The 57671-nt window shown below is 71.6% G+C and carries 44 protein-coding genes, 1 tRNA gene and 1 pseudogene (2 of these 46 cut by a window edge); 13 read left to right on the top strand and 33 right to left on the bottom strand.

Annotation, left to right across the window (positions count from 1 at the left end; genetic code table 11):
- The 6 genes from AOQ37_RS12095 to sucC form a co-directional block, all read right to left on the bottom strand.
- Positions 1 to 478, bottom strand: partial view of an ATP-binding protein gene (locus AOQ37_RS12095; RefSeq protein WP_062644099.1) — the beginning only. Its footprint begins 695 nt before the window's first position; the window shows 478 of its 1173 coding nt (coding positions 1-478); the start codon lies at positions 476 to 478; its stop codon lies off the left edge, out of view.
- Positions 479 to 910: 432 nt separating this feature from the next.
- Positions 911 to 995 (bottom strand) — tRNA-Leu (locus AOQ37_RS12090).
- Between the two features lie 143 nt (positions 996 to 1138).
- Positions 1139 to 1594 (bottom strand): MarR family winged helix-turn-helix transcriptional regulator, encoded by a 456-nt coding sequence (locus AOQ37_RS12085; protein ID WP_062644097.1) that lies wholly within the window; start codon positions 1592 to 1594, stop codon positions 1139 to 1141.
- Positions 1595 to 1727: 133 nt separating this feature from the next.
- Positions 1728 to 3269: an aldehyde dehydrogenase family protein gene (locus tag AOQ37_RS12080; RefSeq protein ID WP_062644096.1), complete on the bottom strand. Its 1542-nt coding sequence runs from the start codon at positions 3267 to 3269 to the stop codon at positions 1728 to 1730.
- A gap of 121 nt (positions 3270 to 3390) precedes the next feature.
- On the bottom strand, positions 3391 to 4314 hold the full coding sequence (gene sucD, locus AOQ37_RS12075) for a succinate--CoA ligase subunit alpha (RefSeq protein WP_062644094.1): 924 nt from the start codon (positions 4312 to 4314) through the stop codon (positions 3391 to 3393).
- Positions 4315 to 4326: 12 nt separating this feature from the next.
- Positions 4327 to 5457 (bottom strand): ADP-forming succinate--CoA ligase subunit beta, encoded by a 1131-nt coding sequence (sucC, locus tag AOQ37_RS12070; RefSeq protein ID WP_062644092.1) that lies wholly within the window; start codon positions 5455 to 5457, stop codon positions 4327 to 4329.
- Between the two features lie 200 nt (positions 5458 to 5657).
- Between sucC and AOQ37_RS12065 the strand changes: the two genes are divergently transcribed.
- From AOQ37_RS12065 to AOQ37_RS12050, 4 genes are all read left to right on the top strand, one after another.
- Entirely contained in the window at positions 5658 to 7340 is a 1683-nt protein-coding gene (locus AOQ37_RS12065; protein ID WP_062644091.1) for a thiamine pyrophosphate-binding protein, read from the top strand.
- A gap of 19 nt (positions 7341 to 7359) precedes the next feature.
- Positions 7360 to 8601 carry a formyl-CoA transferase gene (gene frc / locus AOQ37_RS12060; RefSeq protein ID WP_062644488.1) on the top strand — a complete coding sequence of 414 codons (1242 nt, stop codon included), beginning with the start codon at positions 7360 to 7362 and terminating at the stop codon, positions 8599 to 8601.
- Positions 8602 to 8605: 4 nt separating this feature from the next.
- Positions 8606 to 10750, top strand: coding sequence for an acetate--CoA ligase family protein (locus AOQ37_RS12055; protein ID WP_062644486.1), 2145 nt, complete (start codon positions 8606 to 8608; stop codon positions 10748 to 10750).
- A 121-nt stretch (positions 10751 to 10871) separates the two neighbouring features.
- Positions 10872 to 12263, top strand: coding sequence for an OFA family MFS transporter (locus AOQ37_RS12050; protein WP_062644089.1), 1392 nt, complete (start codon positions 10872 to 10874; stop codon positions 12261 to 12263).
- A 136-nt stretch (positions 12264 to 12399) separates the two neighbouring features.
- On the opposite strand, the gene AOQ37_RS12045 is transcribed toward AOQ37_RS12050, so the two are convergent.
- The 20 genes and pseudogenes from AOQ37_RS12045 to AOQ37_RS11955 all read right to left on the bottom strand — a co-directional run bounded on the left by AOQ37_RS12045 (position 12400) and on the right by AOQ37_RS11955 (position 37583).
- Positions 12400 to 13440, bottom strand: a complete 1041-nt coding sequence (locus AOQ37_RS12045) for a sugar phosphate isomerase/epimerase family protein (protein WP_062644088.1) — start codon at positions 13438 to 13440, stop codon at positions 12400 to 12402.
- 71 nt (positions 13441 to 13511) lie between these two features.
- Complete coding sequence (locus AOQ37_RS12040) at positions 13512 to 14972, bottom strand: alkaline phosphatase family protein (protein WP_234436879.1); 1461 nt, start codon at positions 14970 to 14972, stop codon at positions 13512 to 13514.
- Positions 14969 to 16138, bottom strand: a complete 1170-nt coding sequence (eboE, locus tag AOQ37_RS12035) for a metabolite traffic protein EboE (RefSeq protein ID WP_062644086.1) — start codon at positions 16136 to 16138, stop codon at positions 14969 to 14971. Before eboE ends, AOQ37_RS12040 begins: the two co-directional genes overlap by 4 nt.
- Positions 16139 to 16141: 3 nt before the next feature.
- On the bottom strand, positions 16142 to 16990 hold the full coding sequence (locus AOQ37_RS12030) for a TatD family hydrolase (protein WP_062644084.1): 849 nt from the start codon (positions 16988 to 16990) through the stop codon (positions 16142 to 16144).
- Positions 16991 to 17253: 263 nt separating this feature from the next.
- Positions 17254 to 17961: pseudogene (locus AOQ37_RS12025) on the bottom strand (EboA domain-containing protein); the annotation flags it as partial.
- Positions 17958 to 19010, bottom strand: a complete 1053-nt coding sequence (locus AOQ37_RS12020; RefSeq protein ID WP_062644482.1) for a sugar phosphate isomerase/epimerase family protein — start codon at positions 19008 to 19010, stop codon at positions 17958 to 17960. The gene AOQ37_RS12020 and the pseudogene AOQ37_RS12025, both read right to left, overlap by 4 nt.
- A gap of 377 nt (positions 19011 to 19387) precedes the next feature.
- Positions 19388 to 20713: an SCO3242 family prenyltransferase gene (locus AOQ37_RS12015; RefSeq protein ID WP_234436878.1), complete on the bottom strand. Its 1326-nt coding sequence runs from the start codon at positions 20711 to 20713 to the stop codon at positions 19388 to 19390.
- A complete protein-coding gene (locus tag AOQ37_RS12010) occupies positions 20710 to 21930 on the bottom strand; it encodes an inositol-3-phosphate synthase (RefSeq protein ID WP_062644081.1) in 1221 nt (406 codons plus the stop codon). The genes AOQ37_RS12015 and AOQ37_RS12010 overlap by 4 nt, the downstream gene beginning before the upstream one ends.
- Before the next feature lie 126 nt (positions 21931 to 22056).
- Positions 22057 to 23469 (bottom strand): ThuA domain-containing protein, encoded by a 1413-nt coding sequence (locus AOQ37_RS12005; RefSeq protein ID WP_062644079.1) that lies wholly within the window; start codon positions 23467 to 23469, stop codon positions 22057 to 22059.
- Positions 23470 to 23483: 14 nt separating this feature from the next.
- Positions 23484 to 26039 (bottom strand): PQQ-dependent sugar dehydrogenase, encoded by a 2556-nt coding sequence (locus tag AOQ37_RS12000; RefSeq protein ID WP_199824985.1) that lies wholly within the window; start codon positions 26037 to 26039, stop codon positions 23484 to 23486.
- 130 nt (positions 26040 to 26169) lie between these two features.
- On the bottom strand, positions 26170 to 27168 hold the full coding sequence (locus tag AOQ37_RS11995; protein WP_062644077.1) for a sugar phosphate isomerase/epimerase family protein: 999 nt from the start codon (positions 27166 to 27168) through the stop codon (positions 26170 to 26172).
- A 21-nt stretch (positions 27169 to 27189) separates the two neighbouring features.
- Positions 27190 to 28398 carry a Gfo/Idh/MocA family protein gene (locus tag AOQ37_RS11990; protein ID WP_062644076.1) on the bottom strand — a complete coding sequence of 403 codons (1209 nt, stop codon included), beginning with the start codon at positions 28396 to 28398 and terminating at the stop codon, positions 27190 to 27192.
- A 421-nt stretch (positions 28399 to 28819) separates the two neighbouring features.
- Positions 28820 to 29881 (bottom strand): substrate-binding domain-containing protein, encoded by a 1062-nt coding sequence (locus AOQ37_RS11985; protein ID WP_062644074.1) that lies wholly within the window; start codon positions 29879 to 29881, stop codon positions 28820 to 28822.
- A 17-nt stretch (positions 29882 to 29898) separates the two neighbouring features.
- Positions 29899 to 30915 (bottom strand): ABC transporter permease, encoded by a 1017-nt coding sequence (locus tag AOQ37_RS11980; RefSeq protein ID WP_062644073.1) that lies wholly within the window; start codon positions 30913 to 30915, stop codon positions 29899 to 29901.
- Positions 30912 to 32480, bottom strand: coding sequence for a sugar ABC transporter ATP-binding protein (locus AOQ37_RS11975; protein WP_062644071.1), 1569 nt, complete (start codon positions 32478 to 32480; stop codon positions 30912 to 30914). The genes AOQ37_RS11980 and AOQ37_RS11975 overlap by 4 nt, the downstream gene beginning before the upstream one ends.
- Positions 32481 to 32725: 245 nt before the next feature.
- Positions 32726 to 33907 (bottom strand): ROK family transcriptional regulator, encoded by a 1182-nt coding sequence (locus AOQ37_RS11970; protein ID WP_062644070.1) that lies wholly within the window; start codon positions 33905 to 33907, stop codon positions 32726 to 32728.
- Positions 33908 to 34101: 194 nt separating this feature from the next.
- Positions 34102 to 34779 carry a GntR family transcriptional regulator gene (locus AOQ37_RS11965; RefSeq protein ID WP_062644068.1) on the bottom strand — a complete coding sequence of 226 codons (678 nt, stop codon included), beginning with the start codon at positions 34777 to 34779 and terminating at the stop codon, positions 34102 to 34104.
- Positions 34780 to 35005: 226 nt separating this feature from the next.
- Positions 35006 to 35953: a beta-ketoacyl-ACP synthase III gene (locus AOQ37_RS11960; protein ID WP_062644066.1), complete on the bottom strand. Its 948-nt coding sequence runs from the start codon at positions 35951 to 35953 to the stop codon at positions 35006 to 35008.
- Positions 35954 to 36142: 189 nt separating this feature from the next.
- Positions 36143 to 36280, bottom strand: coding sequence for an MFS transporter small subunit (locus AOQ37_RS42265; protein ID WP_351675861.1), 138 nt, complete (start codon positions 36278 to 36280; stop codon positions 36143 to 36145).
- The gene (locus AOQ37_RS11955; RefSeq protein ID WP_062644064.1) at positions 36246 to 37583 is read right to left on the bottom strand and encodes an OFA family MFS transporter; all 1338 of its coding nucleotides are present in this window, start codon (positions 37581 to 37583) and stop codon (positions 36246 to 36248) included. The genes AOQ37_RS42265 and AOQ37_RS11955 overlap by 35 nt, the downstream gene beginning before the upstream one ends.
- A gap of 359 nt (positions 37584 to 37942) precedes the next feature.
- Here AOQ37_RS11955 and AOQ37_RS11950 point away from each other — a divergent pair, with 359 nt between their 5' ends.
- From AOQ37_RS11950 to fdhD, 5 genes are all read left to right on the top strand, one after another.
- Positions 37943 to 38914: a 2-dehydropantoate 2-reductase gene (locus AOQ37_RS11950; protein WP_062644062.1), complete on the top strand. Its 972-nt coding sequence runs from the start codon at positions 37943 to 37945 to the stop codon at positions 38912 to 38914.
- Between the two features lie 79 nt (positions 38915 to 38993).
- The gene (locus tag AOQ37_RS11945; protein WP_062644060.1) at positions 38994 to 40919 is read left to right on the top strand and encodes a molybdopterin oxidoreductase family protein; all 1926 of its coding nucleotides are present in this window, start codon (positions 38994 to 38996) and stop codon (positions 40917 to 40919) included.
- Between the two features lie 4 nt (positions 40920 to 40923).
- Positions 40924 to 42747: an NAD(P)H-dependent oxidoreductase subunit E gene (locus AOQ37_RS11940; protein ID WP_062644058.1), complete on the top strand. Its 1824-nt coding sequence runs from the start codon at positions 40924 to 40926 to the stop codon at positions 42745 to 42747.
- A gap of 28 nt (positions 42748 to 42775) precedes the next feature.
- Entirely contained in the window at positions 42776 to 43636 is an 861-nt protein-coding gene (locus AOQ37_RS11935) for a 2Fe-2S iron-sulfur cluster-binding protein (RefSeq protein ID WP_062644057.1), read from the top strand.
- A gap of 7 nt (positions 43637 to 43643) precedes the next feature.
- The gene (gene fdhD, locus AOQ37_RS11930; protein WP_062644055.1) at positions 43644 to 44492 is read left to right on the top strand and encodes a formate dehydrogenase accessory sulfurtransferase FdhD; all 849 of its coding nucleotides are present in this window, start codon (positions 43644 to 43646) and stop codon (positions 44490 to 44492) included.
- A 72-nt stretch (positions 44493 to 44564) separates the two neighbouring features.
- Here the strand turns inward: fdhD and AOQ37_RS11925 are convergent, their stop codons facing one another.
- Both AOQ37_RS11925 and AOQ37_RS11920 read right to left on the bottom strand, forming a co-directional pair.
- Complete coding sequence (locus AOQ37_RS11925; protein WP_062644053.1) at positions 44565 to 45092, bottom strand: isochorismatase family protein; 528 nt, start codon at positions 45090 to 45092, stop codon at positions 44565 to 44567.
- 155 nt (positions 45093 to 45247) lie between these two features.
- Positions 45248 to 46264, bottom strand: coding sequence for a bile acid:sodium symporter family protein (locus tag AOQ37_RS11920; RefSeq protein WP_062644051.1), 1017 nt, complete (start codon positions 46262 to 46264; stop codon positions 45248 to 45250).
- 153 nt (positions 46265 to 46417) lie between these two features.
- On the opposite strand from AOQ37_RS11920, the gene AOQ37_RS11915 reads away from it, so the two are divergent.
- Complete coding sequence (locus AOQ37_RS11915) at positions 46418 to 47329, top strand: LysR substrate-binding domain-containing protein (protein WP_062644476.1); 912 nt, start codon at positions 46418 to 46420, stop codon at positions 47327 to 47329.
- A gap of 77 nt (positions 47330 to 47406) precedes the next feature.
- Here AOQ37_RS11915 and AOQ37_RS11910 read toward each other — a convergent pair whose 3' ends face one another.
- Complete coding sequence (locus AOQ37_RS11910) at positions 47407 to 48396, bottom strand: Lrp/AsnC family transcriptional regulator (protein WP_062644475.1); 990 nt, start codon at positions 48394 to 48396, stop codon at positions 47407 to 47409.
- A 126-nt stretch (positions 48397 to 48522) separates the two neighbouring features.
- Here AOQ37_RS11910 and AOQ37_RS11905 point away from each other — a divergent pair, with 126 nt between their 5' ends.
- The 3 genes from AOQ37_RS11905 (at position 48523) to AOQ37_RS11895 (ending at position 53067) form a co-directional block, all read left to right on the top strand.
- Positions 48523 to 50022 carry an MFS transporter gene (locus AOQ37_RS11905; protein WP_062644473.1) on the top strand — a complete coding sequence of 500 codons (1500 nt, stop codon included), beginning with the start codon at positions 48523 to 48525 and terminating at the stop codon, positions 50020 to 50022.
- A gap of 289 nt (positions 50023 to 50311) precedes the next feature.
- Positions 50312 to 52138 (top strand): AMP-dependent synthetase/ligase, encoded by a 1827-nt coding sequence (locus AOQ37_RS11900; RefSeq protein WP_062644049.1) that lies wholly within the window; start codon positions 50312 to 50314, stop codon positions 52136 to 52138.
- Between the two features lie 92 nt (positions 52139 to 52230).
- On the top strand, positions 52231 to 53067 hold the full coding sequence (locus AOQ37_RS11895; protein WP_062644046.1) for an aldo/keto reductase: 837 nt from the start codon (positions 52231 to 52233) through the stop codon (positions 53065 to 53067).
- Positions 53068 to 53132: 65 nt separating this feature from the next.
- Here the strand turns inward: AOQ37_RS11895 and AOQ37_RS11890 are convergent, their stop codons facing one another.
- The 4 genes from AOQ37_RS11890 to AOQ37_RS11875 all read right to left on the bottom strand — a co-directional run.
- Complete coding sequence (locus AOQ37_RS11890; RefSeq protein WP_062644044.1) at positions 53133 to 53852, bottom strand: SDR family oxidoreductase; 720 nt, start codon at positions 53850 to 53852, stop codon at positions 53133 to 53135.
- A gap of 172 nt (positions 53853 to 54024) precedes the next feature.
- Entirely contained in the window at positions 54025 to 54990 is a 966-nt protein-coding gene (locus AOQ37_RS11885; protein ID WP_062644042.1) for a class I SAM-dependent methyltransferase, read from the bottom strand.
- Positions 54991 to 55199: 209 nt separating this feature from the next.
- Positions 55200 to 56924 carry a glycoside hydrolase family 6 protein gene (locus tag AOQ37_RS11880; protein WP_062644040.1) on the bottom strand — a complete coding sequence of 575 codons (1725 nt, stop codon included), beginning with the start codon at positions 56922 to 56924 and terminating at the stop codon, positions 55200 to 55202.
- 170 nt (positions 56925 to 57094) lie between these two features.
- Positions 57095 to 57671 carry the 3' end of a cellulase family glycosylhydrolase gene (locus AOQ37_RS11875; RefSeq protein WP_199824984.1) on the bottom strand. It continues 944 nt past the right edge of the window, so only the last 577 of its 1521 coding nucleotides appear in the window; its start codon lies beyond the right edge, outside the window; its stop codon occupies positions 57095 to 57097.

The following is a 57671-nucleotide window of genomic DNA, read 5'->3' as shown; positions in this document are numbered from 1 at the left end:
AAAGAATTTCCACCCGCCGGTAATGGCGGACTCTGCCCTGCGCGCTGCGTACCACGTCGTACACGGACGCGACATCACGGGCGCGTCCCAGCCAGCCGTCGCAGAGAACGGCGATGGACTGGGCCCGCCGACCGAACTGCGAGTTCGTGTGGTCGATCTCCAGAAGGTCCTGGAGGATAACCGACTCGCCATATTTGTTCTGAAGCCGGGAGACAATCAACTGCTGTTCCGCGGCGAGGCCCTGAAGAGTCCGCATCGCGGACTTGAGGACCGTTTTCGTAGCCTCTTCGGCTTGTTCCTGAGCTGCCTCGACGGATTGCGCGTACTCGTTTTCCAACGCGGAGTAGTGGGACCTTAGCCCCGCGATCTCCTGCCTCAAGGCACGCGCCGCCCTACGCTGGCGAACAATGAGGGCGACTGCGACGAGTACGGCCACGAGGAGAGCCCAGAGTACCGGGTTCTGTATGTAATGCGTCATAAGACTCTCTTCAGGCGACTGACGGCCAGTTGCTGAATTCCCGTCAACGCGGGTGGACCGGCAGACCGCCCGCATCGACGGGTGACCGCCCGGACTGTCCCCGTAGTCGGAGATGTCGTCTTGCACCCATCCGCCCGCTCTACAAGCGAGCGTGATCGTATCACCACAAGATGGAGTCACAGACCGTCAATATGTCTACTGAGGTGAACATTGACGGTTCGTCAGCGGTTCCGGCGGGCAACGCCGAAGTGGCCGGGAAGTGCGCTTGTGAAGGGGATGCCGGACACTCCGACAGGACAACCGATAAACGGGCTTCCGCGACATTCCGGAGGCAATGGATACGGAAACAGCAAAACCCGCACCCGGCGGAACGCCGAATGCGGGCTATTGACTGCTCACCGAGCGGGAACCGCTCGATACGGAGGGTGAGAGTGTCCGAGGGGGGACTTGAACCCCCACGCCCGATAAAGGGCACTAGCACCTCAAGCTAGCGCGTCTGCCATTCCGCCACCCGGACCAGGTGTTGCCACTGCGCGAGGTCTCCCCGCGGCGACAGGGACAACAATACCAAGCTTTCGGAGTGCCTCTCACCTGCATATCCGCTGGCCGCACGGGTCACGGGGCCGCCGCCGGGCCCCCTCACACCGGGTGACCGGCCGATCACCTCACCGCCGGCTCCTCGGCGACGAGCAGCCGCAGCGCCCGCAGCAGCGCGGCCGCCGTCTGCTCGTCCAACGGGGCGAGGAAGCGGCGCTCCGCGGCCCGGCGTGCCGCCTCGGCCCGCTCCAGACAGACCAGGCCCGCGTCCGTGAGCCGGACGAGGTTCCGGCGGCGGTCCCGGGGGCTGCGCCGCCGCTCCACCAGGCCGTGGTCCTCCAGTCCGTCGACGAGTGCCACCATCGTGGTGCGATCCACACCGAGCCGTCCCGCGGCCTCGGCCTGCGACCACGTTTCCTCATCGGCGAGCACGGCCAGGACGGCCAGCTCGCGGTCGTCCACGCCGTACGGAACGAGCGCCTCCGCGGACTTTCTGGCCAGCTTGGCCTGGGCACGCCGGAGGAGGTGGCCGAGCCGGTCCTCCACGGGCCCGGCCGGCGCTTCTCGGTCACTCACCATGCACCGAGGGTAGCGATCCGCACCGATCCGGCGACGGCCGTCCCGGATGGAGCCCGTCCCGTGCAGGGCCAGTCCCGTAAAGGGTCCGTCCCGCAGGGGGGCTCCGGCCCGGGCGGGCCCGGCCCGGGCGGGGTCAGGGCATCAGCTGGTAGTCCGGGAAGTTGCCGGGCAGCCGCTCCCCCGTCGGTCCCAGCGTCACCGCGCGCACCAGCAGCTCCCCGCCGACGAACGCGCCCCGCCAGGACGCGCCGAAACCGCCGAAGAGCTCGTCGCGGTCGCCGCGGGAGCGGGCCGTGCCGTGGCCGACCTTGAACGCGCGGATCTGCGGTGCCAGTCGGTCGTAGGTGCTCCGGTCGTCCGTGGACAGCGTGGCGACGAGTGCGCCGTTGGACGCGTTCATGGCGGCCAGCAGCTCCGCCTCGGTGTCGACCAGGACGATGGTGTCGACCGGGCCGAACGGCTCCGCGTGGTGCAGCGGCGAGGACGGCGGCGGCCCGAGGAGTGTGACCGGCTGGACGTACGCCGAGGTGTCCTGGCCGGGCAGGAAGCGGGCGTCGGCCGGCCTGCCGCGGTGCAGCGGGACCGCGCCCCGGTCGATGGCCTCGGCGATCTGGTCGTGCAGTTCCTTCGCCTTGGCCGCGTTGATCACCGGTCCGAAGTCCAGCCGGGGGTACGGGTCGTCACGCTTCTCGACGGCCAGCGGGTGCCCGACGGTCAGGGTGCGCACCGCCGGGAGGTAGGCCGCCAGGAACTCGTCGAACAGGGCGCGCTGGACGACGAATCGCGGGTACGCCGTGCACCGTTGTTTGCCGTAGTCGAAGAGCCTGGGCACGACGGCGGAGAGGGTGTCCCAGTCCGAGTAGTTCCAGATGCCCCAGGTGTTGAGTCCTTCTTGTTCGAGGACGTGCCGTTTGCCGAGGTCGGCGACGGCGGTGGCCACCGCGGCGCCGGTGTCGCGGCCGCCGACGAAGGAGACGCAGCCGATCTCGGGCGCGCGGACCAGTGCCGGGGACAGCTCGCCCCCGCTGCCGCTGAGGAGGGTGACCGGGACACCCTCCCGCGCGGCGAGCGCACAGGCCAGCGTCAGACAGGCGACGCCGCCGTCGGTCGGGGTCTTGGCGATGACCGCGTTGCCTGCCAGTGCCTGTACCAGCAGTGCGTGAACGAGCACGCTCATCGGGTAGTTCCAGCTCGCGATGTTGGACACCGGACCGTCGAGCGGCGCCCGTCCCTCCAGCATGGGTTCGATGCCGTCGACGTACCAGCGCACGCCGTCGACGGCCCGGTCGACATCGGCCTGCGCGAGCCGCCAGGGCTTGCCGATCTCCCAGACGAGGAGGAGGGCGAGGAGTTCGCGGTGTTCGGCGAGGGCGTCGAGGGTGGCGGCGATCCGGGCCCGCCGTTCCCCGAGCGGAACGTGCCGCCAGGCGTGGTGCTGGTCCAGCCCGGCGCGGACGGCCCGGTGGGCGGTGACCCCGTCCAGGCGGGGCGGTCCGGCGATCGGGCTGCCGTCGACCGGGCTGGTGGCGGGCAGCGTCCGGCCGTCGGCCCGCCAGGTGGCGTTCCAGAGGTTGAGGACACGGTCGTCCCGGAAGGCCTCGGGGGCGACGGCGAGGCACCGCCGCCAGGTGTCGGGCCAGGACGTGCCGGATTTGAGGGTGAGGGTGGTCGGCATGTGGGCTCCGCTCTCGGTGCACGGTCGGGGGCGGGGTGGTGCGGGTCGTGGAGTCGCCGACGGGTCGCGGTGACTCCACCAGGTGATGGGACGTCACGCGTCGTCGGGCGGGTGCCTCGGGTCAGGGCCCTTCGTCCAGCACGGCGAGCGCGAGGCGCGCCGTCTCGGCCGGTGTGGCGCCCACCCGCACCCCCGCGGCCTCCAGCGCCTCCTTCTTCGCCTGCGCCGTCCCGGTGGAGCCGGAGACGATCGCTCCCGCGTGCCCCATGGTCTTGCCCTCGGGCGCGGTGAAGCCGGCGATGTAGCCGACGACGGGTTTGGTGACGTGGTCGCGGATGTAGGCGGCCGCGCGTTCCTCCGCGTCACCGCCGATCTCGCCGATGAGGACGACGAGATCGGTGTCGGGGTCCTCCTCGAAGGCGGCCAGACAGTCGATGTGGCTGGTGCCGACGACCGGGTCACCGCCGATGCCGACGCAGGTCGAGAAGCCGATGTCCCGGAGCTCGTACATGAGTTGGTAGGTGAGCGTGCCGGACTTGGAGACCAGACCGATACGGCCGGGCTCGGTGATGTCGGCCGGGATGATGCCCGCGTCGGACTGGCCGGGGGTGATCAGGCCGGGGCAGTTGGGGCCGATGACGCGTGTTCCGCGTGCCGCGGCGTGGGTGACGAAGGCGACGGAGTCGTGGACCGGGACGCCTTCGGTGATGACGACGGCGAGTCCGATCCCGGCGTCGGCCGCCTCGACGACGGCGGCCGCGGTGAAGGCCGGCGGCACGAAGACGACCGTGACGTCGGCGCCGGTCTCCCGCATCCCGTCGGCGACCGATCCGAAGACCGGCACCGGCACCGGCACGGGCGCGCCGCTCAGGCCGTTCGGGCTCTGGGGGACGTCGAAGTCGACGGTCCGGCCCGCCTTGCGGGGATTGACGCCGCCGACGATGTTCGTGCCGGCCGCGAGCATGCGCCGGGTGTGTTTCATTCCCTCGGCGCCCGTCATGCCCTGGACGAGGACCCTGCTCTCCTTGGTGAGGTAAATGGCCATGGCGTCGTCTCCTCAGACTGCGGTGGCGAGTTCGGCGGCACGGCGGGCGGCGCCGTCCATGGTGGTGGCCTGCTGGACCAGCGGATGCCGGCGGGCGTCGAGGATCTCCCGCCCCCGGGCCGCGTTGTTGCCGTCCAGCCGGACGACGAGCGGTTTGGTCAGCCGTACGGTGTCCAGGGCGCGCACGATGCCGTCGGCGACCGCGTCGCACGCGGTGATGCCTCCGAAGACGTTGACGAGGACCGATCGCACGGCGGGGTCGGAGAGGACGACCGACAGGCCGTCGGCCATGATCTCGGCGGAGGCGCCGCCGCCGATGTCGAGGAAGTTGGCCGGGCGGGCGCCGCAGCCCGCGACGACGTCGAGGGTCGACATGACGAGTCCGGCGCCGTTGCCGATGATGCCAACCTCGCCGTCCAGTTTCACGTAGTTGAGGCCCTTGGCCGCGGCCGCCGCCTCCAGCGGGTCCCCGTGCTCCGTGCTCTCCGCACCCCAACGGGACTGGCGGAAGGATGCGTTGTCGTCGAGGGTGACCTTCCCGTCGAGGGCGAGGATCTGCCCCTGCCGGGTGCGGACGAGCGGGTTGACCTCGACGAGGAGGGCATCCTCCCGGATCAGCACCTGCCACAGCCGGACGAGTACGTCCGCGGTCTGCGCGGGCAGTCCGGCCGCCGCGGCGATCTCGCCGGCCTTCGCCGAGGTGACGCCCTGCGCCGGGTCGACGGGGATGCGGGCGACCGCCGCGGGACGGGCGGCGGCGACCTCCTCGATCTCCGTGCCTCCCTCGGCGGAGGCGATCGCGAGGAAGCGGCCGGCCGCGCGGTCCAGCACGTAGGAGACGTAGAACTCCGTCTCGATGTCGACGGGCCGGGCCAGCATCACGGTGCCGACCGGGTGTCCCTTGATGACCATGCCGAGGATCTGCCGGGCCGTCAGTTCGGCCGCGGCCGGATCGGCGGCGAACCGGACGCCGCCCGCCTTGCCCCGGCCGCCCGTCTTCACCTGGGCCTTCACCACCACTCGCCCACCGAGCCTGCGGGCGATCTCGCGCGCTTCCTCGGGCGAGTCGGTCACCTCGGCCCTGGGGACCAGGATGCCGTGTTCCGCGAAAAGTTCCCTTGCCTGGTGTTCGTACAGGTCCATCTCGGATCCCGTCTGTGAAGTCGAATCCGGAGTCCGCCGAGCCGTCGCGAGGCGGCCGGACTCCGATGACCGAAAGTGCCGCACGCCCCCTGGACACCACCCACCGGATGCGGGATAACAAGCTTCATACAGTATTCGTCGACTGTATGCAATGTACCGCGAGAGCCTTCCGACCCCCTACGAAGGGACAGGACTTCGCCATGCCCGACGACACCCAGGACGTGATCTCCGGTGGTCATCTCGTTGCCAAGGCGCTCAAGGCAGAGGGGGTCGACCGCATCTACACCCTGTGCGGCGGCCACATCATCGACATCTACGACGGCTGCGTCGACGAGGGCATAGAAGTCGTCGACGTACGCCACGAACAGGTCGCCGCCCACGCCGCCGACGGCTACGCGCGCATCACCGGCAAGCCCGGCTGCGCCGTCGTCACGGCGGGACCCGGCACCACCGACGCCGTCACCGGGGTCGCCAACGCCTTCCGCGCGGAGTCCCCGATGCTGCTGATCGGCGGTCAGGGCGCGCTCACCCAGCACAAGATGGGGTCGCTCCAGGACCTGCCGCACGTCGACATGATGACGCCGATCACCAAGTTCGCCGCGGCCGTACCGGACACGGCGCGCGCCGCGGACATGGTGTCGATGGCGTTCCGCGAGTGCTACCACGGCGCGCCCGGCCCCGCCTTCCTGGAGATCCCGCGCGATGTCCTCGACGCCAGGGTGCCGGTGGCGAAGGCCCGGGTGCCGAAGCCCGGCGCCTACCGCGCCTCGACCCGCTCGGCAGGCGACCCCGAGGCGATCGAGAAGCTCGCCGACCTGCTCGTGCACGCCGAGAAGCCCGCGATCCTGCTGGGCAGCCAGGTGTGGACGACCCGGGGTACCGAAGCCGCCATCGAGCTGGTGCGCACCCTGAACATCCCCGCCTACATGAACGGCGCCGGCCGCGGCACCCTGCCCCCCGGCGACCCGCACCACTTCCAGCTGTCCCGCCGCTACGCCTTCTCGGGCGCCGACGTCATCGTGATCGTCGGGACGCCCTTCGACTTCCGGATGGGATACGGCAAGCGGCTCTCGCCGGACGCGACGGTCGTCCAGATCGACCTCGACTACCGCACCGTCGGCAAGAACCGCGACATCGACCTCGGGATCGTCGGCGACGCCGGACTGGTGCTGAAGTCGGTGACCGAGGCCGCTTCCGGGCGCCTCGACGGAGGTGCGTCCCGGCGCAAGGAGTGGCTCGACGAGCTGCGCGCGGCGGAGCAGAGCGCCCTCGACAAGCGGCTGCCGCACCTGCGGTCGGACGCCTCCCCCATCCATCCCTATCGGCTGGTCAGCGAGATCAACGACTTCCTCACCGAGGACTCGATCTACATCGGCGACGGCGGCGACATCGTCACCTTCTCCGGTCAGGTCGTGCAGCCCAAGTCGCCGGGCCACTGGATGGACCCGGGTCCGCTGGGCACGCTCGGCGTCGGCGTCCCCTTCGTGCTGGCGGCCAAGCAGGCACGGCCCGACAAGGAGGTGGTCGCCCTCTTCGGCGACGGCGCGTTCTCGCTCACCGGCTGGGACTTCGAGACCCTCGTGCGCTACGACCTCCCCTTCGTCGGCATCGTCGGCAACAACTCCTCCATGAACCAGATCCGTTACGGCCAGGCCGCCAAGTACGGCCCCGAGCGCGAGCGGGTCGGCAACACCCTCGGCGACGTCCACTACGACAAGTTCGCCCAGATGCTGGGCGGTCACGGCGAGGAGGTGCGCGACCCCGCCGACATCGGGCCCGCGCTGCGGCGGGCGCGGGAGTCCGGGAAGCCCTCGCTGATCAACGTCTGGGTGGACCCCGACGCGTACGCCCCCGGAACGATGAACCAGACGATGTACAAGTGAGGTGCCCCCGATGACCCCCATGACAGGAACGGCCGGCAAGGCTCTCGAAGGCATTCGCGTCCTCGACATGACGCACGTCCAGTCGGGCCCGTCCGCGACCCAGCTGCTCGCCTGGCTCGGCGCGGACGTCGTCAAACTGGAGGCGCCCTCGGGTGACATCACGCGCAAGCAGCTGCGCGACCTCCCGGACGTCGACTCCCTCTACTTCACGATGCTCAACTGCAACAAGCGGAGCATCACCCTCAACACCAAGACCCAACGCGGCAAGGAGATCCTCACCGAGCTGATCCGGCGCTCCGACGTCATGGTCGAGAACTTCGGCCCGGGCGCGGTCGACCGTATGGGGTTCACCTGGGACCGCATCCGGGAGATCAATCCGCGGATCGTCTATGCCTCCATCAAGGGGTTCGGGGAGGGCCCGTACACCGGCTTCAAGGCGTACGAGGTCGTCGCGCAGGCCATGGGCGGGTCGATGTCGACCACCGGCTTCGAGGACGGGCCGCCGCTGGCGACGGGGGCCCAGATCGGGGACTCGGGGACGGGTGTGCACGCCGTGGCGGGGATCCTCGCGGCGCTGTACCAGCGCGAGAGCACCGGGCGTGGGCAGCGGGTCAACGTGGCCATGCAGCACGCCGTGCTCAACCTGTGCCGGGTGAAGCTGCGGGACCAGCAACGCCTGGCACACGGACCGCTCGCCGAATATCCCAACGACGACTTCGGCGACGAGGTTCCCCGGTCCGGAAACGCGTCCGGCGGCGGCCAGCCGGGCTGGGCGGTCAAGTGCGCGCCGGGCGGACCCAACGACTACGTGTACGTCATCGTGCAGCCCGTCGGCTGGCAGCCGCTCAGTGAGCTGATCGGCCGGCCCGAGCTGGCCGGCGACCCCGAGTGGGCGACGCCCGAGGCCCGGCTGCCCAAACTCGGCAAGATGTTCCAGCTGATCGAGGAGTGGTCCTCGACGCTGCCCAAGTGGGAGGTGCTGGAGCGGCTCAACGCCCACAACATCCCGTGCGGGCCGATCCTGTCCACCAAGGAGATCATCGAGGACGAGTCGCTGGTCGCCAACGAGATGGTGGTCCGCGTGCCGCACCCGCGGCGCGGCGAGTTCGTGACCGTGGGCAGCCCCCTCAAGCTCTCCGACTCCCCCGTCGAGGTGACCGCCTCACCCCTGCTCGGCGAGCACAACGCAGAGGTGTACGTCGGCGAACTCGGCCTCGGGGACGAGGAGCTGCGCCTGCTCGAGTCGAACGGGGTGATCTGACGTGATGGCCGAGGACCGGACGCCCCGGGTGCGCGCGCTGCTGGACGCGGTGCGGGCCGACGGGCGGACCGCGCTGACCGCGCCCGAGGGCAAGGTGATCGCCGACGCGTACGGGATCGCCGTACCGGGCGAGGAGCTGGCGAGGGACGTCGAGGAGGCCGTCGCCTACGCGGCGCGCTTCGGGGGTCCCGTGGTGATGAAGATCGTCTCGCCGGACATCCTGCACAAGACCGACGCCGGCGGAGTGGTCGTCGGGGTGGAGGGCGCCTCGGACGTTCGGGCGGCGTTCCACCGGATCGTCGGGAACGCGCGCGCTTACGACGCGGACGCCCGGGTCGAGGGCGTGCAGATCCAGGAGCTGCTGCCGAAGGGCCAGGAGGTCATCGTCGGGGCGGTCACCGATCCGACGTTCGGCAAGATCGTGGCGTTCGGGCTCGGCGGGGTGCTCGTCGAGGTGCTCAAGGACATCACCTTCCGGCTGGCCCCGGTGGACGCCGACGAGGCGCTGTCCATGCTGGACTCGATCCGGGCGGCGGAGATCCTGCGCGGTGTGCGCGGTCAGGCCGGGGTGGACCGGTGGGCGGTCGCCGAGCAGATCCGCCGGGTGTCCGAGCTCGTCACGGACTTCCCCGAGATCGCCGAGGTGGACCTCAACCCGGTGATCGCCACGGCCGGGGGCGCGACGGCCGCGGACATCCGCGTGATCCTGTCCGACACACCGGTCAAGGAGCGCCGGCACCACACGCGCGCGGAGATCCTCACCTCGATGCGCCGGCTGATGCAGCCGCGTTCCGTCGCCGTGATCGGTGCCTCCAACGAGCAGGGCAAGATCGGCAATTCGGTGATGCGCAACCTCGTCGACGGCGGTTTCGCCGGGGACATCCATCCGGTGAATCCCCGGGCCGATGACATCTTGGGCCGTAAGGCGTACAAGAGTGTCACCGACGTTCCCGGAGAGGTGGATGTGGCGGTCTTCGCGATCCCGGCCAAGTTCGTGGCCTCGGCCCTGGAAGAGGTGGGACGCAAAGGCATCCCCAACGCGGTGCTGATCCCCTCCGGCTTCGCGGAGACCGGCGAACACGCCCTCCAGGACGAGATCGTGGCCATCGGCGAGCGCTACGGCGTCCGGCTGCTCGGACCGAACATCTACGGCTACTACTCGACCTGGCAGGACCTGTGCGCGACGTTCTGCACCCCGTACGACGTCAAGGGCGGAGTCGCGCTGACCTCGCAGTCCGGTGGCATCGGGATGGCCATCCTGGGTTTCGCGCGGACCACGAAGACGGGCGTGTCGGCGATCGTCGGGCTCGGCAACAAGTCGGACCTGGACGAGGACGACCTGCTCACCTGGTTCGGCGAGGACCCGCACACCGACTGCATCGCGATGCACCTGGAGGACCTCAAGGACGGCCGCGCCTTCGTCGAGGCCGCCCGGGCGACCGTACGGAGGAAGCCGGTCGTCGTCCTCAAGGCGGGCCGTACGGCGGCGGGCGCGCGGGCGGCCGGCTCGCACACCGGGGCGCTCGCGGGCGACGACGCCGTCTACGACGACATCCTGCGGCAGGCGGGCGTCATCAGGGCGCCGGGCCTGAACGACATGCTGGAGTACGCGCGCGGGCTGCCGGTGCTGCCCACCCCCAAGGGCGACAACATCGTGATCATCACGGGCGCGGGCGGCAGCGGGGTGCTGCTGTCGGACGCCGTGACCGACAACGGTCTCACCCTGATGGACATCCCGCCGGACCTGGACACCGCGTTCCGCGCGTTCATCCCGCCCTTCGGGGCGGCGGGCAACCCGGTCGACATCACCGGGGGCGAGCCGCCGTCGACGTACGAGGCGACCGTCCGGCTGGGACTCGAGGACCCGCGCATCCACGCGCTGGTACTCGGTTACTGGCACACGATCGTCACTCCCCCGATGGTCTTCGCGGAGCTCACCGCGCGCGTGGTGCGCGAGTTCCGCGAACGCGGCGTGGAGAAGCCGGTCGTGGCATCGCTCGCGGGTGACGTGGAGGTCGAGGAGGCCTGCCAGTACCTCTACGAGCGGGGCGTCGTGGCCTACCCGTACACGACCGAGCAGCCGGTGGCGGTGCTCGGCGCCAAGTACCGGTGGGCGCGCGCGGCGGGGCTGTTGGGGGGCGGTTCATGACGTGACCCCGGCGCGGGGCCGGCCGACGGTGCGCGTCGGCCGGCCCCGGGACCCGAGCGCACACGAAAGGCATTGGACAGGGGGCGCTGGCCAGAACTTTCGACGCAAGGGGTGCTGAGCGATGACAACCACCGACTACTCCCCGTCCCTCCCCTACCGGGAGGTGACCGACCGCAACGGCCGTGTGTACCGGATCGGCGAGAGCGACCGGGACATCATGGGGCGACCACGCTGGACCATGGTGCTCTTTCCCTGGATGGGCATGCTGGGCATCAGCTCCTCGGAGTACGCGTTCACGTCGGCCGAGGACACACTGCACGACGCCCACCTGTGGAGCAGTGGGCACATCTTCTGGCTGATGGGCGTCTGGGTGTTCTTCCAGGCGGCCGTGGCCTTCCCGGCCGGGCAGCTGCGGGAGAGCGGCAGGCTGCCCGCGCGGTACGCGATGATGCTCGGCGCGCTGGGCACGCTCCTGGGCTACCTGTCCCTCGCGTACGCGCCGCACGTCACCGTCGCCTACCTCGGCTTCGGCATGTGCAGCGGCATCGGCGCCGGCCTCGTCTACGCGACCTGCGTGAACATGGTCGGCAAGTGGTACCCGGAGCGCAAGGGCGGCAAGACCGGCATGGTCAACGGCGGTTTCGCCTACGGCTCCGTGCCCTTCGTGTTCCTGTTCACCTCGTACATGGACCTGAGCAACTACAAGGGCGTGCTGGTGGCGGTGGGCCTCGTGTGCTGCACCGTCGTGGCCTGCGCGGGCTGGTTCTTCAAGGACCCGCCGAAGAACTGGTGGCCGGCGCACGTCGACCCGCTCAGGCTCACCGACGACCCGAAGATCCGCCGGGCGCTCCAGAAGAACCCGCCGGCGATGAAGCAGTACACCCCCAAGGAGGCCGCGCGTACCCCCGTCCTGTGGATGATGTGGTTCTGTCTGCTGTGCACCGCCGGGATCAACATCTTCGGTATCGCCTTCCAGGTGCCGTTCGGCAAGGACATGGGCTTCGCCGGGGGGATCGTGGCCACGGCGATGTCCCTGAAGGCGATCGTCAACGGCACCGGGCGCGGCATCATCGGGTGGATCTCCGACCGCTACGGACGGCGCCACACCCTGATCATCGTCTGTCTCGTGCTCGGTACCGCACAGTTCGGTGTGCTGGTCTCCGGCCAGATGGGCAGCATGCCGTTCTTCCTGTTCTGCTCCATGGTCTCGGGCTTCGGCGGCGGCGCGATCTTCCCGCTGTTCGCCGCGATGACCGCGGACTACTTCGGTGAGAACAACAACGCCAGCAACTACGGCATGGTGTACAGCTCCAAGCTCATCTCGGGCCTCGTGGGTTCCGGAGTCGGCTCGATCGTGGTCGGCGCGTGGGACTACGAGGGCGCGTTCGTCCTGGCGGGCTGCATCGGGCTCGCCTCCGCGGTACTGGCGCTGTTCCTGAAGTCACCCGGCAGTCCCGCGTCCACGCGTCGTATCGTCCCCAACCCGCAACCGCTCGGTGAGGAAACAACCTGACCCGACGGCGTGGGGCCGCTTCGGCCGTGGTGTCGTGGGCCGACGGTGCACGCGCGTGTGGAGGCCCACCCCGTCGTCCGCCGGGGTGGGCCTCCACACGCGCGTGCGTCCGCTCAGCGCGGGGTGCGCCGGGTGCTCAGCACTTCTCGCGCAACGCGTGCAGGTGCGCGCTCGACTTCCGCGCGAAGGCGAACGACTCGACCGGGTTGTCGTGCTCGGCCTGCCAGTGGTGGGCCAGACGCTCTCCGCGCAGCCGGGTGACCGCGGAGATGAACCGCTGGTAGTCGATGTCCCCGTCCCCGACGTCGGTCATCCGGTACCCGAACTCGTTCGACGGGTCGCTGACTCCGTCCTTCACATGGAAGAGCGGATAGCGATGCGGCTGCCGCAGTACGTAGTCCAGTGGCTCGAAGGGCGCCGCGCTGCCGTCGGGCCGCTTGGAGAAGCGGAACTGGCCGGCGTACGCCCAGAAGATGTCCATCTCCAGGAACACCAGGTCGGGGTCGGTCTCGGCGAGCAGGACGTCGTAGAGACGGACCTTGGGGTTGTCGGTCGCGAAGCCGAACTCGTCGGAGTGGTTGTGCTGGTAGAACTTCATGCCGCGGGCCCGCGCGGCGGCTCCGTACGTGTTGAACTCCTCGGCCGCGCGCTTCCACGCGTCGACGGTGGAGCCGTAGCGGAACGGGCCGGAAGCCGTGCCGATGTGCTTGAGTCCGAGGGCCTGGGCGTCGTCCAGGACCTTGGTGAGGTTCTGGGCGAAGGTGTAGGCGTTCGGGTCACTTGAGTAGTAGCCGACGTGGCTGCCGATCGGTGTCAGACCGTGGTCGCGCGCCAGCCTCTTGAGCCCGGCGAGCGTGATGGGGCCCGCGGAACCCTGGGTGTAGCCGGCGAACTCGACCTCGTCGTAGCCGTATTTCCGCAACTCGGCGAAGACGGGGGCGAAGCCCAGCGTGGAGACCTTGTCGCGCAGGCTGTAGAGCTGGATGCCGAGCCGGCCGGGAGGCAGGACGGGACGGCCGCGCCCGGCGGCGGAGGGGCCGGCGGCGGGTGCGGCGCCCGCCGGTGAGGCGGCGGCCCCCAGCAGCGCGGCCGCGGTGGCGCCCGCGGCGACGCCGAGCATGCCTCGTCTGGTCAGGCGGTGGGTGAGTTCGGGGTCGATGTCGGAGATGCGGCTCATGTCTGGAACTCCTCGGGATCGGAAGGCGTTGTCAGTGGTGAGTGCTTCACTTGTGACCGGTCGGCAATCAGTCAGCACAGACCGGCCAGTCGGAGCAGCAGTGCTTTCACGTCGGTGGCCGCGACGCGGTCGCCGAGCGAACGGGGGGTGGAGCAGATGAGGAGCGGACCGTCGTCGTCGCTCACGGGGAGGCGGCCGTGGCTGCCTCGAACAGGTGACGGATCGAGAGGCACCACCACCATGCGGTAGCGCATGCCGAGCTTCTTGCGGGCCAGCGCGCCGGCCGCCTTGACCTTCACATAGGGGTCGAGGGGGTCCATGAACAGCTCGGCCGGGTCGTAGCCGGGTTTGCGGTGGATCTCCACCAGCTGTGCGAAGTCGGGTGCGCGGGCGTCGTCGAGCCAGTAGTAGTACGTGAACCAGGCGTCCGGCTCCGCCACGGCGACGAGTTCACCGGAGCGCGGGTGGTCGAGGCCGTGCCGCTTCTTCCCCTCGTCGTCGAGGAGTTCACCGACGCCGGACAGCGCTTCGAGCACCTCCCGCACCCGGGGCAGGTCCTCGGGACGCCGTACGTAGACGTGGGCGAGCTGGTGGTCGGCGACCGCGAAGGCTCGGGACGCCATCGGGTCGAGGTACTCCATGCCGTCCTGGGTGTGCACGTCGAGCAGACCCGCCCGGCGCAGGACACGGTTGATGTCGACGGGCCGGCTCACCGGGGTGATGCCGTACTCGGACAGGGCGACGACGGTGCGGCCTTGCGTCCGGGCGTCGGCCAGGAGGGGGGCCATGGCCGCGTCCAGGTCGGCGGCCGCCCGGAGTGAGCGGGGGTCGTCGGGGCCGAAGCGCTGGAGGTCGTAATCCAGGTGAGGGAGGTAGCACAGGGCGAGGTGGGGGCTGCGGGTGCGCAGGATGTGGCGGGTGGCGTCGATGATCCAGCGGCTGGACACCAGGTCCGCGCCCGGCCCCCAGAAGTGGAAGAGGGGGAACGTGCCGAGCTTCTCGGTGAGTTCGTCGTGCAGGGCCGGGGGCCGGGTGTAACAGTCGGGCTCCTTGCGGCCGTCGGCGTAGTACACCGGACGGGGGGTGACCGTGTAGTCGGTGTCGGCGCCCATGGCGTACCACCAGCAGATGTTGGCGACCGTGTAACCGGGATACGCCCGCCGGGCGGCGTCCCACAGCTTGTCCCCGGCCACCAGACCGTTGTGCTGACGCCACAACAGCACGTCACCCAGCTCACGGAAGTACCAGCCGTTGCCGACGATCCCGTGCTCCGCCGGAAGCGTCCCCGTCAGGAACGTGGACTGCGCCGCACAGGTCACGGCCGGCAACACCGTCCCCAGCGCCGCCTGCGAACCACGCTGGGCGAGGGTCTTGAGATGGGGCATGTGATCGAGCAGACGGGGGGTGAGACCGACGACGTCGAGGACGAGCAGAGGAACGGGCTCCGTGGGGGCGGGGACAGGGGAACGGACGTGGGCGCGGGGTCCGGGACGGTCCTGCGGCCCCGTGACGCCGGGGACCGGGCTGCTCATGGGAGCTCCTTGAGGCCGAGGTCGGTCAGGAGGTCGCGTGCCAGGGCCAGTTCGGCGGCGATGCCGTCGGCGAGCTGGGCGCGGACCCGGGGCCGCAGTGCGGGCGGGAGGGCCTGCCAGGTGTAGGTCTCGACCTCGAGGTGACGGGTCAGCGGATGCGGACCGCCGACCAGGCGGGTCAGCGCGGCTTTGAGCACGGGAAGCGTGGAGGTGAGGGGCGCGGCGGGGGCCGCGTGCAGCGGGACGTGGAAGTGGGCGCGCCAGGGCCCGGTGTCGGGCAGAGCGGTGCCGGTGAGTGCCTCGCCGAGATCGTCGGTGCCGTGCAGGCCGGTGGCGGTGAGCGTGCGGGTCTGGTGCAGGAAGCGGGGTTCGTCGAACGCCGTGAGGGCTTCACGGACGGCGGGGACACGGGGGTGTTCGGCGTGCAGGGCGGCCGACAGCTGGGATTTGACGACGGGGACGCGCGCCGCGGCGAGCGCGTCCAGAGCCGAGTGCGGGTCTTCGAAGGAGGTGGCGAGATGGCAGGTGTCCACACAGACACCGATACGGGGGTGGCCGACGACCGCGAGCGGGGCGAGGGCGTCGGCGGTGGTCTCGACGACGCAGCCGGGTTCCGGTTCCAGACCTACCCGGACGGAGCGCCCGGTCAGCTCCTCCAGCGCGTCCAGGCGCTCGGCGAGGGTGCGCAGGGCCGCGTTGGCGGTCGCGTCGCGTGCCTCGTCCCACGCGGTGCGCCAACCCAGCGGCAGGGTGGACACGGTGCCCTCGGTGACGTCGTCGGGGAGGAGCCCGGCGAGGACGCGGGCCAGCGCGGTGGTGTGTTCCAGGCGTTCGCCGTCGGCCCAGTCGGGCTTGTACACGCGGTACTTGACCTCGTCGGAGCCGAAACCCTCGTACGGGAAGCCGTTGAGGGTCACGACCTCCAGGCCCCGCCGGTCGAGTGCGGTGCGCAGGCCGCGCAGGGCCGACGGGTCGGTGTCGAGGGCGCGGGCGGCGTCCCTGGCGAGCCACAGCCCGACACCGAGCCGGTCGCGGCCGAGGCGGCGCCGGACGGGTTCGCAGTGGTCACGCAGTTGTGCGAGGACTCCGTCGAGGCTTTCGGCGGGGTGGACGTTGGTGCAGTAGGCGAGGTGCACGGTGGTGCCGTCGGGGTGACGGAAGCGCATCGCTCACTCCCCGCCGCGCAGGATGGAGTTGCCCTCGTGGGTGAGCTCGGGCGCCCTCACGTCGAGGGCGAGGCGGCCGCTGAGGCCGTAGAAGGCGACGGGGTTGCGCCACAGGACGAGATCGACGTCGTCCTCGGTGAAGCCCTCCGCGAGCATCAGATCGGCGACCCTCCGGGTCTTCAGCGGGTCGCTCCTGCCCCAGTCCGCGGCGGAGTTCACGAGGACCTTGTCCGGTCCGTACAGGCGGAGGATCCCGATCATGCGGGTCTCGTCCATCTTGGTGTCGGGGTAGACGGAGAAGCCCAGCCAGCAGTCGGCGTCCTTCGCCTCCTTCACGGTGGTCTCGTTGAGGTGGTCGAGCAGGACCCGGTCCGTCGGCAGGCCGGATTCACGGACGACGTCGAGCGTGCGGCGCAGCCCCGCGAGTTTGTCGCGGTGCGGGGTGTGCACCAGGGCCGGCAGGTCGTGGTCGGCGGCCAGCTGGAGCTGGGCGGCCAGGGCGGTGTCCTCGGCCGGCGTCATCGAGTCGTAGCCGATCTCCCCGACGGCCACGACGTGGTCCTTGACGAGATAGCGCGGCAGTTCCTCCAGGACGGCGGCGCAGCGCGGGTCGTTGGCCTCCTTCGGATTGAGGGCGAGCGCGCAGTGATGGGCGATGCCGTACTGCGCGGCCCGGAAGGGTTCCCAGCCGAGAAGGGAGTCGAAGTAGTCGAGGAAGGAGACGGCCGAGGTGCGGGGCTGTCCCAGCCAGAAGGACGGCTCGACGACGGCGCGGACACCGGCGGCGTGCATCGCCTCGTAGTCGTCGGTGGTGCGCGAGGTCATATGGATGTGGGGGTCGAAGATGCGCATCAGGACTCCTTGCCGTGGGGGTCGGCCGGGCGGTGGGGACTGCCCGAGCCGGGAAGGTCCGTGCGGGAGGGATCGGGGGTGGGCGGGCCCGGGTCCGCCGAGGCCGGAGCAGTCGGATCGACCGGAGCCACCGGTTCGGCCGGAGCAACCGGTTCGGCCGCAGAGGTCCGATCGGCCTCGGCCGCAGAGGTCCGATCGGCCTCGGCCGCAGAGGTCCGATCGGCCTCGGCCGCAGAGGTCCGGTCGGCCTCGGCTGTGGGGTCGTCCGCGGCCGAGGGGGTGGCCCCGGCTGTGGGGGCGGCCTCGGTCGTGGGGGCGGCTAGAGCCAGGACGCGTCGCAGATCGTGGGGTACGGGGCGGCCCGCGGCGGTGCGTTCGGTGGCGTAGTCGCCGAGCATGCGGGCGAGTTCGGCATCGTCGCGGGCGCGCTGTTCGAGGCCGGCCACCGCGTCGACGGGCACTCCGGCGAAGAGGCACTTGAGAACGGCGTGACGCCAGGCGTGCGGGTCGAGGTGACGGGCGGCATAGGGGCCGACGGCTGCCGCGAGGAGCCAGGTGTCATGGGTGCGCAGGGCGTCCTCGACCAGTGGGAGGGCGTCGGGTCCGGGCACGAGATGGGGCAGCGCGTGCAGGACCGCGCGACGCTCTTCGGCGGTGCCCTGGAAGTACACCCGGGCCAGGGAGGCCGGGTCGGCGCGGGCCGCGCGGAGGATGAGCACGCGGGCGGCGTCGGCGTGACGGCTGCCGCAACGGCGTCCGGCCTCGGCCAGGCGCAGCTCCCACACCGAGATGGGGCCATGGGTGCCCGGATGAGCGGCGGCCTCCTCCAGCGCCCGGCCGAGCCAGCCGCGGGCGGCCGCGTCGAGACGGGAGTCGAGGTGGCTGTGCAGGGCGTCGAGGGGCGTGCGGGCCGGGGTGGTGCCCGCGTGGTCCGCCTCCGGGGTCGCCGGGGCGGCGTACGGGTGGGTCATCGGGTGCTCCCTTCCGGGGTGGCGGAGGGCTCGCCGGGTGGCGCGAGGGGCGGGTCCGCCGCCCGGGACGGACGGCTCGGGAGGGGGGTGACGGCAGGGACCCGTTGCGGGTCGGGAGGGTCGGTGGTCGAACCGGCGGAGGCGATGACGGTGCCTCGATCGGGCGCCGCCGCGCGGAGGAAGGGGAGGGAGACTTCGGCCTGGTGCGGACCGGCGTGGGAGTGGCGGGGCAGCTCGACCACCGTCAGCCCTCGGTAGCCGGTGTCGGCGAGAGCGGCGAGGACGGGCGGGAAGTCGATCTCGCCGTCCCCGAAGGGAAGGTGTTCGTGGACATCGCGGCGCATGTCCTCGATCTGGACATGGCGCAGCCAGGGGGCCGCCGCGCGTACGCAGTCGGCCGGTGGGAGCGGTTCGAGGCACTGGCAGTGACCGATGTCGAGCGTGAGGCCGAGGGACGCCGGGTCGTCCAGGGCTCGGCGGAGCCGGTGGAAGTCGGCGAGGGTCGCCAGGAGGTGACCGGGTTCGGGTTCGATGGCGAGGGGCACACCGGCGGACGCGGCGGCGTCCAGGACGGGGGCGAGCGTCTCGGCGAGGCGTTGCCACGCGGTCTCCGTCGCCGTGCCCGGCGGGAGGGTCCCGCTGAAGCAGTGGACGGCGTGCGCACCGAGGTCACCGGCGATCCGGACGGCGCGCAGCAGCAGGTCGACGCGGCGGGCGCGATCGTGCGGCTCCGGGTCCAGGAGGGACGGCCCGTGCTTGCGGCGCGCGTCCAGGACATAGCGGGCGCCGGTCTCCACGGTGACGTCCAGCCCGAGGGCGTCCAGTCGGTGGGTGAGGTGCCGGACGCGGGCGGCGAGGTCGGGGGCGAACGGGTCGAGGTGCATGTGGTCGAGCGTCAGTCCGACGCCGTCGTAGCCGAGGTCGGCGAGCAGGGCGAGGGCGTCGTCCAGGCGGAGATCGGCGAGGCCGTTGGTGCCGTAGCCGAAGCGGAGCGGGGGCGGGGGCGAGGGCGGGGCAGAGGGCGAGGGAGAGGTCGGGACCAGGGACAGGGGCGGCGAGGTCGGGAAGCGCTGGGGTGTCGGCGCGGACGGGTACGGAGTGATCGAGACCGGGGCCCGGTCGACGGGGCCGCTGTCGGGATCGCCGTCAGGGCCGTGGCCGGGGCGGGAGCCGAGGCCGGAGGCAAGGCCGGGGCCGCCGTAGGGCCCGCCGCCGGGGTCGCGGTCAGGGCCGGGACCGGAGCCGGGACCGGAGCCGTGGCGGGAGGAAAGGCCGGGGCCGTGGTCGGGGCGGCAGCCGAGGCCGGAGGCAAGGCCGGGGCCGCCGTAGGGCCCCCTGTCGGGATCGCCGTCAGGGCCGTGGCCGGGGCGGGAGCCGAGGCCGGAAGCAAGGCCGGGGCCGCTGTCGGGGCTCGTGCGTCCGAGGTTCATGTGATGCTCACCCGCCTCGCGAGTCTGCGGGCGACCGGTGCCAGCGCGGCGGTGAGCAGGGCGGTGGCGGTGGCCGTCGCGGTCGATCCGGAGCGGGCGATGAGAGCGGCCTGGAGGGGAATGGTGGCCCGGATACCGGCCCCGACGGCCTGCTGGGTGAGGGGAGGGGACGGGTTGAGCGAGGCGTGCAGGTAGGCGCGGGTCGTGGTGGTGGCGTAGGCGACGGCGAGCGCGGCAGCCAGCGGCGCGGGCGAACGGTACGCGGTGCCTGCCCCTGCCCCTGCCCCTGCCTGCGGGTGCCGCCCCGGGCCGGGCTGCCGCTCCATGGCCGTCCCCGGTTGCCACCCCGACTCCGGTCCCGGCTGCCACCCCGACCCCCGTCCCGGCTGCCGGCCCGGTCCCGACCCCGGCCACGACCCCGCCCCCTGCCCCGGCCTCGCTGGACGAGCGGGTCGTGTCCGGCCGTCAGGGGATCGGTGGTTCGGTGGTGGGCAGGGGGTCCGGCGACTCCGCACCACGCAGGTCAGGGTCAGTACGCCGGTCGTGGCCAGCGCTGCCAGGGCGGCCGTCGGCGTGCCCTCGCGGGTCTCCTGGCGGGACAGGGTCGTGACCGCGAGGGTGTGGGTGGCCAGGAGCGCGGCGGAGGGGAGGGCCGGGCGTACGCGTCCCGCGCCGGCCGCGGCGCCGAGGAGGAGGTCCAGGCCACGGGCGGCGGACATGGCGATCGGGCCCGCGGGCGTGTGCTTCAGGGCCAGGTCGTAGGACCAGACGGTGGCCGCGAGGGGAGCCGCGACCGCGAGGGCCGGGCGGCCCGCCCGGGTGGCCAGGGCGAGACCGGCGGCGGTGAGGCCGCAGGCCGCGGTGAAGGCCGCGGTCGGGCTCACGCGGCCTGAGGGGAGCGGACGGTGGGGGCGTTCGGCGGCGTCCTCCGCGCGGTCCGCCCAGTCGTTGAGCACCATGCCGGCCTCGTACAGACAGAGGGAGGAACCGATGGCGAGCAGGGTCCGGCGGTCGGGGCGTGCGGCGAGCGCGGTGGCTCCCGCAAGCGCGTCGCCGGGGACCGTGAACAGAGCGGGCAGCCGCAGCAGTTCGGCCCAGGCCCGGAGGCGGGCGCGGGCACGCTTCCCCTCCGAGGCAGCGTCCGCCACGCCCTTCGATCCGTCCGCCACGCCCTTCGATCCGTCCGCCACGCCCCTCGGCCCGTCCGCCACGCCCCTCAGTCCGTCCGACGCACCGGTCTCCTGAGCCGCGTACGGGCTCGGCACGGGGGTCACCGCGGCCGCCCGCCCCGGGACCTCGCGCACCCCACCGTTCCCGCTCATCCCGTCTCCTCGCCCGAGCTCGTCGCACGCGCGCGCCGTACCCCGGAGGTCTCCCGTTCCTCTTCCTGGGCCGCGTCCGCGGCGCCGGTTCTCCTCCCGGCGTCCCTCAGGCGGCGGGCGAACCCCTCCAGACGCGTGTGCTGCTCGGCCAGGGCCGACGGCGCGTCGCCCACGGGGTCCTTGAAGAAGAAGGCGAGTTCGCCGAGCGGGCCGGACAGACCGGCCTCGTGGGCCCGGGCGGCGAGGCGTGCCAGGTCGAGGATCAGGGGTGCCGCGAGGGCGGAGTCGCAGCCCTGCCAGATGGTCTGGAGGATCATGCGGGTGCCCAGGAAGCCGTCGAAGGCGACGTGGTCCCAGGCGGTCTTCCAGTCCCCCAGTGCCGGGACGTCGTCGATGTGCGTCCGGCCCTCGGGGGTGGTGCCGAGGGTGTCGGCGAGGACGCGTTCCTTGCCCGCGTTCTTCGCCTCGGCGGCGGCCGGGTCGGCCAGGGCGGCCCCGTCACCGCCGCCCAGGAGGTTGGTGCCGGACCAGGCCCGCACGGCCAGCGACCGCTGGGCGAACATCGGGCCCAGGACGGAACGCAGCAGGGTCTGCCCGGTCTTGCCGTCCCGGCCGGCGTACGGCAGCCCGCTGGACTCCGCGACGGGCAGCAGCGCGGGGTGGTGCAGTCCGGTGGACGGTGTGAAGTTCACGTACGGGCAGCCCGCCCGCAGGGCCGCGGCCGCGTAGAGGGAGCTCGGCGGCAGCGCGGAGCCGGTGGCCGCCGGTTCGGTCGAGGCCACGTTCACCACCACCGCGCGCACGAGGCCGCACCGCCGTACGAAGTCGCGTATGTCCGCGGCGAAGTCGCCGACCAGCCGCTCCTCGCTGCGGGTGTCTCCCGGGACAGGTCCCCCGGGCCTGATCTCCCTGTCGGCGGCGGTGAGTTCGGCTTCGACGGCTGCGGGAAGTCCCGCCGGGAGAACCCCGCCGGCCGCGAGTTGCTCGGCGCGTTTGGGCAGGGGGCAGGCGGTGGTGTCGTGTCCGCCGAAGACGAGGGAGGACAAGGGCGGCAGACCGCTGCCGGCGAACACGGGCGTCTGGGTCACCAGGCCGGTCGGCGGGTGCAGTCCGGCCGTGACGGCGGCGCACCCCGCGACGACCGTGGTGGCCACGGAACCGCGGGCTCCGATCAGCCAGACGCCGACGCGCGGGGGACGGGAAGGGGACGCGGACATGGGCAGCCTCCTTGTCGTGCGCGGACCCCGGGGACCGAGGCGGGAGGGGTGACGACCCGGCCGAGAGGGTGACCGGTCGGGGTGGGGACGACGGGCGGGGGTCCGGCGTCCCCCGCCCGCCGCCGTTCAGTCGCCCTGGACGGGCAGTTCCTTGATCCGGACGTCACGGAAGGACACCTGGTCGTCGGCTCCGTGGTTCTGGAGGCCGAGGTGTCCGTCGCGCAGACTCCGCGCCGGGTCCGTGTTGGTGAAGTCGTTGATCTGCACGCCGTTGAGCCAGACGCGCAGACGTTCGCCCTCCACCCGGATCTCGTAGGTGTTCCACTCCCCCGGCGGGTTCAGCGCCCGGTCCCTCTTCTTCAGGTCGGCGGACCGGAAGCCGTAGACCGAGCCGGTGGTCTTCTCGGGTACGTCGGTGGCGTCGATCTGGATCTCGTAGCCGTTGTCGACGGCGGACCAGGGATCGTCCGACGGCGGGAAGCCCACGAACACACCGGAGTTGTCGTCGCCGGGGTCGCCGGGACCGGCGGCCGTGGTCCTCCAGTCGAGCTTCAGGGAGTACGCCCCGAAGCTGCGACCGGCGTACCAGAGCATCCCCATTCCGCCCGACGACGTGAGCGTGCCGTCGTCGGACAGGGTGAAGGAGCCGGGGCCGGCCTGTCGCCAGCCGTCCAGGGACGTGCCGTCGAAGAGCGGACGGTATCCGTTCTCCGGTCGGCAGTCGGCCCGTACATCGGCGAGCGCGTACCGGATCCCGCCCAGCAGATGTGCGCGGAACGCGGGGTCGGCGTAGGACTCCTTCGTGTGGCCGCCGCCGGTGTAGAAGGCGCGGCCGCCCTGGTAGTTCTGGCACCAGGCGATCGGATGGTCGCCGTTCATGGTGCCGCCCGTGTACGACCGCTCGTCGAGCGAGGCCAGGACTCGGGCCCGCTCGCGCGGGTTGGAGCGGTAGTTGTACCACTCGTCGGTGCGGTTCCAGGTGCCGGCGAGTCCCGAGGTCGCCGGGTGGGCCCGGTCCTCGACGTCGACCGTCGCGGACTGGATGGCGGGGTGCGACTGGAACCATGCGCCGACGAGGCCGCCGTAGAACTCCCAGTCGTACTCGGTGTCGGCGGCCGCGTGGATGCCGACGTAACCGCCGCCGTGCCGGACGTACCCCTCGAAGGCGGTCTGCTGGGCGGCGTCCAGGACGTCGCCGGTCGTCGACAGGAAGACGACGGCGGCATAGCGCCTCAGGTTCTTCGGCGTGAACGCGCCCGCGTCCTCGGTGGCGTCCACCTCGAAGCCGTCCGTTGCGCCGAGCTCCCGCACCGCGGTGACGCCGTCCGGGATCGAGTCGTGCCGGAATCCGGCCGTCCTGGAGAAGACCAGCACCCGTTTCGGGCTCTCGGCCTTCCCGACCGCGGCTCGCCCGATCTCGGCCTTCCCGCTGCCCTTCGTCCCGCTGTCCGCGGGGTGCGCGGCGGCAGGTCCCGAGAGCGAGCCGAGGAGCAGTGTCGCGCCCATGACGACGGTCGCCGTGCGGCGGGTCGTGTGCATCACGTGCCCTCCTCTCAGCCGGTGGTGAAGGTGAAGTCGTCCACGTCGAAGAGGGCTCCGGGGCCGCCCTTGAAGACGAGGTGGAGCGTGGTGGTGCCGCGCGGGGCGCGGGACAGGTCGGCGCTGACGTCCTGGAAGGTCTCCCAGCCGCCGGTCACCGGGACGGTGGCCTTGCCGAGCAGGGTGCCGGTCGGTGAGCCGGCGCGGATCTCCAGCGTTCCGCCCGCGCCGCCCGAGGAGACACGGGCGGTGATCTTCTGGGCGTTGCCGAGGACGTAGGGCGTGAAGGAGATCCAGTCGCCGTTGTCGATGTCGCCGACCGTTCTGCCGCCGTGGGCGACGTCCTTGGTGATGACCGTGACGCCGGACGAGGCGCCGAAGTGCTCGGCCTGCCGGTGGCGGGGCTGGAGGACGTTCTGGTCGTGCGAGGTGAGCGGGGCCTGGCCGCCGCCTCCGCCGTCGGTGTACTCGGCGTCGAGGACTCCGAAGATGTTGGCGTCCTCGTCGTGGCCGCCGTCGGCGCTGGTCTGGAGGGTGCCGGTGCAACCGTTCGCCGACGTCACCGGGTGGCCGTGGCTGTCGTGGCCGAGGACGAAGGTGACCTCGACCTTGGAGCAGTCGATCGCCTTGCCGTCCTCCGGGTCGGTGACCTTCACCTTGAACGGGATCGCGTCACCGAAGCCGAACAGCTGGCCGTCCTTGGGGGTTTCCAGCACCACCTTCGGCGCCGTGTTCCCCACCACGATCCGCACGCTCGCGCTGCCGGTTCGGCCGGAGCCGTCCTCGGCGGTCAGGGTCGCGGTGTACGTGCCGTTCCTCTTGTACTTGTGGGTGGGGTCGGCCGCGGTGGAGGTGCCGCCGTCACCGAAGTCCCAGGCGTAGCTGAGGGCGTCGCCGTCCTGGTCGGTGGTCCCCGCGGAGGTGAACCGTACCGTCAGGGGCGCCTGGCCCGAGGTGCGGTCGGCCGCGGCCTGGGCGACCGGGGAGTGGCCGTCGGTGGCGTTCTCGATGCGGTAGAGGCCGGAGTGCTCGTCGCCGCCGAACCAGGCGGTGCCGTAGTCGAGGACGTACAACGCGCCGTCGGGCCCGAACGCCATGTCCATCACCTGGGTGCCGGTCCACGGGACGGCGTTGATCGACTGCACGGCGCCGTCGGCGTCGGCGGTGATGCGCTTGATCCAGCGCCGGCCGAACTCACCGGCGAAGAAGTCGCCGTCGTACGCCTCCGGGAACTTCACCGGCGAGTCGAGCGCGGCGTCGTAGTGGTAGACGGGGCCACCCATCGGGGATTCGGATCCGTCGCCGAACTCGGGTACCGACGGGCCGTCGTACGGGATCCAGGCGGGCTGGGCCGGGGGCAGGTCGGTCAGGCCGGTGTTGTGCGGCGAGGTGTTCCTCGGGGCGGCGCAGTCGAAGGGGGCGCCGGACACGCCCGTCGCGAAGTCGTAGGCGACGTAGGGGTCGTTGTCGCCCGTGCAGAAGGGCCATCCGAAGTTCCCGGGGCCGGTGACACGTGCGAACTCGACCTGCCCGGCCGGTCCCCGGGCCGGGTCCGCCGCGCCGGCATCGGGGCCGTAGTCGCCGACGTAGAGGACGCCGGTGGACTTGTCGACGCTGAAGCGGAAGGGGTTGCGGAAACCCATCGCGTAGATCTCGGGCCGTGTCCGGTCCGTGCCGGGCGCGAACAGGTTGCCGTCCGGGACGGTGTACGAGCCGTCGGCATTCACCTTGATGCGCAGGATCTTGCCGCGCAGGTCGTTGGTGTTCCCGCTGGAGCGGCGGGCGTCGAAGGCGGGGTTGCGGTTGTCGCGGTCGTCGATGGGCGTGAAGCCGTCCGACTGGAAGGGGTTGCTGTCGTCGCCGGTGGACAGGTAGAGGTTCCCCGCCGCGTCGAAGTCGATGTCGCCGCCGACGTGACAGCACAGGCCGCGCGAGGCGGGTACGTCGAGGATCTTCGTCTCGCTCGCGACGTCGAGCGTCCCGTCCGTGCCGAGCGTGAAGCGGGAGAGCCGGTTGACCCCGTCGAAGGGAGCGAAGTCGGCCGCCGTTCCGGTCTCCGGGGCGTCACCCGCCGGGGTGTTCAACGGCGGTGCGTAGTAGAGGTAGATGAAGCGGTTGGCCGCGAACTGCGGGTCCACTCCGATGCCTTGGAGGCCTTCCTCGTCGTGGGAGTAGACGTCGAGTTTGCCGGCCAGTCGCGTGTTGCCGGCCGCGTCGGTCAGCCGGAGTTCACCGTCGCGTGAGGTGTGCAGGACGGAACGGTCGGGCAGTACCGCAAGCGACATCGGCTCGCCGACCTCGGCCTCGCCCTTGGCGAGGGTGACCTGCTGGAAGTCCTCGGCCGCGACCGCCGGGCCGGCGACGGCTGCGCCGGCCTGGGGTGCGGCGAGGGTGAGCGACGCGCCGGCCAGCAGGGCGCCGCTCAGGAGGGCGACGGCTCTGCGCAGGGACGGGCGCCGCCTGCGGGTCCGGAATCCGTGCGCCTGCTCTCCGTGCGTCTGTGCTCTGTGCGTCTGTTCTCTGTGGTTCTGTGCTCTGCGGGTACCGGTGGTGGGGTCGTTCCCGTGCACGAATGCCTCCAGAGTGGGGCTGGTTGTACGGGCGGGTGCGAATGCCGGGATGCGCCGTCATCCCGGTGGCGGACGGTCGGTCAGGTGAGCCTGTGGGGGGCTCGGTCGCCTCGGCTCGCTCTCGGCCGGATCAGTTGCCGAAGGCCGCGTCGAAGGACGCGGACGGCGGCTCGAAGTCGAAGGCCCGCAGCCGGGTCAGGGCCTCCGGGGCGCCCTGGAGCCGGTCCATTCCGGCGTCCTCCCACTCGACGGAGATCGGGCCCCGGTAGTCGATGGAGCGCAGCATGCGGAACACGTCCTCCCAGGGGACGTCGCCGTGGCCCGCCGAGACGAAGTCCCAGCCGCGTCGCGGGTCGCCCCAGGGCAGATGGGAGCCGAGGCGTCCGTTGCGGCCGTCCAGACGCTTGCGGGCCTCCTTGCAGTCCACGTGGTAGACGCGGTCGCGGAAGTCCCACAGGAAGCCGACGGGGTCGAGGTCCTGCCACACGAAATGGCTCGGGTCGAAGTTGAGGCCGAAGGCCGGTCGGCGGTCGACCGCCTCCAGGGTGCGTACGGTCGTCCAGTAGTCGTAGGCGATCTCGCTGGGGTGGACCTCGTGCGCGAACCGCACGCCCTGCGCGTCGAAGACGTCGAGGATCGGGTTCCAGCGCTCGGCGAAGTCCTCGTAGCCCCGCTCGATCATCGACTCGGGCGCGGGCGGGAACATGGCGACCAGATGCCAGATGGCGGAGCCGGTGAAGCCGATCACCGTGTCCACGCCGAAGGCGGCGGCGGCCCTGGCGGTGTCGGCGATCTCGGCGGCGGCGCGCCGCCGGACGCCCTCCGGTTCGCCGTCGCCCCAGATACGGGCGGGCAGGATGGCCTGATGGCGCTCGTCGATGATGGCGTCGCAGACCGCCTGCCCGACGAGGTGGTTGGAGATGGCCCAGCACTTCAGGCCGTACTTGTCGAGGAGTTGGTGACGGGACTCCACGTATCCGGGGTCCGTGAGCGCCTTGTCGACCTCGAAATGATCGCCCCAGCAGGCGAGTTCCAGACCGTCGTAGCCGAAGTCGCGGGCGAGTCGGCAGACCTCCTCCAGGGGGAGATCGGCCCACTGGCCGGTGAAGAGTGTGAACGTACGCGGCATGCTCCAGGCCCTCCTCGGTCCTCAGTCCGCAATCGGGGTGTAGACGGAGTTCTTCTCGGCGCTCTCCTCGACCGCCGCCAGCACACGCTGGACTTGCAGTCCGTCGGCGAAGGACGGTTCGGGGCGGCTGCCGTCGGCGACGGCGTGCACCAGATCGCGGACCTGGTGGACGAAGGTGTGCTCGTAGCCGAGCCCATGGCCCGGCGGCCACCAGGCGTTCAGGTACGGGTGGTCGGGTTCGGTGACGAGGATGCGGCGGAAGCCCGCGTGGGTGCCCGGTTCGGTGGCGTCGTGGTACCAGAGTTCGTTGAGGCGCTCAAGGTCGAAGGCCAACGAGCCGCGCTCACCGTTGAGTTCGAGCCGCAGCGCGTTCTTGCGCCCGGTGGCGAACCGGGTCGCCTCGAAGGAGGCGAGCGCGCCGGAGGTGAAGCGGCCCGTGAACAGGGCGGCGTCGTCCACGGTGACCGTGCCGGTCCCGCCGGCGGAGGCCGCGCTCAGGCCGCTCGTCGGGCCCTCGGGCAGCGGACGCTCCCGTACGAAGGTCTCGGTGATCGCGGAGACTCCCGCGAGCCGTTCCCCCGCCAGGTGCTGGGCGAGGTCGACGATGTGCGCGCCCAGGTCGCCGAGCGAGCCGGAGCCGGCCAGCTCCTTGCGCAGCCGCCAGGTCAGCGGGAACTCGCGGTCGACCAGCCAGTCCTGGAGGTATGTCACGCGGACGTGCCGCAGGGTGCCCAACCGGCCCTCGGCGACCATCCGCCGGGCCAGTGCGGTGGCCGGGACGCGCCGGTAGTTGAAGCCGACCATCGCCAACTGACCCCGGGTGTGCGCGGCTTCGGCGGCGCGGGCCATGGCCTCGGCCTCCTCGACGGTGTTCGCGAGGGGCTTCTCGCACAGGACGTGCTTGCCGGCGGCCAGCGCCGCCACGGCGATCTCGGCGTGGGAGTCGCCGGGGGTGCAGATGTCGACGAGGTCGACGTCGTCCCGGGCGATCAGAGCACGCCAGTCGGTCTCGGTCGCCGCCCAGCCGTGCCGGTCCGCCGCCGCCCGCACGGCGGAGGGGTCGCGGCCGCAGATCACGGCGAGGACCGGACGGCGGGGAAGATCGAAGACTCGCCCCGCGGTGCGCCAGCCCTGGGAGTGGGCGGCACCCATGAACGCGTAACCGACCATCCCCACCCGGAGCGGCTGCTTGCCGGCCTCCGGCCCTGCTGACTGCTGCGGCTGTTCCATACGGTTGTCCTCCTCGTCGTCGTGGCACGGTGGGGGGTGGGACGCCGTCGGGTCCGAGGGCCCGGGCCGTCCGGCGGATCCCCAGGGGGAGCTGGTGCCGCCGGACGGGCTGTTCCCGTCCCGCGGGCGGGTCCGGGGTCGGTCGCGGCTCCGTCGGGGCTTGCCCGGGCCGGCAGGCAGCCTCGCCACGTCGAGGTCCGGCCTCTCGCGCGACGCCGCACGTCGCACGCCGCACATCGCATCCACCCACCACACAGCTCGTGCCGTATGCCGCGTGCCGCAGACCGCATGCCGCGGCCGGGCAGCCCGTGGCCTCCGGCCTTCCGGTCTCCGGCCGGGCCCGGTGGCGGGCGGGCGTCCCCGGGCCTCCGGCCTGCGGCCGGTGGCGGGCGGGCGTCCCCCTGAGCGGGCCGGTCCCGTCCTACTTGAAGCCGGTGGACATGTACTGGTCGACGTTGGTCTTGTCGACGACCGCCGAGTAGAGGGTGATCGAGGCGGGGATCTCGAACTCGGCGAGCCCGCCGACGCCCTTGCCCTGGCCGAGCGCCCGGGCGAGGTCGATCGCGGAGGCCGCCATGGTCGGCGGGTAGAGGACGGTCGCCTTCAGGACACCGTTGTCCTGCTTGATCGCCTGGAAGGCCGCGAGCGCGCCCGCGCCGCCGACCATCAGGAAGCCGTCCCGTCCGGCCTGCTCGATGGCGCGCAGCGCCCCCACGCCCTGGTCGTCGTCGTGGTTCCACAGCGCGTCGAACTCGGGCTGCGCCTGGAGCAGTTGCGCCATCTTGGCCTGCCCCGACTCGACCGTGAACTCGGCGGCCTGGCGGGCGACCTTCTTGATGTTGGGGTAGTTCTTCAGGGCGTCGTCGAAGCCCTGGGTGCGCTGCTTGGTGAGCTCCAGGTTGTCCAGACCGGCCAGCTCGATCACGCGGGCGTCGGACTTCCCCTTGAGCTTCTCCCCGATGTAGTGCCCGGCGTTGAGCCCCATCCCGTAGTTGTCACCGCCGACCCAACACCGGTACGCCTGAGGCGTGTTGAAGATCCGGTCGAGGTTGACGACGGGGATGCCCGCGCGCATCGCCTTCAGACCGACCTGGGTGAGGGCCTTGCCGTCGGCGGGCAGCACCACCAGGACGTCGACCTTCTTGTTGATCAGGGTCTCGATCTGGCCGATCTGCTGGGCGGTGTCGTTCGAACCCTCGGTGATCTCCAGCGTCACGTCGGAGTACTTCTTCGCGCGGCTCTTGGCGTTGTCGTTGATGGCGTTGAGCCAGCCGTGGTCGGCCTGCGGTCCGGCGAAGCCGATGGTGACCTGCTTGCCGGGCTTGTCGTCGGCGGCCGGCTGGTCGTTCGCGGCCGGTTCCTCGTCCTTGGAGTCATTGCTGGTGCACCCCACGAGGAGGGTTCCGGCAGAGACGGCGGCGGCCCCGAAGAGCATTCCTCTGCGACTGGTGAAGCGGTTCGTGAACGGTGTCGGCTCTGGCATGACGGTGAACCCTTTCCTCAGGTCGTGCTCGCGGTACGGCGCTGGACCAGCACGGCGGCGACGATGATCGCGCCCTTGGCGATCTGCTGGACGTCGCTCTGCAGGTTGTTCAGGGCGAAGATGTTGGTGATCGTGGTGAAGATCAGGACGCCGAGCACGGAGCCGGTGATGGTGCCGCGCCCCCCGGTGAGCAGCGTGCCGCCGATGATCGCGGCCGCGATGGCGTCGAGTTCGTAGAGGTTGCCGTTGGTGTTCTGTCCCGAGCCGGACAGGATGATCAGCAGGAACGCGGCGATGCCGCAGCACAGCCCGGACAGCAGGTAGAGATAGAGCCGCTGGCGGCGTACGTCGATGCCGGCGAGCCGGGCGGCCTCCGCGTTGCCGCCGACGGCCACCGTGCGGCGACCGAACGTGGTGCGGTTCAGCACCAGCCAGCCGATGACCGTGACGATGGCGAAGACGATCACGAGCGGCGGTACACCGAGCACATAGGCGTCGCGCTCGCCCAGGTCGAGGACGCCGTCGACGGTCACGATCTGTGTCCGGCCGTCCGTGATCTGGAGGGCCAGTCCGCGGGCGGAGGCCAGCATGGCGAGCGTCGCGATGAACGGCACCATCCCGCCGTACGCGATGAGCAGACCGTTGACCAGGCCGCAGCCCACTCCGACGATCATCGCGGTGAAGAGGATGCCCGCGAAGCCGTATTCCTGGGTGGCGACGGTGGTCGCCCACACCGATGCCAGCGCGACGATCGCGCCGACCGAGAGGTCGATGCCCCCGGAGGTGATGACGAAGGTCATGCCGACGGTGACGACGCCGATCACGGACGCCTGGGTGAGGACGAGCTGGAGATTGCGGGTGTCGAGGAACTCGTCCGGTCTGGTGAGTCCGCCGATCACGATGAGGGCGGCGAGCACGCCGACCAGGGAGAGGGTGCGGACGTCGGCGCGGGCCAGCACGGTGCGCCAGGCGGGGAGCGGGATCTGCGGCACCTTGTCGGTGCTGTCCCGCGGTGGGGAGACGGGCTGCGTCATGACGCCGGGCTTCCTTCCATGACGAGATCGAGTACGCGGTGTTCGTCCAGCTCGCGGGCGGGGGCCGTGTGCACGACGCGGCCTTCGCGCAGTACCAGCACGCGGTCGGCGAGGCCGAGCACCTCGGGCACCTCGCTGGAGACCAGCAGCACGGCGAGGCCCTCGTCGGCCAGTCGGCGGACGACCGCGTACAGTTCGGCGCGGGCACCGACGTCGACGCCGCGCGTCGGTTCGTCGAGGAGCAGGACCCGGCAGCCCCGCAGCAGCCAGCGGGCCAGGACGGCCTTCTGCTGGTTGCCACCGGACAGCGTGCGCACCGGCACGGACGGATTGTCGGGGCGCAGCGACAGTTCACGCGTCGCGGCCCGCGCCGCCCCCCGTTCCGCCCGTCGGTCGATCCACCCCCCGCGCGAGAAGCGGGACATGGAGGAGACGGAGACGTTGCGGGTGACGGACTCCAGCATCAGCAGGGCCTGCGCCTTGCGTTCCTCGGGGGCGAGCCCGAGCCCGGCCCGTACCGCGGCGCGCACGCTGCCGGGGCGCAACGCGCGCCCCTCGACAAGGACTTCACCCGCAGTCGGCTTCCTGGCTCCGTAGATCGTCTCCAGGATCTCCGAGCGCCCCGAGCCGACCAGTCCGGCGAGGCCGACGATCTCTCCGGGCCGCACGCTCAGGTCGAGGGGCGCGAACTCGCCGTCCCGGGCCAGCCCGCGCACCTCCAGCACCGGCGGCCCGACGGCGTCCCCGGCGTCGCCCGCGCCGGTGCCCCCGGCGCCGCCCGGCGCCGCGGCCCCGTCCGAGGGCCGCGCGGGGAAGACGTACTCGACGTTGCGCCCCGTCATCAGCGCGACGACCTCGCGGGTAGGCGTCGCCTTCGCCGGAAGCCCGCCCGCCACAGCGCGGCCGTCCTTCAGCACGGTCACGCGGTCGCCGATGCGGCGGATCTCCTCCAGCCGGTGCGAGATGTACACGACGGCCACGCCGTCGGCGGTCAGGTCGCCGACGATGCGGAACAGGTTGTCCACCTCGTCGGGGTCGAGTGCGGCGGACGGTTCGTCCATCACGATGAGCCGTACGTCGTGGGAGAGCGCCCGCGCCATGGAGACGATCTGCTGCTGCGCCGCCGACAACTCCCCCACCAGCCGGGCCGGTTCGATCTCGGCATGGCCCAGGCGTCTCAGCAGAGCGCCCGTCGAAGCGCGCGCCGCCCTGCCCCGTACGACGAATCCGGCGACCGTGGGTTCGTGTCCCAGGTGGACGTTCTCCGCCACCGACAGGTGCTCCACCAGGTCGAGTTCCTGGTAGATGGTCGCGATACCGAGGCGCATGGCGGCGATCGGGGAGCGCAGGGTGACGGGGTCGCCCTGCCAGCGGATGACGCCGTCGTCGGGCTGGTGGGCGCCGGCCAGCACCTTGATGAGGGTGGACTTCCCGGCGCCGTTCTGGCCGAGCAGGCAGTGCACCTCACCGGCCTGGACGGCGAGGTCAACGCCGTCCAGTGCCCGGACTCCGGGGAAGGACTTGGTGATGCCGGACATGCTGAGCAGGGGTGGTTCTGTTGCCATGTGGGTTCCCCTCGGCGGACGTGCGGGCCGGAGTCAGGGCAGAACGAATCGTTGTTCTCAGGCAGAGCAGGGCAGAGCAGGGCAGAGCGGCGCGGAGCGGGGTGTAGCGGATGGTGACGGGCCACATCGGTGCGGGGCGGAGCTGAGCGGTACCGGACGGAGCCGGTGAGGTCCGGGCCGGTCGGGACGCGACCGGGCAGGGCGGAGCGACACGCTGTGCTGGTGAGACTGTTCGGGGTTGCGGTCTACGCGGGTGAGAACAGATGGTCGCTGATCAGCCGGGCCGCGCCGATGACACCGGCGGCGGGGCCCAACTCCCCGAGGACGATCGGCAGGTTGCCGGTCGCCAGGGGCAACGACTGGCGGTACACCTGGGTGCGGATCGCGGCGAGCAGGGTGTGGCCGAGGCCGGTCACCCCACCGCCGATCACCACCAGGCCGGGGTTGAAGAACGAGACGAGTCCGGCGATGACCTGGCCGACACGGTTGCCGCCCTCGCGGATCATCTCCAGGCAGGTGGCGTCCCCCGCGGCCGCCGCGGCGGCGACATCGACGGCGGTGAGGCCGCCGTGCGCCGCCAGCCGGGCGGCGAGTTCCGCCGACAGGCCCTGCTGGGCCGCGTCCAGCGCGTCCCGGGCCAGGGCCGCGCCGCTGAAGTAGGCCTCCAGGCAGCCCCGGTTGCCGCAGGCGCACGGACGGCCGTCGGGCACGGCCTGGATGTGCCCGATGTCGCCCGCGCTGCCGGTCGTGCCGCGGTAGACATGGCCGCCGACGACGATGCCGCAGCCGATCCCGGTGCCGATCTTGACGCAGAGGAAGTCGGCGACGGTGCGGGCGACACCCGCGTGCTGCTCCCCCATCGCCATGAGGTTCACGTCGTTGTCGACCATCACCGGGCAGCCCAGCTCCTGGCTGAGCGCCTCCCGCACGGGGAAGCCGTCCCAGCCGGGCATGATCGGCGGCGCCACCGGCACGCCTTCGGGGAAGCGAACCGGCCCGGGCACGCCGATGCCGGCGCCGTCGAAGCCCTCGGCGAGTCCCGTCGCCCTCAACTTCGCGGCCATGGAAAGGACTTGCTCGAACACCGCGACCGGACCCTCACGGACGTCGAGGGGCTGGTTGAGGTGGCCGAGGGTCTCCAGCTCGGCGTTGGTGACGGCGACGTCGACCGAGGTCGCGCCGATGTCGACGCCGAGGAACCGCAGCCCGGGGTGGAGCCGGACGTTGTGGGACCGGCGGCCACCGCGCGAGGCGGCGAGTCCGTCGGCCACGACCAGCCCGGTCTCCAGGAGCCGGTCCACCTCCACGGCCAGCTTGGACCGCGACAGGTCGACCTGATCACCCAGTTGCGCACGGGAGTTGGGGCCGCCGTCCCGCAACAGCTTGAGCAGACGGGCCTGATGGGCGTTCGCGGGTCGTGCCGTCATACGTCTCACGAACCCCTCCCCGCCTCAGTTCGGCCACCAGTGTCGGGCTTTCGAAGGGAACGTAGCAGCGCCTGCCGAACCTGGGAAGAAGCTGTGCAGGGATTGCCGTCAACTTTCTCCACTCACAGGACAAAGGAGGGTGTCGACGCACCCGGGACCGGCCAAAGCCGGTGGGACGCGTGCTCCGAGGGCGCTCAGGACGTGGGACGGTCGTGGTACGAGCGCCGGGTGTGCTCGGTGTGCTCACGCATCAGCCGGGTGGCCGACTGCTCGTCGTGGGCGGCGATCGCCGCGATCAGGTCGCGGTGCTCGATCCAGGACTGGTGGCCGCGCTGCCGGGCGATCGGCGTGTAGTACCAGCGCACCCGGCGGTCCACCTGCGCCGCGAGTTCGGCCAGTACCGCGTTGCCGGCGAGCTCGATGACCTTCGTGTGGAAGCGGGCGTTCAGGGCGACCGCCGCGTCCACGTCGTCGCCGGCCACGGCCAGCATGCCCTGGGCCAGGATCTCCTCCAGGGCCTGGATACCGGCCTGGTCCGCGTGCGCCGCGGCGAGCCGGGCTGCCTCCGCCTCCAACAGTGTGCGCACGGTGAGGAGTTGATCCGCCTCCTCCTCGGTCGGCTCGTGCACGAACGCGCCCTGGGCGGGCCTGAGATCCACCCAGCCTTCGGTGTTGAGCCGCTGGAGCGCCTCGCGCACCGGCTGCCGCGAGACACCGAGATGTGCGGCGAGCTCACTCTCGACGAGGTGCTGGCCGGGCTGGAGGGCGCGGGTGGTGATGAGTTCGAGCAGGGCCTCGTAGACGCGGTCGCGCAGCGGGCCGGGGCGTTCGAGCTTGGGCACCGCGCCCTGCGGCAGTCCTGTCGACAACATCGGTCGGTCCCCCTCCTGGGCAACACCGGACACTGAAGCCGGAAAGCCGCATGTCGATTGACGTCCCGGCCGTCCGCGGCCGGTCGGCCGTCCACAGCCGAGTATCGATTGTCTTTCGTCTACAGTCTACGGCGCACAGGAGCCAGTGCCGGGCACGGTCGATCGCGTCACACTGCGCCCGCGCCCCTCCCGCGGGTCTTCCCCGGCGACCGCGTCCCGCCCCGGCTCACGGGCAGCGCACGACCTGCCCCGCGTACGACAGATTGCCGCCGAAGCCGAACAGCAGTACCGGGTCCCCCGTGGAGACGGCGCCCTGCTCGACCAGCTTGGAGAAGGCGAGCGGGATGCTGGCGGCGGAGGTGTTGCCCGATTCGGTGACGTCACGCGCGACCACCGCGTTGACGGCGCCGATCTTCTGCGCGAGGGGTTCGATGATGCGCAGGTTCGCCTGGTGCAGGACGACGGCGGCGAGGTCCGCGGGGGTGAGTCCCGCCCGCTCACAGGCCTGCCGGGCCAGCGGCGGCAACTGGGTGGTGGCCCAGCGGTAGACGCTCTGTCCCTCCTGCGCGAACCGCGCCGGCTGCCCCTCGATACGCACCGCGTGCCCCATCTCGGGCAGCGAGCCCCACAGGACCGGCGAGATGCCGGGCTCGGTCCCGTCGGGACAGGCCTCGACCACCGCGGCACCCGCTCCGTCGCCCACGAGCACACAGGTCGTGCGGTCGCTCCAGTCGGTCACCTCGGACATCTTGTCGGCGCCGATGACCAGGGCACGGGTCGCGGCGCCCGCGCGGACGGTGTGGTCGGCGGTGGCCAGCGCGTGGGTGAAACCGGCGCAGACGACGTTGACGTCCATCGCGGCCGGCCGCGGAATGCCCAGGCGGGCGGCGACCCGGGCCGCCATGTTCGGCGAGCGGTCGACGGCCGTGGAGGTCGCCACCAGCACCAGGTCGATGTCACTCGGCGCGAGGCCGGCCGCCGCGAGCGCCTTGGCGGCGGCGTGCCCGGCCAGCTCGTCCACGGGCTCGTCGGGGCCGGCGATGTGGCGCGTGCGGATGCCCACCCGGCTCCTGATCCACTCGTCACTGGTGTCGACCAGGCCCGCCAGATCCTCGTTGGTGAGCACCTTGGCGGGCTGGTAGTGGCCGACGGCGGCGATGCGCGAGCCGTTCATGGGGGGTCCCCTCGTTGCCTGGGTAGCGGGATCCACCAGTCTGATCAGTGACTCACGGGTACGAGGGCGCGTGAAGCGACAGGAAACCGGTGCCGGGGTTGTCGGCTTCCCCACAGCCCTCGGACGCCCGGGCAACCGCCGAACACCCACCCGCCGCTCACCCGCCCCCCGCGGCACACCGCTCCCCGGTCACCCGGTGAACAACTGCGTCGCCTTCCGTACCAGCTCGTACAGCCCGTAGACGAGCGGTGCCCCCACCCACAGCCAGGCGAAGGCGATCAACGGCCTTCGGTCAGGCTGCGGACTCGGGCTGCTGTCGTTCGACATCGGCGGCCTCCCTCTGGGCGGGGACGTGGTGGTGACGGGCGTGGACGGGCCGGACGAGTTCGTTGGCGACGAAGCCGACGGCCAGCAGCCCGATCATGATGAACAGGGACAGCGTGTACAGGGACGAGCCGTGCTTCCCGGCGTCCTCCTGCCGGTCGGCGATCCAGTTCACGATCAGCGGGCCGAGCACGCCGGCGGTGGACCAGGCGGTGAGCAGCCGCCCGTGGATCGCGCCGACCTGGTAGGCGCCGAAGAGGTCCTTGAGGTAGGCGGGGATCGTCGCGAAGCCGCCGCCGTAGAAGGAGAGGATCACCAGCGCGCACAGCACGAACAGGGGTTTCGACGAGTCGCCGATCAGCGCGATGAGGGCGTACATCAGGGCGCCGACGCCCAGGTACACCCGGTAGATGTTCTTGCGTCCGATCAGGTCCGAGGTCGACGACCAGCCGATCCGGCCCGCCATGTTCGCCGCGGACAGCAGAGCGACGAAGCCGGCGGCCGCGGACACCGAGACCGGGGTGTCGGTGTCGGCGAAGAAGTCCTTGATCATCGGGGCGGCCTTCTCCAGGATGCCGATCCCCGCGGTCACGTTCATGCAGAGCACGACCCACAGGCACCAGAACTGCGGAGTGCGCACCGCGCTGCTCGCCGAGACCTGCACGCCCTCGACGGCACTGGGGCCGCCCGCGACCGGCCGCGCGCCGCGCGGCACCCGGACCAGCAGGACACCCAGCGTCATGAAGACGGCGTACGCGAGCCCGTGCACGAGGAACGCGAGGGCTGTCCCGGAGCTGTCCGATCCGAACGACTCCAGCATCTGGGCGGACCAGGGCGAGGCGATGAGCGCGCCGCCGCCGAAGCCCATGATGGCGATGCCGGTGGCCATGCCGGGCCGGTCCGGGAACCATTTGATCAAGGTGGAGACGGGCGAGATGTAGCCGATGCCGAGGCCGATCCCGCCGACGAAGCCGTAGCCGAGGACGATCAGCCAGTACTGCTCGGTGGCGGCGCCGAGCGCGGAGACCAGGAAGCCGGAGGAGAAGCAGACCAGGGCGACGGTCATCGCCCAGCGCGGCCCGTTGCGCTCGACCAGCGTGCCGCCGAAGGCCGCGGACAGACCGAGCATGACGATGGCGAGCTGGAACGGCAGCGCGCTCTGGGTGCCGCTGAGGCCGAGCGCGGATTCGAGCGGTGGCTTGAACACGGACCACGCGTAGGCCTGGCCGATGGAGAGATGGACCGAGAGGGCGGCCGGAGGGACGAGCCAGCGGCTCCAACCGGCCGGTGCGACAGGGGGACTCATGAGTCCTGAACGGTAGGAACCGGCGCGGGCGTTGAGAAGGCGGCGCGTCGACCGTATGCGGTGAACGGTATCCAGGCTGCGACGAACGGTCGGACCGACCGGTTTCCACCACCGCTCACCGTGCCGCTCCCGAGGGCGTCCGAGGGACCGTCGCCGACGCCGTTTCCCACCCTTGCCGGCACCCCGCCCGAAACCACTGCCGGAGCCGGGGTCGCACCTCTCGCCCCCCCCGGGACCAACGGAGCCGTCCCGGACGCTGCGCGAACCCTTGCCGCCCCAACCTCCATACTGTAGACAATATTTCGTCGACAGGATTCGACAGTTCCTCGGTACCCTCGACCGAACGGAGCTCCCTCGCAATGAAAGTCGCAGTCCTCGGCGCCGGTGCGATCGGCGCCTACGTCGGTGCGGCGCTGCACCGCGCCGGCGCCAACGTGCATCTCGTCGCCCGTGGACCGCATCTCGCGGCCATGAGGCGGCACGGGGTGCGGGTGCTCAGTCCGCGCGGCGACTTCACCGCCCGCGCCCACGCCACCGACGACCCGGGCGAGATCGGCCCGGTCGACTTCGTCTTCCTGGGCCTCAAGGCCAACTCGTACGCGGCGTGCGGGCCGCTGATCGAGCCGCTGCTGCACGACTCCACCGCGGTGGTCGCCGCCCAGAACGGCATCCCCTGGTGGTACTTCCACCGCCACGGCGGCCCCTACGACGGACTGCGCGTCGAGAGTGTGGACCCGGACGGCGCGGTCAGTGCGGTCCTCGCCCCCGAACGGGCCGTCGGCTGCGTGGTCTACGCGGCCACCGAGCTCGAAGGACCCGGCGTCGTACGCCACTTGGAGGGGACCCGGTTCTCGGTCGGTGAGCCCGACCGCGGTGTCTCGCCCCGGTGTCAGGCCTTCAGCGAGGCCATGCGGGCCGGCGGGCTGAAGTGCCCGGTGGAACCGGGCCTGCGCAACGACATCTGGCTCAAGCTGCTGGGCAACATCTCCTTCAATCCGATCAGCGCGCTGGCCCGGGCCACCATGCGGCAGATGTGCCTGCACGGCGGGACCCGCCAGGTCATCGAGACGATGATGCGCGAGACGCTCGCGGTCGCCGAGGCCCTGGGCTGCGAGGTGGGCGTCTCCATCGAGCGCCGGCTCGCCGGCGCGGAGAAGGTCGGCGACCACCGCACCTCCACGCTCCAGGACCTGGAGCGCGGCAAGCCGCTCGAACTCGACGTCCTGCTGGCGGCCGTCGTCGAACTGGCGGGGATCACCGGCGTGGACGTGCCCACCCTGCGCACCGTGCACGCCATCTCGGACCTGCTCGCGCTGAGGAGCGCCGCGTGAACGCTGAGGAGCGCCGCATGAACGCCGTAGAGCGAAGCACGAACGCCGGAGAGCGAAGCATGAACGCCGGAGAGCACGCATGACGAAACGCGACCGGACCCCGAAGACCTACACCCGGCTCACCCGGCCGCTCGTCAGGGACTCCCGTGACGAGCCGTTCCGCGAGACGAGTTGGGAGGACGCGCTGGAGCGCACCGCGCGGGGCCTGCGGCGCCACCGCGGCGCGTTCGGCATGTTCTCCTGCGCCCGCGCGACCAACGAGATGAACTACGTGGCGCAGAAGTTCGCCCGGGTCGTGATGGGCACCAACAACGTCGACTCGTGCAACCGGACCTGCCACGCGCCGAGCGTCGCCGGTCTGTCGGCCGCCTTCGGCTCGGGCGGCGGGACGTCGTCGTACGAGGAGATCGAGCACACCGACGTCATCGTGATGTGGGGGTCCAACGCGCGTTTCGCGCATCCGATCTTCTTCCAGCACGTGCTGAAGGGCGTCAGGAACGGCGCCCGGATGTACGCGGTCGACCCGCGGCGGACGTCCACCGCCGAGTGGGCGGACGGCTGGCTCGGCCTGAACGTCGGCACCGACATCCCGATGGCGCACGCCATCGGCCGCGAGATCATCCACGCGGGACTCGCCAACGAGGCGTTCGTGGAGCGCGCGACCAGCGACTTCGAGGCGTACCGGGCGCTCGTGGAGCCCTGGACGCTGTCGCTCGCGGAGAAGGTGACGGGCGTACCGGCCGCCGCCATCAGGGAGTTGGCGCACGCCTACGCCCGCGCCGAGCGGGCCCAGCTGTGCTGGACCCTCGGCATCACCGAGCACCACAACGGCACGGACAACGTCCGCGCGCTCATCAACCTCTCGCTGCTGACCGGACACGTCGGCCGCTACGGCTCCGGCCTCCAGCCCCTGCGCGGGCAGAACAACGTGCAGGGCGGTGGCGACATGGGGGCGATCCCCAACCGTCTCCCCGGGTTCCAGGACATCCTCGACCCCGCCGCCCGGCTGAAGTTCGAGTCGGCCTGGGACACCGTCATCCAGCCGCACTACGGCTTGAACCTCACGGAGATGTTCGAGGCGATGGAGGAGGGCTCGCTGAAGGCGGTCTACTGCATCGGCGAGAACCCGGCGCAGTCGGAGGCGGACAGCGAGCAGGCCGTCCGCCGGCTGCGGTCCCTCGACTTCCTCGTCGTGCAGGACATCTTCCTCACCAGGACCGCCGAACTGGCGGACGTGGTGCTGCCCGCGACGGCCGGCTGGGCGGAGACCGACGGCACCACCACCAACAGCGAGCGGCGGGTGCAACGGGTGCGGCGCGCGGTGACGCCGCCCGGCGAGGCGCGCGAGGACATCGACATCCTCTGCGACCTGGCCACACGGCTCGGTCACGGGTGGAAGTACGCGGACGCCGAGGCCGTCTGGAACGAGCTCAGGTCGGTGTCCCCGGACCACTACGGGATGACCTACGACCGGCTGGAGAGGCATCAGGGCATCCAGTGGCCGTGCCCGAGCACCGAGGGCCTCGAACCCGCGCATCTGCACGGCAGGTTGTGGGAACGGGACCCGGAACGGCGGGGCAGGCGAGCGCCGTTCGGGCTGGTGCGGCACGATCCGCCGGTCGACCTCACGGACGAGGAGTACCCGATCCGGCTGACGACCGGTCGGCGCCTGGACTCCTACAACACCGGTGTGCAGAGCGGGAGTTTCGCCTCCCCGTTGCGGCGCGGCGAGTTCGTCGAGCTGTGCCCTGAGGACGCGGAGCACTACGGGGTCGTGGTCGGCGAGGAGGTCCGGGTGAGTTCCCGGCGCGGATCCGTGGTCGCGCCGGTGTGGATCGACACCGCGCTGCGGCCCGGGCTCGCCTTCATGACCATGCACTTTCCCGACGAGGTGGACACCAACCAGCTGACGATCGAGGCGAACTGCCCGATCGCGGGGACGGCGGAGTTCAAGGCGTCGGCGATCAGGATCGAGAAGCTCCCGGCCCCGGCCTACGTGAGGTGATGTCGTGGACCTGCACTTCGGCGACAGCAAGCCGACGGACGACGAACGAGCGGCCGTGGACGCGCTGTTGGGGCCGCCGGAGTCCTCCTGGGAGGGCGCCGACCGTTCCGACGCGGACCTGCGGTGGGCGCGCGGCGGACACCGGGCCCGCGACCGCCGCGACCTGCTGCTGCCGGGGCTGCACGCGATCAACGACCGGATCGGCTGGATCAGCGCGGGCGCCCTCGGCTACCTGTGCCGCCGCCTGACCGTGCCCCCGGCGGAGGCGTACGGCGTCGCCACCTTCTACGCGATGTTCTCGGTCGCGCCCCGGCCGGCCACCGTCCTCCATGTGTGCACCGACCTCGCCTGCGCCGCCGCCGGAGCCTCCGCGCTGTGCTCGGGGATCGAGGCGCGCCTGGGGCCCGGCAGCGGGGTGTCCGTCGAGCGCGCGCCGTGCCTCGGCCTGTGCGAGCGCGCTCCGGCCGCGCTCGCGGTCAGGGCGGGTGATCCGGTGCGTACGGCGGTGTCGGCGCCCGCCGGTGTCGAGGCGGCGGTACAGGCCGCGAGCGCCCCCGACTCGGCGCCCGGGGAGCGGCCCGCAGCGGACGCGGTGCCGCAGGCGGGCGACCCGTCGCTGATCCTGCTGAACCGGATCGGTGTGGTGGATCCGTCGTCGCTCGACGACTACCGGGCCCACGGCGGCTACACGGCCCTGCGCCGCGCCTTCGCGCTCGGGCCCGCCGAGGTGATCCGCGAGGTCACCGACTCCGGCCTGCTCGGTCGCGGCGGCGCCGCCTTCCCCACCGGCCGCAAGTGGCAGGCCACGGCGTCCCGGCCGGACCGCCCGCACTACCTGGTGTGCAACGCCGACGAGTCCGAGCCCGGCACCTTCAAGGACCGCGTACTCATGGAGGGCGACCCGTACGCGCTGGTGGAGGCGATGACGATCGCGGGGTACGCGGTCGGCGCGCACCAGGGGTACCTGTACCTGCGCGGCGAGTATCCGCGCGCCCTGCGCCGTATGCGGCACGCGGTCGACCGCGCACGCGCTCGCGGTCTGCTCGGCGACGACATCCTCGGCCAGGGCTACGCCTTCGACATCGAGATCCGGCGGGGCGCCGGCGCGTACATCTGCGGCGAGGAGACGGCCCTGTTCAACTCCCTCGAGGGATATCGGGGCGAGCCCCGCTCGAAGCCGCCGTTCCCCGTGGAGAAGGGCCTGTTCGGCAAGCCGACGGTCGAGAACAACGTCGAGACGCTCGTCAACGTGCTGCCGATCCTCGCCCTGGGCGCTCCGGCCTACGCGGCGATCGGCACGGCCGGGTCCACCGGCCCCAAGCTGTTCTGCGTGTCGGGCACGGTCGAGCGCCCCGGCGTGTACGAACTGCCCTTCGGCGCGACGCTGGGCGAACTCCTCGCCCTGGCCGGGGTCCGCGAGAACCTGCGGGCCGTACTGCTCGGCGGCGCGGCCGGCGGCTTCGTACGGCCCGACGAGCTGGACATCCCGCTGACCTTCGAGGGCACCCGGGAGGCGGGCACCACGCTCGGCTCGGGGGTCGTGATGGCCTTCGACGACAGCGTCCCGATACCCCGGCTGCTGGTGCGCATCGCCGAGTTCTTCCGGGACGAGTCGTGTGGTCAGTGCGTGCCCTGCCGGGTCGGGACCGTACGGCAGGAGGAGGCGCTGCACCGGATCGCGGAACGCACCGGCGCCGACGCCGCCGGCGACATCGTCCTGCTGCGCGAGGTCGGGCGGGCGATGCGCGACGCCTCGATCTGCGGCCTGGGCCAGACCGCGTGGAACGCCGTGGAATCCGCCATCGACCGTCTGGGGGCGTACGAATGACCGCGACCGTCCGCACAGGAGCCGCCGTATGACCGCGATACCGCTGGGAGTGCCGCGCCGGCTGGTGGAGTTCACGATCGACGGGCAGGAGGCCAGGGTGCCCGAGGGATCGACGGTCCTCGACGGCTGCCGGGCCGCCGGGAAGGACGTCCCGACCCTGTGCCAGGGGGACACGCTCACTCCGAAGAACGCCTGCCGGGTCTGCGTCGTGGAGGTGGAGGGCTCCCGGACCCTGGTGCCGGCCTGCTCGCGCCGGGCCGAGCCGGGCATGGAGGTCCGTACCGACACCGAGCGCGCCCGGCACAGCCGCAAGATCGTGCTCGAGCTGCTGGCGTCCTCGGTCGACCTGTCCACGACACCAATGGTTGCGGAATGGATCAAGGAGTACGACGCGAAGCCGGATCGTTTCGGTCCCGCCGCGGCCCGGCTGAACGAGGAACCCAAGATCGACAATGATCTGTACGTGCGCGACTACGACAAGTGCATCCTCTGCTACAAGTGCGTGGACGCCTGCGGTGACCAGTGGCAGAACACCTTCGCGATCTCCGTGGCGGGGCGTGGTTTCGACGCCCGGATCGCCGTCGAGCACGACGCGCCGCTGACCGACTCGGCGTGCGTGTACTGCGGCAACTGCATCGAGGTGTGCCCGACCGGAGCGTTGTCGTTCAAGTCCGAGTACGACCGGCGCGCGGCCGGGAACTGGGACGAATCAGCACAGAAACAGACCACCACCGTCTGCGCCTACTGCGGGGTGGGCTGCAACCTGACGCTCCATGTGCAGGACAATGAGATCGTGAAGGTGACCTCACCGCACGACAACCCCGTGACCCACGGGAATCTCTGCATCAAGGGCCGCTTCGGCTACCAGCACGTACAGAACCGGGGCTGATCACGACATGGGACGAGTCACCGAACGACGCAAGGTGGTCCGCATCAGCGACGGGGTGGTCTCCGCCCGGCCGGACACCCTGGTCGCCGAGGAACCCCTGGAGATCCGGCTCAACGGCAAGCCGCTGGCCATCACCATGCGCACCCCCGGTGACGACTTCCCGCTCGCGGCCGGCTTCCTGGTCAGCGAAGGCGTCCTGGCCGCCGCGTCCGATCTGCTGAACATCGTCTACTGCGCCGGCGCGACCGCCGACGGGTCCAACACCTACAACGTGGTGGACGTCCGCACGGCCCCCGGCGTCACGATGCCCGACATCACCCTCGAGCGGAACGTCTACACCACCTCGTCCTGCGGGCTGTGCGGCAAGGCGAGCCTGGACGCGGTCCGGACGACGGCCCGCTGGCCCATCGCCGACACTCCCCCGCTCCGGATCGCACCCGAACTGCTCGCGAGCCTCCCCGACCGGCTCCGCGCGGCCCAGCGGGTCTTCGACCGGACCGGGGGCCTCCACGCGGCGGCCCTGTTCTCCGAGGACGGCGAGCTGCTGGACGTGCGGGAGGACGTGGGACGGCACAACGCGGTCGACAAGCTGGTCGGCCGCGCCCTCCAGAACGGGGAGCTGCCCCTGTCACGGACGATCCTGCTGGTGTCGGGCCGGGCCTCGTTCGAGCTGGCGCAGAAGGCCGTGATGGCGGGCATCCCGGTGCTCGCGGCGGTCTCGGCGCCCTCCTCCCTGGCCGTGGACCTGGCCGCGGAGTCCGGGCTGACCCTGGTGGGTTTCCTGCGGGGCAGTTCCATGAACGTGTACGCGGGTGAGGACCGCATCACCCTGCGGACCGCGGCCGCCCAGGGCTGACCCGGTTCCCCGCGGCACGGCGGCGGGGCCCCGAACGGCGGGGAGCGCCCCCTGCGCCGCGGGGGCCCCGCCTCAGCCGCTCGTGAACCGCACGTCGGCCGCGCGCGCCACGGTCCCCAGCCGGGGGAAGTCCAGCTTGACCGACGCCTCGTGTTCGGCGCCGGTGAGGGCGGACATCGCGTCCTCGACGAACACCAGGTCGTAGCCGAGGTCACCGGCGGCGCGGGCGGTGGACTCGACGCCCAGGTTGGTGGCGATGCCGCCGAACACGAGGGTCGTCACACCGTGTTCGCGGAGGCGGTCGTCCAGGCCGGTCCCGTGGAAGGCGCCGATCGTCCGCTTGACGATCTCCAAGTCGCCGTCCCGGTACAACCCTTGGACCAGGCCGCTGCCGGGCGGCTGCTCGGTGACGCCGGGCCGTTCGACGCGGACGAGGACGACGAGCGCGCCGGCCGAGCGGAACGCCGCGGCCAACTCCTCGGCGGCGGACAGTACTTCGGTCCCCTTGTGGGGCTCCAGGGGCAGCGCGACGATGCGGTCCATCAGATCGACGAGGACGAGGGCGCTGCGCGCCGGGACGAGTGGGAGAGCTGCGGTCATGACGGAACGTTATCCGCCGTCAGCCCTGCGTACCGGAATTCGGTTCAACAAGCTGATGAGCCCGGTCGCGGTCGGCGCCGGATCGCGGCGGGAGCGGCGGCGCGGTACGCGCCGTCCGCCTCCCGGGCGGCCTCCCCGCAGCGCCCCGCGAGGTCTCACGCCGCGGCCGCCGCCCTCTCGTCGGCGGATTCCCGCGGCCCCTCCAGCGGGTCCCTCGCACGGCGTTTGGCGATCACCGCGCACACCATCAGCTGCATCTGGTGGAAGAGCATCAGCGGCAGCACCGCCAGGGAGGCATGCGCGCCGAACAGGACGCTCGCCATCGGCAGCCCGGAGGCGAGGGACTTCTTGGAGCCCGCGAACTGGATGGCGATGCGATCCTCGCGGCCGAACCGCAGCGCCTTGGCGCCGTACCAGGTCAGGGCGAGCATCACGGCGAGCAGAACGGCCTCGACCAGGAGCAGCCCGCCCAGCCGTACGACGCTGACCTGGTGCCAGATGCCCTGCACCATGCCCTCGCTGAACGCCGTGTAGACGACCAGCAGGATCGAGCCCCGGTCGACGAGCCCGAGCACCTTCTTGTGCCGGGCGACGAACCCGCCGATCCACCGGCGCAGCAACTGTCCCGCGACGAACGGGACGAGCAGTTGCACCACGATCTCGACCAGCGAGTCCGGGGAGAAGCCGCCGCCGCTGCCGCCGAGCAGTGCGGCCGCGAGCAGCGGGGTGACGACGATGCCGACCAGCGACGAGAAGGAACCGGCGCAGATCGCGGCGGGCACGTTGCCCCGGGCGATGGAGGTGAAGGCGATCGACGACTGGATGGTCGACGGGACCAGGGTGAGGAAGAGCAGCCCCTGGTAGAGGGGTTGGGTGAGGAACACCGGGACCAGACCGCGCGCGGCCAGCCCCAGCAGCGGAAAGACCAGGAAGGTGCAGGCCAGCACGGTCGCGTGGAGCCGCCAGTGCTTCAGGCCGTCCAGTGCCTCCCGGGTGGACAGCCGGGCGCCGTAGAGGAAGAAGAGGAAGGCGATCGCGGCCGTGGAAGCGCCCGAGGCGACCTCGGCGCCGACGCCCCGGGCCGGGAGCAGCGCCGCGAACCCGACGGTGCCGAGCAACAGCAGGATGTAGGGGTCGACCGGCATCCGACTCGGCCAGCTCAGGCGTTTCACGGTGCTCCACGTGCGGTTCGATGGGCGTGCGTCCGGGCTCGGAGAGCCCCTCCCCATCGTCCTCCTCCGTCCCGTGATCGGGAATCCGGTATACCGCTCTCACTGTCATCACGAAAGGTGATGACCGACGCCGGAGAGACTACTGTGGCGGGCGTGTACGAGCCCTCCCATCTGCGTACCTTCCTCGCCGTCGCCCAGACCCTGAGCTTCACGCAGGCCGCGCGACGGCTCGGGCTGCGGCAGTCCACGGTCAGCCAGCACGTGCGACGTCTCGAGGACGCGACGGGGCGGGCGCTGTTCACCCGGGACACGCACTCCGTGGAGCTGACGGAGGACGGCGAGGCCATGCTCGGGTTCGCCCGCCGGATCCTGGACGTCCACGAGCAGGCTTCGGCGTTCTTCACCGGCACCCGGCTGGGCGGCCGGCTGCGCTTCGGCGCCTCCGAGGACTTCGTGCTGACCCGGCTGCCGGAGATCCTGGAGGGCTTCCGCTACGACCATCCCGAGGTCGACCTCGAACTGACCGTGGAGCTGTCGGGCACCCTGCACGAGCGGCTCGCCGCCGGGAAGCTGGACCTGGTCCTGGCCAAGAGGCGCCCCGAGGACCCCGTCGGGGAGCTGGTGTGGCACGACGGGCTCGTGTGGATCGGCGCGGAGCGGCTGCGCCTGGACGCCGACCGCCCGGTGCCGCTGATCGTGTTCCCCCCTCCGGGCATCACCCGCGCCCTGGCCCTGGAGGCGCTGGAGCGGCAGGGCCGGGCCTGGCGGATCGTCTGCACGAGCGGGAGCCTCAACGGCCTCATCGCGGCGGCCCGGGCCGGACTCGGCGTGATGGCCCATTCACGGGGCCTGATCCCACCGGGTCTGGTGCGCATCCCGGAACGGGCCGGACTGCCGGAACTGGGCCGGGTCGACTTCGTGCTCGTGCACGGCCGCCGACGGCCTTCGGCCCAGGGCGCCGCGGACGCGCTGGCGGCGGCCGTCCTGGCGGGCGGCGACCGACTGCACCGACGGGCGGCGGGACCCGGCCGACGGCCCGACCCACCGCGCGCCGGCACCCGCTGACCGGCCTGCCCGGCCACCGCCCCACGCCGACCGCACCTCGCCCAGCGCTCGTACCGCTCCTACCGCCGGACCTGCTCCTACCGCCCGGCCTGCTGGTACGTCAGCTGCTTCACCCGCCGCATGAACGGGGTCGCCTCCACGTGCTGCACGCCGTCCAGGCGCCCCAGCGGCCCGCTGAGGTAGGCGTAGAGGCCCGCCGTGTCCCGGACCACCGCGGTGACGACGATGTGGGAGGGGCCGGCCGTGGCCGAGGCGAAGGCGATCTCGTCGTGGGTGGCGAGCGCCTCACCGACCGCGTGCAGGGCGGAGGGCGCCGTGGTGATCCACAGGACGGCGGCGAGAGGGTGGCCGAGGTGCTCGGAGTGGTACTCGACGTCGATGTAGACGGCGCCCGAGGCGAACAGCGCCGCCAGGCGGCGTCTGACGGCGGACTCGGAGCGGCCGGTGGCGCGCCGGAGCTCCGGGTAGGTGGCACGGCCGTCACGCTCCAGGACGGCGAGCAGCGGCTCGTCCTCGGGCTCGATACGGGCCGGCCCGGGCGTGGGGATCACGTCGTGGCGCGGGGTGAGGGCGGCGATCTGCTCGTCGTCCAGTGCGCCGAACTTCCGCAGCCAGCCGGTGGGCCCGCCGTAGAAGCGGTGGAGGAGCTGCTGGGCGCGGATCTCCACGACGCTCGGGGTGCGCGGGAGCTTGCCGAGCAGCAGGTCGTCGTGATCGCCGGGATGGCGGGGCCGGGTCATGCAGACGATCTCGGTGCCGCCGGAGCCCAGGCCGATCCAGTTGGTGTCGGGACGTTTGGCGAGCGCGTCGGCGATGACCGTGGCGCTGTCGGGAGCACAGCGCAGCCGCAGCATCCACTGGTCCTGCCCGAGGCGTTCGGCGTCCCGGACGGCGACGATCCGCAGGGCGGCCTCGTCGCGCAGCCGGCGGTAGCGGCGCGCGACCGTCTGGTCCGAGACGCCCAGGACCTCGCCGAGCCTGCTGAAGGAGGCCCGGCCGTCCACCTCCAGCGCCGAGAGCAGTTGGAGATCGAGTGCGTCCATCCTGCCGTGGGTGTCGAATTCCATCCCCAGTGAGCCTTCCTCGTCGGATTCCGCCGACAGGACACCGGATACGGCGGTGATCGGCCGTGGCTCGTCCATCGTACGGAGTGCCGCGCATCCGTGGCGGAGGAGATGACCGAGGAGTGGGACATGCGCACATGGGGGCCGCTGACAGCGGTGTGCCTGGGCACGTTCATGTTGTTGCTGGACGTGACGATCGTGATCGTCGCGCTGCCGGACATGGCGCGGGCGCTGGGCGCCTCGCTGAGCGATCTGCAATGGGTGGTCGACGGGTACGCGCTCGCGCTGGCCGCGCTGCTGCTGGGGGCCGGGGCCACGGCCGACATCCTGGGGCGCCGCCGGGTGCACGTGGTGGGGGTGGTGGTGTTCGCGACGGCGTCGCTGCTGTGCGGGCTGGCGAGCGGGCCGGACACCCTCGTCGCCGCCCGGGCCCTCCAGGGGGTGGGCGCGGCGGCGATGCTGGCGACGACGCTTCCGCTGCTCGGCTCGGTCTACCAGGGCCGCCAGCGGTCGGCCGCGCTAGGGGTGTGGGGCGCGGTGAGCGGCGCGGCCGCGGCGGTCGGGCCGGTGCTGGGCGGGCTGCTGGCCGAGGGGCCCGGCTGGCGATGGATCTTCTACGTGAACCTGCCGGTGAGTCTGGTCGCGGTGTGGCTGACGCTGAAGGCGGTGCCCGAGTCCAGGGGGCCGCGCGGGATGCGGGTCGACTGGGCGGGCACGGCGGCCTTCGCGGTCTTCGCGGGCGGCACCGCGTACGCCGTCGTACGGGCCGGTGAGGACGGCTGGACGGCGTCGGCGACGCTCGTCTCGTTCGGGCTCGCCGCGCTCGCGCTGGTGTGCTTCGTACTGGCGGAACGCCGGGCGGCCCATCCGCTGCTCGACCTGTCGCTGCTGCGCCGGCCCGCGTTCGTGGGAGTGATGATCGGGGCGCTCGCCTTCAACGGCGTGGCGTTCGGGGTGACGCCGTACCTGTCCATCTGGATGCAGACGCTGCTGGGGATGAGCCCGGTGCGCGGGGGCCTCACGCTGCTGCCGATGACTGTGGCGGCCATGATCACGGCGGTCGTGGTGGGCAAGCGGTTGCACGGTGTTCCCGCCCGGTGGACCATCGGCGGCGGTCTCCTGCTGATCGGCGCGGGCTGTTTCTGCCAGGCCGTGCTCGGTGCCGGTTCGGACTGGACGGCGCTGGTGCCCGGGTTCGTGCTGGTGGGCACGGGAACCGGGTTCGTCGCGCCCACCGTGGCGGGGGCCGCGCTGGCCGCCGTGGAACCGGCGCGGGCCGGGATGGCGGGCGGAGCCGTGAACACCGTGCGGCAGCTCGGGTACGCGCTCGGCGTCGCGGTCTTCGGCACCGTGGTGACCTCCAGGATGACCGGCACCCTCCCGCACGACGCGTCGCACGCGCTGGCGGGCGGGGGTGCCGGTGCGCTGCGGGGCACGTTCTCCGAGCACACGCTGCGGTCCGCGTTCGCCTCCGGACTCGACGCGGCACTGGTGACGGCGGGCTGCGCGGGCGTGGCCGCCGCCGCGCTCGTCCTCGTCCTCGTCAGGACCCCGCGCGCGGCGTCGGCCGCGACGGCGGAAACGGACGCGAGCGTGCCGTCGGAGCGAGCGGCGGCCCCCCGGCCGTGACGGCGCCCGCTCCCACGGCCCCGGGCGCGCGGGCCGAGGGGGCGGCGCGGCGGGGGACGGGCCGCGAGGGGCGGGCGGAGTAAGCGGTACGGGCAGATTCGGTGGAGATTACGGTGCCGAAACTTACTCTTCCGTCAGTTTCGTGTCCGACCCTTCCCCATGTGAGCCCATTTTCCGGCACTGACCAGCGCGGACGAGCGCGGCGCGCGATTTCCGCCCCCCTCCCCTACCGCCGTCGGGTGGGGTAGCTTTCACGGCGCTGTGCGGCCATGAGAAGCGGGGTGCGGGTTTGCGCGAGTTCACCAACCCTCCGTTGGCGTCGGCGCCGCCGGTGGGCGGTCTGGCCGACGTCGTGTTCCGGCACGCCCAGGAGGACCCGCACTACGTCGCCCTCGGCCGCAAGGACGAGGGGGGCGAGTGGCGGGACGTGACCGCCGGCGAGTTCCGCGACGAGGTCCTCGCCCTGGCCAAGGGGCTCCTCGCGCAGGGCATCCGCTTCGGCGACCGCGTCGCGATCATGTCCCGCACCCGCTACGAGTGGACCCTCTTCGACTTCGCCCTGTGGACGATCGGCGCCCAGGTGGTGCCGGTCTACTCGACCTCCTCGGCCGAGCAGTGCTTCTGGATGCTCTACGACAGCGAGTGCACGGCCGCGATCGTCGAGCACGAGGACCACGCGATGACGATCGCCACCGTCATCGACCGCCTGCCCCGGCTGCGGCAGCTGTGGCAGCTGGACTCGGGCTGTGTGCAGGAGCTCTACGACGCCGGCGCCGCCATCGAGGACGAGGTGGTGCACCGGCACCGGGAGGCGGTCACCCCCGACTCGACCGCGACGGTCATCTACACCTCGGGGACCACGGGCCGGCCCAAGGGCTGTGTCATCTCGCACGGCAACTTCATGTTCGAGGCGGACACCGTCATCGAGCGGTGGGAGCCGGTCTTCCACTCCAGGAAGGGCGACGAGGCGGCGACGCTGCTGTTCCTGCCGCTGGCGCACGTCTTCGGGCGGATGGTGCAGATCGCCGCGATCCGCGGCAAGGTCCGCTTCGGCCACCAGCCCCAGCTGCACGCGGCCGCCCTCCTCCCCGACCTGGCCGCCTTCAGACCCTCCTTCTTCCTGGCCGTGCCGTACATCTTCGAGAAGGTCTTCAACGCCGCCCGCCGCAAGGCGGAGCGGGAGGGCAAGTCGGGGCCGTTCGAGAAGGCCGTCGACGTGGCGGTGAACTACGCCGAGGCGGTCGAGGCGAAGGCGTGGGGCATCGGGCCCGGCCCGTCCGCGGGTCTGCGGATGCAGCACCAGTTGTTCGACAAGCTCGTCTACTCCAAGGTGCGCGCGGCGATGGGCGGCCGGGTCCGGCACGCCATGTCCGGCGGCTCGGCCATGGACCGCAAGCTCGGCCTGTTCTTCGCGGGCGCGGGGGTGCAGATCTACGAGGGCTACGGTCTGACCGAGACGACGGCGGCCGCGACCGCCAACCCGCCCGGCCGCACCAGGTACGGCACGGTCGGCCAGGCCATCCCCGGCATGACCGTGCACATCGCGGACGACGGCGAGATCTGGCTGCGCGGCGCGAACGTGTTCCAGGGTTATCTCAACAATCCCAAGGCCACCGACGAGACCCTGCACGACGGCTGGCTGGCCACCGGTGACCTGGGGTCGCTCGACGAGGACGGTTACCTCACCATCACCGGCCGCAAGAAGGAGATCCTGGTGACCTCCGGCGGCAAGAGCGTCTCGCCGGGGCTGCTGGAGGAGCGGGTGCGAGATCATCCGCTGGTCAACCAGTGCATCGTCGTCGGCAACGACCGTCCGTTCGTGGCCGCCCTGGTCACCCTGGACCAGGAGGCGGTCGAGCACTGGCTCCAGATGCGCAACAAACCGCAGCTGACGGCGTTCGAGCTGGTCAGCGACCCGGATCTGGAGGCGGAGGTGCGCCGGTCCGTCGTGGCGGCCAACACGCTGGTCTCGAAGGCCGAGTCGATCCGCACCTTCCGCATCCTCGCCCAGCCCTTCACGGAGGAGCACGGGCTGCTCACCCCGTCGCTGAAGCTGAAGCGCAAGGCGATCGAGAACGCCTACGCGAACGAGGTCGACGCGCTGTACCGCTCGTAGGGCTCGAATTCGGGGGTCAGGAATGCATCACTCGCCGTGATCGTTGACGATGGGAGTACCACTCTGACGGACAACCGAAGGATCAAGAGCTCGTGAGCAGCAAGGTCCCCCCGATCATCCTCAACAACGGCGTGGAGATGCCCCAGCTGGGCTTCGGGGTCTGGCAGGTGCCGGACGACGAGGCGGAGCAGGCGGTCTCCACCGCGCTGGAGGCCGGGTACCGCAGCATCGACACAGCGGCGATCTACGGCAACGAGGAGGGCACCGGCAAGGCCATCACCTCCTCCGGCGTGCCCCGCAAGGACATCTTCGTCACCACCAAGCTCTGGAACAGCGACCAGGGGTACGAATCGACGCTCCGCGCGTTCGACACCTCGCTGGACAAGCTCGGCCTGGACTACCTGGACCTGTACCTGATCCACTGGCCGCTGCCCTCGCGCGACAGCTACGTGGACACGTACAAGGCGTTCGAGAAGCTCCTCGCCGACGGCCGGGTGCGGGCCATCGGCGTGTCGAACTTCCTGCCGGAGCACCTGGAGCGGCTGATCGGCGAGACGTCGGTCGTCCCGGCCGTCAACCAGATCGAGCTGCACCCGCACCTCCAGCAGCACGCCTCCCGCGCGTTCCACGCGGAGCAGGGCATCGCCACCGAGGCCTGGTCCCCGCTCGGCCAGGGCAAGGGCCTGCTCGAGGTCCCGGCGGTCGTGGCCATCGCCCAGAAGCACAACCGCACCCCGGCCCAGGTCGTGCTGCGCTGGCACCTCCAGCTCGGCAACGTCGTGATCCCGAAGTCCGTGACGCCGTCGCGGATCAAGGAGAACATCGACGTGTTCGACTTCAGCCTGGACACCGAGGACCTGGCGGCGATCAGCGCCCTCAACGAGGACCGGCGCATCGGTCCGGACCCGGCGACGTTCGACGTCGGCTGAGTCTCCCCCGTACGCGGCGAGGGCGCCCCCGGTCGGGGGGCGCCCTCGCCGCGTCGGCGGGCTCGTCAGTTGGGCTGCCCGACCGGCCGTACGACGACGGTGTTGATGTCGACGCCCGCCGGCTGTCCCACGGCCCAGACGACGGAGTCGGCGATCTGGTCGGCGGTCAGCAGGTGCCCGGGCGGCAGGCTCCCGTAGCCGTCCCAGAACGGGGTCTCCACCCGGCCGGGGGCGATCAGTGTGACGCCGACGCCCCACTCGGTGACCTGGCGGCGGGTGTTCTCCGCGAGACCGGTCACCGCCCACTTGGTGGCCCCGTAGATGTTGCCCGGGGTGGGCACGAACCCGGCGACACTGCCGATCAGCACGATCCGTCCCCGGGTCTCCCGCAGCGCGTCGATCGACGCCCGGACGAGCAGCGCGGGGCCGAGCACGTTCGTCAGGACCATGTCGGTCCACCCGGCCGGGTCACCCTCCGCCACCGAGTCGTGGGTGGCGGTCCCCGCGTTGGCGACGACGGTGTCCAGCCGGCCGAACTCCTCGAGCGTACGGGCGACCGCCGACCGCACGCTGTCGTAGTCGGCCGCGTTCCCGACGACCGTCAACAGCCCCTTCGGCTCCCCGAGTTCCGCGGCGAAGCCGCGCAGCCGCTCCTCGCCGCGGCCGGTGACCGTGACCCGGTACCCGGCGTCCAGCAACTGCCGCGCGACCGCGGCTCCGATGCCGCTGCCGCCGCCGGTGATCAGTGCGACCGGAGCATCCGAGGTGCCCGATACGTTGTTCATGATGTGTCCCCCAAAGCGTCGGATCCGCGCGTGGTCCGCGTGACGCCGGCCGCGTCCCCCACCGCACACGGCATCCATGGCCGCCGCTCGCCGTACGTCGCGCGGCACGCAGTCCACCACTTGGAGCGCTCTCCAAGTCAAGCCCCGGCACGCCGACCCGGACCCGAGCCGGCTACCGGACCGGCTTCACCGCCGTGTGCACGGTGTGCGCCGCGAGCACGAACACGTCCGCCCTGCGGTGCACGCCCGCCGCGTCCCCCGGGTCGAGCAGCCGGTCCAGCACGGCGCGGTCGTCGTCGCCGAGGGTGTCACCGAAGACGTCCCGCAGCCGGGAGAGGGACGCGGCGATGTAGGCGCGCGCCCGGTCGGAGGCGGGCGCGGGCAGATCGAGCAGGAAGCTGCGGGTGCGGACGTGCCGCAGACCGGCCGCGCCGAGCAGCCCCGCCCAGTCCTCGGTCTCGCCGACCGAGCCGGGCAGGTCGGCCCTCATCCGCGCGAACCACTCCTCCTGAAGCACGTCGAGCCGCGCCTCCAGGCCGGGCCGCCCGAAGCCGAGGTCGCGCGGCAGGAACCGGGGCGGCAGACCGCCCTCCATGATCGCCAGTGTGCCGCCCGGTGCGAGGCGTTCCGCGAAGGCGGCCAGGGCCGCGCGCTGATCGCCCAGGTGGTGCAGGCTGCGGCCGGCCCACAGCAGATCGGCCGGATAGTCCAACTCGGCCAGCACATGAGGGAGTTCACCGGCCAGGGTGTCGAAGCGGTCACCGTGTCCGAGCCGGTCGGCTCGCTGCCGCGCCCGCTCCAGCAGGGGCGCGGAACCGTCGACCGCCGTGACCCGCGCGCCGGAGAAGATCTCGGCGAACAGACAGGCGACGACACCGGGTCCGCTGCCCACGTCCACGATCAGCCCCGGCTCGGTCACCTCCTTCCCCAGCCAGGACAGGGCCCGCTCGTACAGGGGCGTGAACAGTTCGGCCTGGGCTTCGAGGTGCGGGGCCATCTCGGCCCAGTCGATGTCGGTGTCGTGGCCGTGACCATGGCGGTGGCCGTGGTCCTGCCCGTGGCCATCGGCGGGACCGGGGGTGCGGCCCGGGCCCGGGGAGGGCTGGTCGCCGTGGGACTCGTGCGGGTGGTGCGCCATGGTGTCAGCCTCTCGTCCGGTGTGCCGTCAGCGTGCGCCGACGCTCCGGTCCGGGGCCACCTTTGTTGCCGGTGCGGCAAAAGAACGGGCTGCCCGCGGCAAGCCGGATCGCGCCTGTCCGGCCGCTCCCGGTGGGCGGGAGCGACCGGACGGGAACTGCTGGCCGGTGATGTGCGCGGCCGTCGGGGCCGGTGCGGCCCCGGCACGGCCTACAGCGGCGGGTACGCGTTCTGCATCAGCTGCTGGAACTGGGCCGAGAACCAGTGTCCGGACAGCGGCGCGTTCGCCAGGGCACCCGACAGGTTGTTGCCGTTGCGCGCGTTGCCCGTGTACGTCGGGTCGCACATCCGGTCGAAGCCCTTGCCCTCGTCGTTCGCGATGGCGGAGCTGGAACCGTCGGACTCACCCGGCGGCTTCATCCACACGTACGCGTCGATCCCGGCGGCGGGAGCCGCCTGCGGGCGCTCGCCGAGGCCGGCGCCGGACTGGTTGCACCAGTTGCCGATGTGGATACGACGGTCGTAGCGGCCGCCGTCGACGTAGGTGTCCACGCTGGTCGTGGCGCCCGGTCCGGTGGGCCGCGCGGTGCCTCCCCAGCCGTTGCGGGAGGTGTCGATCAGCATGCCGATGTTCGACCGGAAGCCCGCGGTGACGAGCTGGTTGCGGAAGGCCTGGGCGTACGACTGCTCGTCGACGTAGCGGTTCCAGTCCACCCACTTGGACTCGCGGACCGACTTGCCGGCCACGGTGTCGTTGACGGTGAAGTTGTTCTCCTTCAGGGCGCTGTAGTTAGCCGTGTTGGTGATGAAGCCGTGCACGTCGTCGACGGTCGCGCCCTCGGAGGTGGCCGCCTGGTAGAAGAGCGCGGCGGAGGGGGCGAAGTTGTCGTCCCAGCCGAGCCAGCCGTGGTGACCGGCGTCGATGTAGTTGTAGACGTTGGGGATCGCGCCCAGCTTGTCCAGCGCGTAGCCGACGCCCTTCACGTAGTTGCCGTTGGCCTTCATGGTGTCGCAGGCCGCGGTGGCGGTGGGCCGGCTGCCCGTGTTGGTGACCAGGTTGGGCAGCGAGTCGATCTCGATCGTGGTGACGATCCGCAGCGAGGCGTACTTGCTGTCGGAGAGGATCGTCGCGATCGGGTCGATGAACTGCGTCTTGTACTTGTCGATCTCCGTCGGGCCGAGCTCGCCGTTGGAGGCGAGGGCGGCACAGTCACGTCCGGGAAGGTCGTAGACGACCAGCTGGACGACCTCCTCCCCGCTGCCCTTCTGGGCGAGGGCGGCGTCCAGGTGGGCGCGCAGCCCCATGCCGCCGTTCACCCCGTTGATGGCGGCGATACGGTCGAGCCAGACGCCGGTCGGCTGGTTGGAGATGCGGCTGCCGCCCGTCTCGGCGGCGGCCTTCGCCGACCATTCGGGGTTCACGTACACCTTGGCGCCGACGTAGGGGTTGTCGACCTTGGTGGACGGGGTGCCGGGGTCGGTCGGGGTACCGGGATCGGTCGGGGTGCCGGTACCGCTGTCGACGTTGCAGGTCACGCCGTCGAGGGTGAACGCGGTGGGGATCGCGTTGGTGCCGCTGTAGGTGCCCTGGAACCCGAAGCTGACCGAACCGCCGGTCGCCAGTGTCCCGTTGTAGGTCTCGTTGGCGGCGGTGACGGCCGTGCCGGACTGGGTGATCTTCGCGTTCCACCCGTTGGTGACCTTCTGGGTACCTGCGTACGCCCACTTCACCGCCCAACTCGACTTCGCGGTCGAGTTGTTGGTGACGGTGACGGCGGCGGTGAAGCCGGTTCCCCAGTCGTTCTGCACCTTGTAGTCGACGCTGCACGGGATGGCGGCGAGGCCCGGATCGCCGGGTACGACCGCGAGCGCCGTCCCGGAGGCGCCGGCGACCAGCGCCAGCGCGGCGAGTACCGCTGTTCTGCTACGGCTCATGAGTGCGGGTTCCTTCTCGGTTGCGGGTGGTGTCCGTTTCCTCGGTGGTGCTGTCGGACCGCGGGTTGCGGCCGACCGGGCCGTGTTCCGGCCCCCGCCGGACCGACCCGGCGGATCGGTTCGGCGGTCGGTTCAGCGGATCGGACGGGCGGTTCGGTCGGAGGCGCCGGTCACGTGGACCGGTCCGCCGACGCCTGTCCGTCGAGTGCGCGCAGATGGTCGCGCAGGCCGGCGCCGTACGCCGTGGGCGTGCCGTCGTAGCCGGAGATCAGGGAAGGGCCGGTGGAGCAGTCCCAGGTGTTCCAGGTCCAGCCCAGGTACGACAGACCGCGGTCGTCGAACCACTTCATGACCCGATCGACGAACCCGTGCGAGCAGGTGTTCTCCCCGATCTCCCCCGCCACCAGCGGCACCTGAGCCGCGACGGGGGCGAGGGTGGAGTTCCAGCAGCTCTCGTTCGCACAGGAGTTGAAGTTGTAGACGTGGTACGCGGCGGCGAGATTGCCGGTCGGGTCGGTGGGCCTGTACGTCAGCCACTGACTCAGGTCGTTGGAGTACGCGAGGCCGCCGGCCAGGATCACGTTCCTGGCGCCGGTCGCCCGTACCGAGTCGACGAGATCCTGCATACCGGCGACCTCGTACCCGATGCCGGGACAGGTCCCGCCGTCCCGCCAGCACTGCCACGCCTGGGTGGTCGTGGAGGTGGCGCGGTCCGGGTAGGGCTCGTTGAACAGGTCGAACACGACG

Origin of the sequence: Streptomyces maremycinicus (assembly GCF_001184025.1) — a bacterium.
In the GTDB taxonomy this organism is placed as follows: Bacteria; Actinomycetota; Actinomycetes; order Streptomycetales; family Streptomycetaceae; genus Streptomyces; species Streptomyces maremycinicus.
This window is presented reverse-complemented; position numbering and strand designations above follow the sequence as displayed.

Coding starts and splice junctions, on each gene's coding strand:
- frc (WP_062644488.1), top strand. CDS start 7,360: ATGACAGGAACGGCCGGCAAGGCTCTCGAAGGCATTCGCGTCCTCGAC.
- AOQ37_RS12050 (WP_062644089.1), top strand. CDS start 10,872: ATGACAACCACCGACTACTCCCCGTCCCTCCCCTACCGGGAGGTGACC.
- eboE (WP_062644086.1), bottom strand. CDS start 16,138: ATGCGCTTCCGTCACCCCGACGGCACCACCGTGCACCTCGCCTACTGC.
- fdhD (WP_062644055.1), top strand. CDS start 43,644: ATGGGACGAGTCACCGAACGACGCAAGGTGGTCCGCATCAGCGACGGG.
- AOQ37_RS11925 (WP_062644053.1), bottom strand. CDS start 45,092: ATGACCGCAGCTCTCCCACTCGTCCCGGCGCGCAGCGCCCTCGTCCTC.
- AOQ37_RS11945 (WP_062644060.1), top strand. CDS start 38,994: ATGACGAAACGCGACCGGACCCCGAAGACCTACACCCGGCTCACCCGG.
- AOQ37_RS12045 (WP_062644088.1), bottom strand. CDS start 13,440: ATGAGCCGCATCTCCGACATCGACCCCGAACTCACCCACCGCCTGACC.
- AOQ37_RS12005 (WP_062644079.1), bottom strand. CDS start 23,469: ATGCACACGACCCGCCGCACGGCGACCGTCGTCATGGGCGCGACACTG.
- sucD (WP_062644094.1), bottom strand. CDS start 4,314: ATGGCCATTTACCTCACCAAGGAGAGCAGGGTCCTCGTCCAGGGCATG.
- AOQ37_RS11995 (WP_062644077.1), bottom strand. CDS start 27,168: ATGCCGCGTACGTTCACACTCTTCACCGGCCAGTGGGCCGATCTCCCC.
- AOQ37_RS12015 (WP_234436878.1), bottom strand. CDS start 20,713: ATGAGCGGGAACGGTGGGGTGCGCGAGGTCCCGGGGCGGGCGGCCGCG.
- AOQ37_RS12055 (WP_062644486.1), top strand. CDS start 8,606: ATGGCCGAGGACCGGACGCCCCGGGTGCGCGCGCTGCTGGACGCGGTG.
- AOQ37_RS11910 (WP_062644475.1), bottom strand. CDS start 48,396: ATGGAATTCGACACCCACGGCAGGATGGACGCACTCGATCTCCAACTG.
- AOQ37_RS11990 (WP_062644076.1), bottom strand. CDS start 28,398: ATGGAACAGCCGCAGCAGTCAGCAGGGCCGGAGGCCGGCAAGCAGCCG.
- AOQ37_RS11985 (WP_062644074.1), bottom strand. CDS start 29,881: ATGCCAGAGCCGACACCGTTCACGAACCGCTTCACCAGTCGCAGAGGA.
- AOQ37_RS42265 (WP_351675861.1), bottom strand. CDS start 36,280: ATGTCGAACGACAGCAGCCCGAGTCCGCAGCCTGACCGAAGGCCGTTG.
- AOQ37_RS11905 (WP_062644473.1), top strand. CDS start 48,523: ATGCGCACATGGGGGCCGCTGACAGCGGTGTGCCTGGGCACGTTCATG.
- AOQ37_RS11975 (WP_062644071.1), bottom strand. CDS start 32,480: ATGGCAACAGAACCACCCCTGCTCAGCATGTCCGGCATCACCAAGTCC.
- AOQ37_RS11890 (WP_062644044.1), bottom strand. CDS start 53,852: ATGAACAACGTATCGGGCACCTCGGATGCTCCGGTCGCACTGATCACC.
- AOQ37_RS11970 (WP_062644070.1), bottom strand. CDS start 33,907: ATGACGGCACGACCCGCGAACGCCCATCAGGCCCGTCTGCTCAAGCTG.
- AOQ37_RS11885 (WP_062644042.1), bottom strand. CDS start 54,990: ATGGCGCACCACCCGCACGAGTCCCACGGCGACCAGCCCTCCCCGGGC.
- AOQ37_RS11965 (WP_062644068.1), bottom strand. CDS start 34,779: ATGTTGTCGACAGGACTGCCGCAGGGCGCGGTGCCCAAGCTCGAACGC.
- AOQ37_RS11960 (WP_062644066.1), bottom strand. CDS start 35,953: ATGAACGGCTCGCGCATCGCCGCCGTCGGCCACTACCAGCCCGCCAAG.
- AOQ37_RS12085 (WP_062644097.1), bottom strand. CDS start 1,594: ATGGTGAGTGACCGAGAAGCGCCGGCCGGGCCCGTGGAGGACCGGCTC.
- sucC (WP_062644092.1), bottom strand. CDS start 5,457: ATGGACCTGTACGAACACCAGGCAAGGGAACTTTTCGCGGAACACGGC.
- AOQ37_RS12065 (WP_062644091.1), top strand. CDS start 5,658: ATGCCCGACGACACCCAGGACGTGATCTCCGGTGGTCATCTCGTTGCC.
- AOQ37_RS11955 (WP_062644064.1), bottom strand. CDS start 37,583: ATGAGTCCCCCTGTCGCACCGGCCGGTTGGAGCCGCTGGCTCGTCCCT.
- AOQ37_RS11935 (WP_062644057.1), top strand. CDS start 42,776: ATGACCGCGATACCGCTGGGAGTGCCGCGCCGGCTGGTGGAGTTCACG.
- AOQ37_RS11980 (WP_062644073.1), bottom strand. CDS start 30,915: ATGACGCAGCCCGTCTCCCCACCGCGGGACAGCACCGACAAGGTGCCG.
- AOQ37_RS12080 (WP_062644096.1), bottom strand. CDS start 3,269: ATGCCGACCACCCTCACCCTCAAATCCGGCACGTCCTGGCCCGACACC.
- AOQ37_RS11950 (WP_062644062.1), top strand. CDS start 37,943: ATGAAAGTCGCAGTCCTCGGCGCCGGTGCGATCGGCGCCTACGTCGGT.
- AOQ37_RS11880 (WP_062644040.1), bottom strand. CDS start 56,924: ATGAGCCGTAGCAGAACAGCGGTACTCGCCGCGCTGGCGCTGGTCGCC.
- AOQ37_RS12030 (WP_062644084.1), bottom strand. CDS start 16,990: ATGCGCATCTTCGACCCCCACATCCATATGACCTCGCGCACCACCGAC.
- AOQ37_RS12040 (WP_234436879.1), bottom strand. CDS start 14,972: ATGAGCAGCCCGGTCCCCGGCGTCACGGGGCCGCAGGACCGTCCCGGA.
- AOQ37_RS12010 (WP_062644081.1), bottom strand. CDS start 21,930: ATGTCCGCGTCCCCTTCCCGTCCCCCGCGCGTCGGCGTCTGGCTGATC.